Here is a 56,296-nt window from a genome sequence, read left to right as displayed (position 1 = left end):
CCCAGCAGCAAGCGCACCGGTCATGGCTTCGGCAGTAATACCAATTAAATATAAAACGTGTAACAGCATGTATTCCCCCTGATTTGCTGGGGGCTAAGGTTAACGATTTGTGCGCCTTGTCACGATTGAGATTTTCTAAGGTGAAGTAATTTTAATAACTACAGCTAATGCGACTGTGCTGAAAATACGTGGTGATATGCGCTTTGTGTTATGGGTAGTGATAATGAATGATGAGAAAATATAATTCGGACTGAATGGGGAGAGTACTAAAGCGGCGGGGAAAACACGTAGCCTCGCCATTTATTGGCGGGCTACGTTGAATGACTACTTATTCGATGTTGGATCTGAATATTGAGTAATGGTGTTTATTTGTTGATTTTATTGAGTTTTCTATACTCCATATTTTCAGTATGTACACTCTTATGTACACAGAAAACAGACGCTATACTGAAAATGCCGCTTAATTGAGCAACGCAGCGTGACCACTGCATCCAGACTGTATGTTTATCGAACAGCTCTATCTCGTACTCTGCAATGAGTCTATCGACTTTGCGAGGCAAGCGTGAGCATTGCATAGCATCCATCATGTAGCGCTTCATTTCAGCGATGCTGGGAGCGTTTGGGAGCGCGTAAAGATACCGTCTGTCCAATAGCTCATCCCCTAAATCTTTCGAATAGACCCGGAGCCGCTCGAAAGGATTTCTCATCTCTAAAATATGGGCCAGCATCAACACATTACCGTTTTTGCTTGTGGGTGTTGCATTTGGCCTGTACCTCGCTTCAATACGCAGGAATTGCTGATACTCATCAAAATTGATGTTAATGAATTTGGCTCTTTCCTGAAATACCAGTTTTCTACCGCTGTTAGCGTCTATTTTTCCGTAGCAAAGAAAATGTAAAAGAGAGCGATAACTACCTATCCTGATACCCGGCAAACCATCTTCTTTATTAAAATATGCTGTCTTTCCTGAACGTTCCAAACCCCATATGTAATCATCTAACTTGCAGTTGTAGACATCGAGAGCGACATCAATTTGCGTAATCCAGGCTCGCGCCAGCAGTTGATAACATATTTCTCCTAATTGGCGGTTTATCCACGATAATAAATGATCTATTTTTTGAGGCGTCATATGTTGTGGACGAAAATCTAAACGTATTCCGCCTGTGTTACGATTTATGGGGGAGTAATCAATACGCAACAATACTGGTGAGTTTTTCTTCTTTCCCCTGATCAGTAATGCCTTACGGTAAGGTTTTTCCTCATTGGTTCGGATATATTGAACACGATATTTTTTGGATTTAGCATGATTCATACTTTCCAGACTGACATATGTTTCGTTCATTTCTGCGTCATTATCAAATCGACTTACAACACAGAGTTTATCAGTTCTCATTTTTAACTGTTTATCTTTGGTAGTTTTGCCAACATCGAGTGAATAACAAAAATCTATATTGCGTTTGTTCAGTAACATTTGTATCCCTTACAGAAATAACTATTGATATGGGATAGTGAGTATTGAACCAGATAATCACTATCCATATAGATGTGCATATAACGTGCTATTAGAGCGATGAACTTTTCCGCTCAATTTTCCTTGTTTCTGATAACGGCACTTTCTGGCGGTTATCTATCCATTGCAGTATTTCTTCCTCTCTCCATGCGACTGAACGAGAAGCGGTGTTTGCATCCTCCAAACCGCCAGTCAGGCGAACAGGTTCAGGGAAATGGCCTGCTTTGATTTGGCGATAGAGCGTAGCCCGTGAGAAAGCGCAGTATTCAAGGACTGTTTTCAGTTTGATCAGACGTGAAGCATTCATCGTAAAAACCTGTTCGATTTACGCATCCAATTGATGCAAACCGCCTTTACAGATTTCCAAAATCGCTAAATTTTTGCGTTAAATGGAGTTGTCTGATCATCAGACTTCACTAAAAATCACTTAAAATGGCTCTTGATGCCTGAAAACATGGAAATCTGATGATCAGACTATGTTTGATTGTAAGTCTGATCATCAGACTGAAATCTTGACAGCTATCGTCTGAGGAGTAGTCTGATCATCAGATTTAGATATGAGGTATAAAGATTATGGCGAAAGTGGAAAAGCGTCTGAAAGGGGACGAACTGGCGGTCCGACGTCAGAAGAACATTGAGTATCAAAATATACGTAAAGAACGACTGGAAGAATTAGGGGAGCATAAAATCTCAATCAGGCTTAATAGCGCTGACTATGAGAAATTGGCTGATTTGTGTGAAAGTTTGGGGCATAGACGACCACAGCCTCAAATGCGCAACCTCATAGAAAACTATTCTTCGGCCTTAGTTTATTTGCTTCGTATAGAAAAGTTGAGGCAGTTATATGATCCCCAATCACAAGCGGCCAAAGAGCTATATCATTTGTATAAAGTTGTTGATCATCTTAAAAATGATAAAGGACTTTCTGATTCTCAAATAGCTGAAAATTTCAGAGAGAAAAAAATCCGTACTCCTCTTTCGATATTTGTAGATAATGAAGGGACTAACTGGAAAAAGAGACATATTAAGCAATTGTTAAATGAAAAAACTCTTCTTAACCGGCTATCTATCTTAGATGAAGATGAATGAGTATGGTCTGTTTTGAAAATTATAGGCTAAAAAAGCCGTTGTTTATCATTGTTGTTTGGTGTATTTATCAAGAAACATAATCAATATTCGTCTTTGCTCATGTGTCAGACGAGGCCATATATTATCCAGACGACTTTTCAAATCAGAATCTTTTACGGGTACGAAATCATGCTGCTTCTTGGCTTCAGTATCTAACGTCGAGAAGCAATCAATGAAAAACCAGCTAATAGGTGTATTAAGCTGGATGGCGATGTTCACAAGATGAGCTACGTTTATCTTGTTTGTTCCTCGTTCATAACGCGAAAGCTGTTGGTGGGATATATCAACAAGCTCCGCTAAGTGCTGGGCTGTCATTCCCAGCTCTTTACGACGCATTTGAATGCGTTGGCCTACCTGTTTGTCTGCACTATCTGAGGGTAACTGGGCCATATACTGCTCTTCACTTCCTTAAAATGTCTATAGATGGAAGTTTGTGGCCTTTTTTCTCTTGTATGAACATCATCAATGGAATATAAATGGGTTTTGCGCATCTATAGTCATTGTGGTGAAGGGAGGGGAGTAAGAGAGTGGATACCTCGTAATCTGACGCTTTTGCGGTAACCAAACTTCGTTTTGTTCCCTAAACTGAAAACGGGATCTTTTTGATATGTCTATAACAAACTCATAAATGAATATCTTGTTTGGCGTGGCTGATGAAAAAACAGGAAATATTGATTATTGAATCACGTAGCGATCAGGATATTTATGATGGCAGAGGTGAAGGAGAAACATTAAAGCGGATACTTCAATTACAGGGTGTTAATGCCAAGAGCATTGAGGTGATTAATGAGAAAACGCTTATTAAAGCCTTAAAGGTCGCCCATAGAGAAAACATAAAATATGTCCATATTAGTGCGCATGGATATGATAAAGGCTTTGCGCTAACAGATGACTCTATTATTACATGGCGTGATTTAGATCGACTGGCATGGCCGATATTAAGAGGGAAATGTATCTGTTTCTCAAGTTGCTCTGTTGGTAATGGCGCAGAAGAGTTATTCACTCTGCACAAATCATTCTGTAATGCGATTGTTGCCCCAACAAGAGATATTAGCTGGGGGGAAGGGTTGGTGGCATATTCCGCATTTTATCATCGAACACAATCACGCGAAAAGTCATCTGTCCAGAATGTAAAAGTCATGAATCATGTTGTCGGTGCGGGGACGTTTAGGCTTATCGAATCTCCCTATGTATCCCGTACTTATGCGATTGGCTGACTCATTATAAATTTACCAACGAGGCTGTCTCATGAAGAATATAATAAGTAAAAAAACGTTTTTGTTTTTATCCTTAATGGCATGTAGTACGGCAAGTTATGCCGCATCTTTTGATTGTTTAAAAGCTAATGCCAGTTATGAAAAAATAATCTGCTCTGATAATGTTCTGAATAGAATGGATGAAGCACTATCAAATAACTATCTTGCAGTTATGAACTCTAACCGCTCACAAAAAGTTAAAGATCTCCTTAAAAAAGATCAAATAGCATGGCTTAATAAAAGAAATGCTTGCAGTGAATATTCCTGCATCAGAAGTTTATACGAATGGCGTGTAGATGAAATTTGTGAACGGTATGGTTCTTCTTCGGAAAAATTAAGCTGCATATCTACTCAAGATATTAGTAGGCAGATTAATAAAGAGAGGGAGACATCCAGGCAGGAAGTTAATTCAAACAGACGTCCGAAAAATGAAGTTATACAAGAACTGGAAAATAAATATTCATCGGAAATTTCAAGATTAGGATTTTCTAAAACTCAGTTAGCATCACCTATATATGTTTACTTTGCGTCTAATTATTCGCGATATAGTACATTGCAGGAGTATTTATCCTTGATGCTTGATATGCCATCTATTAAGTCAATGAGTAAAATTGATAATGGCGGCTACTTTGGATTTAGAATAAAAGTAACAGGTAAGCCATCTACAGGTTTTTTATTTCATGAAGAGGATGGTGAATTGTATCTTAATGGATTAGTTGCAGGAGATGATTTCATAGAAGTTGTAACGACAGATCAGGCTAATCAACTTACTTCGACTTTCTATTATTATGCAGCTCTGGTATTAGATAAAAATAATGCCAAGTTATAGATTATGTGAAGTTTTTAATTAAACTAAGGATTTGAAATGAAAAAGACAATTTTGTTATTTATTCTGGCGTCAGGTTTATCTATGGCACATGCCGGTGAATACATTAAACGGAATGGCGCTTTATCTTTGTCACAGGGGAGTGGCGCTGTTGAATTTAATATTAACGCATCTCATGGGAATGCTTCCGGTGTTTGTAATATGGAGGGCATTGCTGAATCCGTAGGGGCGGGTGCAGGGCAGAGAAATCGCTGGGTCTACAGCGATTCATCGAGCGCATGTGTAGCGGTGATTAGTGAGTTGAAGGATGGTTCTGTTAATGTAATGACCCGTAGCTGCGAGAACTATTGCGGTGTTTCTGCTGTTGGTTCAATGGACGGAAAATACAAGAAAAAGTAATTTATATGGCAAGTGCTATGATTTGGTACTTGCCAATATTGGTAGATATATGTATTTATATTCTTATATGTAAAATCAAAACTATTTATTGTATGATTTTTTTCTTTGAGTTTGAAGCCGTTCATTCGTCATTGATATATATTCTGGGTTTATATCAGCCAATATAGCTCGACGATCCAATGTCATGCAGACTGCGCCAGTAGTTCCTGAACCACACATAGGGTCAAATACTATATCACCTGGTTTTGTGACCATCTCAATTAAGGGGGTATATACGGCCATTGGTTTTTGGGCTGGATGCCCAGTTTGCTCATTCTTACGAATAAATCCTATATTAAGTGGCGCTTCTATAACTGATGGCGGTCCCGGCATATATCTTAGCTTACCAGCAGATTTTTTTGCTAGTTGCGATTCATTTAAAAAATGCTCAGGATACATTTTAGCATCTGGAGTACTTATATGCAGACAGGTCATTTGGGCCGAACGCCACCCTCTAATAACAGAAGGATTGTTTTTATAGTACCATGTTAACCATGCATTATATTTATGAGTGTCAGGGATTGATTCTATGAATTTTGCAACTATTTCTGGGAATCCCCAGAAGTAAATGTGGTCAGATATTGTTGCTAGTTCATTTAATATGCTGGTTATGTATTCTACATAATCATCTCTAGTTCCTCCCACACCTTTATTATACCAAGGATCAAACATGGCACATGAGCAACGGCCATACTCACGTCGGAATCTATCTATGGAAATAAAAACATCGGATGGCTCATAAATGACAATATCATTTGATTTCATAGCCAAAGTACTCCAAAAGAAATCTTAATGACTCTAATTTTTGCTTTTCGCCCACAGATTGTAATATTGCTATAACGTTAATCTTACCGTTATTTGAATCCCAATAATTTTTTTTCATAACTTGATGGCGTCCACATAACGCCTGCCACTTGTTGGGATCATTACGATCAGTTTGTGGTTCAAGAGAATGGGGAGTCATATGGTCTGGTGTTAATTTTACTGTTCCACCACCAATTGGATCTATATCGCCAGCAGCAAGACCACAGTGTTGTCCATCTTCTGTCCATTCACACTTATTGCCGGCACGTTCTAACACGAGATTCCAGCATTGTTTAGTTGGTAGAACACGTTTTGCTGCGGTAATGCGTCTTTCAGCATGAGGCATCACATATTCTTCAGGAGCAAGTATCTTGAGGTCACGCCATGATAAGATAGTATAACCTTTATCTGTTCGTAACTCCGATAGGCGTTGATGCCAGTTCTCTGGTTGCTTACCTGTGATTGGGTTCGTGGCTGCACGAATGATTTGCTCGCGTGTTACAACTTTACCTATGTTGTTAAGAAACAGAGCTTCAATACGCTTACTAACGCTTTCTTGGGTATAGGATGAAGTATCTTGGCTGTAAATTTTGCTCGGAAATTCCATTGCATAGCCTCCTCAATATACTAGATAGAGGATGCCATAACAGATAAGGAGATGGAAGAGTATTTTTTCAGCCAAAGAGAAGTATATGATTTTTTTTAATGAATGTGTATGATGAATTATAGTTGTTCTAAGTTCATTCGCTTTAACTTTAGCGATGTATCTTTACTTAAAATTATTTGATCTTTGTATGCACCAAGTCAAAATCTATTTTTGATTATCTAATCAGCTATAATAATTATTTTTTTGTTTTTCATTATTGACTCATTCGTATCTATCCAATTTTTTAAAAATATAGTATGATTTATCACTGCGAAGATGAAGGGTGTTGCTGATGACTGGTTTAAATAATAAAATCAATAAAATAGGGAAAAAATTGGGTTTCGAGTTATCTGATGATTTATCATATACCCATTTGAACGTTTTGCCGCTAGAATTGAATGTTGGTAATCTACCTGATTCTACGCTTATAGTTGGAGATAATCTTCATAGTTTGACTGGGTTGGTATCCAGTAAAAAAGAAATCGTTGATTTTTGTTATATTGATCCACCCTATAATACCGGAAGTAAGTTCTTATATCACGATAATAGAAAATCTAGTGCATCCGATATTTTCGGGCGGCATAGTGCCTGGATGACATTTATGATTCCTAGATTGGTTGCTGCCAGAGAAATTATAAAGCAAACTGGCGTTATCGCCATTAGTATAGATGACTATGAATTTGCTTATTTAAAAATATTGATGGACTCTATTTTTGGTGAGGATAATTTCATCGGGAACATTGTTGTGTGTCGTTCAAAAAATGGCAAAGGTAGTAATAGGAATGTTGCTTCAACTCATGAGTATCTAATGATTTATGGTAAAAGTTCGTTGGCTAAATTAAATGGTCAATTAGATGACGCTGGTATTTATGATAAAGTAGACAAACATGGTGAATATAAGATAGATGGATTGTTTAGAAAAAAAGGTGAGGCTAGTTTGCGGTTAGAACGTCCAAATATGTTTTATCCTTTATTTTTCAATCCATCTACCGGCGAAGTTTTTGTTGAGCCTGGAATGGGATTGCAACAAGTTTTTCCTGTTGACTCTAAAGGTATCGAACGACGTTGGCTGTGGAGTAAGGAAACTGCGCGTGAACGTTCTTGGCAGTTATATGCAAGTAAAAACGGTGTTATTTACGTAAAGAATTATTGTTCCCCTGACAAAAGAAAGAAAGTTAGGACTTTTTGGGATAACACTGAATTTTACACCGAAAGGGCTACCAATGAGATAAAAAAATTATTTGGCGATAAGATTTTTGATACACCTAAGCCTCTGATGTATATCATGGCAATTCTTGATGTACTTGCAAGGCCTGATGCGATTATTATGGATTTCTTTGCTGGTTCTGCTACTACGGCACATGCATCCGCAGCTCTGAATATTAGTGATAAAGGAACAAGAAAAACCATTTTAATGGAAAATAATAGCCCAATACCTATAGGTCATGTGGCCCGAAAACATGGCTGTAATGTCATTTCTGATATAAGTCTTGCCCGGTTGGAGAAAATCAAATTAGAATTTCCTGAATTTACGTATAAAATATACGGATGTTAAATTCTGGCGTCAGTTTGTGACGCCAGTTGGTTCAAAAACCATACAGATTAAAATAGACCTACGTGACGCTGGGGATTATGATAACTTCAATGATTTAATATGCGTTAATGTTAGCTCAACCTATTTTTTGAATTATAATCGACATCCATACCAGTACACTTCACCCTATGCCCTTCTTCAACGGCGTCACGTTATAATCCTCACCTCTTTCTAAGGAAACCAGCAAGTTAGCCCATAAATCTAAGGCTTGTTTCCTCTCGTCGAAATACTGATAGCGGTTGTAAATCCCCTCAACGCCTTTAATTCTGTGATTCAGGCAGCGTTCTGCAACAACTGGATCAACTCCCAATGCGGCCAGATGAGATCGCGCTGTGCGTCGGAAATCATGAATGGTGAAGTTAGGAACGCCGGGCATGTTGGCTTTTATTTTTGCTAACGCTACTGGCAATGTGCTTTCCTGAATGTGGGGGATCATCCGGTGCTGCATCTTCCTGGCCGGAAGCACCCACTGACTATTGCAGGACATCCGGTGCAGTTCTTTCAGCCATTCAAGCGCCGGTGCTGGAATGGGGATATCGATCGCATCGCCATTCTTAACCCGCTCTGCGGGTAAGTGCCAGACGGCTTCATCAAGATCAAACTCTTCCCAACGAGCACCACAAAGCTCCATCTTGCGGCAGCAAAAGACTAACAGGAGTTTCATTGTCAGTTCATTTTGACGTGAGAATCCCTTTGTCATAGGCATGGCCTGAAAGAACTGGATGAGTTCTTCACGGCTTAGCCAGCGTTCCCGGCTTTGCTCCTGACCGCCCGCATCAGCAATTTCAAATGCGCCTGTAGGATTAGTTTCCAGCATATGCCGTTTTATGCCGTAATCGAATATACGGCGAGTCCACCTCAACACATCGTTAGCGACTGTCGGCGCACCACGCTGGACGATTTTTTGCAGCATGTCGTCGATATGCCAGGCTTTAACGTCTTCGATTCTGAGATGCCCAATATTGGGGTTGATGTCCTTGTCTATGCGACGGCGCAGAATGTCCGGGTGTTTCCACCGGTTGAGGATCTGGCGCTCAAAGTATTCAGCGGCCAGCTCTGAAACACGCAGCGCGTGCTTTTCTTCCTCCATTTTCTTTAACGCATCAGCCTTGCGTTCTTGCTTCTCTCCCGATACGTCGTAGCCCAGCGCAACACGGGCTGACATCTCTTTAGCCGTTTCGCGTGCTCTAGCGAGCGACAGTTCAGAATACGTGCCTATGACCATTGCCCGCTGTTTGCCCGCAAAGCGATAGCGAAAACGCCAGAAGGGTATCGAGTAATTCTCAGGGAAGCATAAATACAGCCCGCCTCCGTCAGAGCGACCAGCAAAATGCTCACCCGCTTTTATCCATGCTCTGATTTGTATGTCTGTCAGTTTCGCCATGCTTACCTTGTCTCATTGCTGTGTACATAAACGGCGTGTCATAAATGCCTGTATGTACACGTCTATGTACACACGAAACACGCGCTGTAGTGATACAATATGAGACTATATAAAACAAAAAGGCCATGATTTACAATGGCCTTTTTGTCCTGATGCGACTTAGTGAGACTCTATGAGATCGCGTGAAACACTACTCGATATTTTGAATCTGCTCGCGCATTTGCTCGATCAGTACCTTCAGTTCAATCGCGGAATTCGTCACTTCGGCATTGATAGACTTGGATGCCAGAGTGTTCGACTCACGGTTGAATTCCTGCATCATGAAGTCCAGACGACGGCCAACGGCCTCTTTTTTCTTCAGAATGTTGTAGGTTTCTTTGACGTGGGCTTCCAGACGATCTAATTCTTCTGCCACATCGATACGCTGCGCCATCAGCACCAGTTCTTGCTCAAGGCGGTTATTCTCCAACTGCACCTGGGCGTCTTCCAGTTTGGCAACCAGACGCTCGCGCTGCCATTGCAGGATTTCCGGCATATGAGCACGCACTTTTGTGACTTCAGCACTGACGCCTTCCAGACGCTGCTCGATCAGCGCTTTCAGCGCCTGACCTTCGGTTTTACGCGCAACGATGAAGTCATCCAGCGTACCATCAAGCGCGGCGAGGATTTCGGCGGCAATGGCGTCCAGATCCTGCTCCTGGGCAGCCATTACGCCTGGCCAGCGCAGGATATCAACCGGGTTGATTTCACCTTCATCGCTCTGCATTTTGACCCAGTTAGCAGCGCTAACGAGCTGTTTAGCGAGTTTTTCATTCAGAATCAGCTCGCCTTGCGCGCTGGCATCAGGCTCAAAACGCAGCGTACATTCGACTTTACCGCGCGTCAGACGCGTGCGAATACGTTCGCGAACAACGGGTTCGAGACTACGGAACTGCTCCGGCAGGCGAAAATTAGTTTCCAGATAACGCTGGTTTACCGAGCGCATTTCCCAGGTGGCGCTACCCCATTCACCCTTGATTTCACGCCGGGCGTAGGCGGTCATGCTGCGGATCATAGACGTTCCTGTTTTTAAAGATGAGATGGGAGGATTATAGCCATCAGCGTCTTGTCAGGATAGGAATAACAGTCGGAAGTCCGTATAATGCGCAGCCACATTCGTTTCAAGCCGGAGATTTTATCATGCGTCCAGCAGGTCGTAGTGCCAATCAGGTGCGTCCCGTCACCCTGACCCGTAATTATACAAAACATGCTGAAGGCTCCGTGCTGGTCGAATTTGGTGATACCAAAGTGCTGTGTACCGCCTCTATTGATGAAGGCGTACCGCGTTTTCTGAAAGGTCAGGGCCAGGGCTGGATCACCGCAGAATATGGCATGCTGCCACGCGCCACCCACACCCGTAATGCCCGTGAAGCGGCGAAAGGTAAGCAGGGCGGTCGTACCATGGAAATCCAGCGTCTGATCGCCCGCGCGCTGCGCGCAGCCGTTGACCTGAAAACGCTCGGTGAATTCACAATTACGCTGGACTGCGATGTTATTCAGGCCGATGGCGGTACGCGCACCGCATCAATTACCGGCGCATGCGTTGCGTTGGCTGATGCGCTGAACAAGCTGGTGGCGAGCGGTAAGCTGAAAACTAACCCGATGAAAGGGATGGTCGCCGCGGTTTCCGTGGGCATTGTGAATGGTGAAGCACTCTGTGACCTTGAGTACGTTGAAGACTCTGCTGCTGAAACCGACATGAACGTAGTGATGACTGAGGACGGTCGCATTATAGAGGTTCAGGGCACGGCGGAAGGCGAACCGTTCAGCCATGAAGAACTTCTCACCCTACTGGCATTGGCCCGAGGGGGAATCGAATCCATTGTAGCGACGCAGAAGGCGGCGTTAGAAAATTGATTTTAAAGGCGACTGATGAGTCGCCTTTTTTTTGTCTGTAATAAAGTGAGATGAGGAGCGAATCCATGAAACCGTATCAGCGCCAGTTTATTGAGTTTGCGCTTAGCAAGCAGGTACTAAAGTTTGGCGAATTTACGCTGAAATCCGGGCGCAAAAGCCCCTATTTCTTCAACGCCGGGCTGTTTAATACCGGGCGCGACCTGGCACTGTTAGGCCGTTTTTATGCCGAAGCGCTGGTGGATTCCGATATTGAGTTCGATTTGCTGTTTGGCCCTGCGTACAAAGGTATTCCGATTGCTACCACAACGGCCGTTGCGCTGGCGGAACACCACGATAAAGATTTGCCATACTGCTTTAACCGTAAAGAGGCGAAAACCCATGGTGAAGGCGGTAATCTGGTCGGTAGCGCACTAGAGGGGCGCGTGATGCTGGTGGATGATGTTATCACCGCAGGTACGGCGATTCGTGAGTCGATGGAAATTATCCAGGCGAATGGCGCCACTCTGGCGGGGGTACTGATTTCTCTCGATCGTCAGGAACGCGGTCGCGGCGAGATTTCCGCGATTCAGGAAGTGGAACGTGATTATGGCTGCAAGGTGATTTCTATCATTACCCTGAAAGATCTGATTGCGTATCTGGAAGAGAAACCAGAGATGGCGGAACATCTGGTGGCAGTACGGGCCTATCGTGAAGCGTACGGCGTTTAATAACTGCCGGATGGCGCTGCGCTTATCCGGCCTACGTAACCCCGTAGGCCGGACAAGACGAAATCGCTACTGCAATTGAGCGGCAACCAACGGCCAGCGGGTGTCAAAATCATCCGTTGGGCGGTATTTAAATTCACTACGTACAAACCGGGAAAGCATACCTTCGCAGAAAGCCAGTAACTGGCTGGCCAGTAACGTTTCATCCACGGTGTAGCCTTCACCTTCACGCATTCTTTTTTCTCGCAGAACCTGGCGTAACTGCGCTTCAATGCGCTCAAAAAGTTGGTTAATGCGACCTTGCAGACGGTCTTGCTCGAACATCAACGCGTGTCCGGTCAGAATTCGTGTCAGGCCAGGATTACGCTCACCAAACCCTAAAATCAGCAGAACGATCAGGCGCAGACGCGCGTTGGTGTCCTTTTCATCTTTCAAAATCAGATTGATACGCGTAATCAAACTATCTTCGATAAACTCAATCAGGCTATCGAACATACGGGTCTTGCTGGGGAAATGGCGATACAATGCCGCTTCGGATACGCCAACTGAGGCTGCCAGCTTTGCTGTGGTGATGCGTTGGCTACCATCGCTGGACTCAAGCATCAGTGCCAGAGACTGAAGTATTTCTTCGCGACGATTCCTTTTCGCAGTTTGCTTTTCTACCATGTTACAAAATACCCCTGAAAATAAGCTCTTGCCAGGCAGGCATCCACACAGCGACCGCAAACTGATGTTTGCGGTGTGTTATTGCGTTATTACGCTATGGGATACTTTTCTGCGGGTTACTTGCGCCCGGAATGGCCGAAGCCACCTTCGCCACGATCGGTGGCTTCAAACTCTTCCACCAGATTAAATTCAGCCTGCACGACCGGTACAAATACCATTTGCGCGATACGTTCGCCCGGCTCAATAGTGAAGCTGTCCTGACCACGGTTCCAGACGGACACCATCAGTTGGCCCTGGTAGTCGGAATCAATCAAACCAACCAGATTGCCCAGCACGATACCGTGCTTATGGCCCAGCCCGGAGCGCGGGAGCATTACCGCTGCCAGAGAAGGATCGGCAATGTGGATAGCTAACCCGGTTGGCACCAGCGTTGTTGCGCCCGGCGCCAGCTCTACGGCGTCATCAAGACAAGCACGCAGGTCAAGTCCGGCAGAACCAGAAGTGGCGTACGTCGGGAGCGGAAATTGTTGCCCTACGCGCGGGTCCAGAATCTTAACGTCGATTTTTTTCATCATAACGGGTCACGATCTCGTCGAGTAATAATTGGCCCAGGAGTTCTTTACGCTCAAGCGGTAAGACTTTGTCTCCATCCTGCCAAAAAAGGTGTAATGCGTTGCTATCGCTGTTAAATCCTTGAGTTGACAGCGAAACGTCGTTCGCACAGATCACATCAAGGTTTTTGCGGATGCGTTTTTGCCGGGCATATTCTTCCACATTATTTGTTTCGGCGGCAAACCCAACGACAAAAGGACGGTTAACATCCAGTGCGGCAACACCGGCGATAATGTCCGGGTTTTTGACCATTTTTACTGTTAATTCATCACCCTGCGTCGCTTGTTTTTTTATTTTTTCGTGGGCGACAGTTTCAGCGCGATAATCAGCGACTGCAGCGCAACCGATAAAAATATGCTGTTGTTGCACCGCAGATTGCACAGCGGCTTCCATTTCCAGCGCGGTCATCACATCAACCCGCTGAACAAATGGTGGTGTGGATAACGAAACCGGACCCGATACCAGTGTGACGTTTGCCCCGCGCTTTGCGGCAGCGGCCGCGATCGCAAACCCCATCTTCCCGGAACTGTGGTTGGAAATATAACGCACGGGATCAAGCGGTTCACGCGTCGGACCCGCCGTAATCATGATGTTGAGATGTTGCAGATCGTTGACAGGTGAAAAATGTTCTGCCGCCATATCCACAATCGTTAACGGATCCAGCATGCGCCCAGGGCCGATATCACCACATGCCTGACTACCGCTGTCAGGACCCCAAATGAGTAAACCGCGTGAGGCAAGAATACCCAGATTGTGCTGGGTCGCGGCAGCGCGGTACATCTGCTGGTTCATGGCTGGCAGTACAGCAACAGGAGCAGGCGTTGCCAGACAAATCGTTGACACCAGGTCGTTGGCCATACCTGCGGCGACACGAGCAATCAGGTCTGCTGTAGCGGGTGCCAGGATGACCAAATCGGCCCATTTCCCCAGCTCAATGTGGCCCATCGCGGCTTCGGCTGCGGGGTCAAGCAGGCTGTCGGAAACGGGATAACCTGAAACCGCCTGTAAACTCAGGGGAGTAATAAATGCTTTTGCCGCTTCGGTCATCGCCACGCGGACATCAGCGCCGCGTTCCCGTAAACGACGCACCAGCTCAGGGGTCTTGTACGCAGCAATACCGCCACTGACGCCAAGTACGATTTTTTTACCGGCCAGGCTCATCATGATCTTTCCTGTTGGGTTTCACCAGAAGGCGGATATTTTATCACAATCCGCAATTTGTCGTGCTTTTGACCGTACTCCACTTTGCGAGGCGCTACGAAGAAGTGAAAACAGCACGTCGATTCACCGTCGGTGTTATGCCACTATGCGGACGCGAGAGGAGGGAGAAGCATGGAAAATACAGGAAGTATGATGCCCCGGGAAAAGCTGTTGGCGCAGGGGGCCAGTTCTCTGACCGATGTTGAGCTTTTGGCTCTTTTTTTACGTACCGGCATGCAGGGTAAAGATGTGCTTACGCTGGCGAAAGAGATGCTTCAGCATTTTGAGTCGCTGTATGGCCTGTTGTCTGCTGATTACATGGATTTTAGCTATGTTCAGGGAATCGGTATCGCGAAGTACGCACAGTTGAAGGGGATTGCGGAGCTGGCAAGACGCTACTACAAAGTGCGAGTGATAGAGGAGCGTGCTCTACTTAGTCCGGAAATGGCGCGAGAATTTCTGCAAAGCCAGCTTTCGCAAGAGGAACGCGAGATCTTTCTGGTGATCTTTATGGATTCTCAACATCGCGTGATTAAACACAGCAAACTTTTTTCCGGTACGCTTAGCCATGTCGAGGTACATCCGAGAGAAATTGTCCGGGAAGCGATAAAAATGAATGCTTCTGCGGTGATCCTTGCGCATAATCACCCTTCGGGGTGTGCAGAGCCGAGTAAAGCAGATAAACTCATCACCGAGCGTGTTGTGAAATGCTGTCAGTTCATGGATATCCGGGTGCTTGATCATCTGGTCATTGGGCGCGGAGAGTACGTTTCTTTTGCGGAACGCGGTTGGATTTAACGCACTTTACGCGATCCATCGGGATCTTTGTCTGTTCGGGACTTGAGCACATCGCTGACTCAGCGTATACTACGCCACCTTTGAGAATCTCGGGTTTGGCATTTGGGCCTGGCAATCGAGAGTTCGCAAATACGCAAAATCATTCTTGTTGCGTCCAATGACGAGGCTACATTGAAAGATTAAGTGTATTGAACTGCGATAACCGGGCTGAGAAGCCTGACGAGGCGCCAATACCCCATACGAAGCTCGAGCTAATTTGATTTTTGGAGAATAGACATGTCCCGAGTCTGCCAAGTTACTGGCAAGCGTCCGGTGACCGGTAACAACCGTTCCCACGCACTGAACGCGACTAAACGCCGTTTCCTGCCTAACCTGCACTCTCACCGTTTTTGGGTTGAGAGCGAGAAGCGTTTTGTCACCCTGCGTGTATCTGCTAAAGGTATGCGTGTTATTGATAAGAAAGGCATCGAAACAGTTCTGTCTGAACTGCGTGCCCGTGGCGAAAAGTACTAAGTACTAAGAGGAAATAAATCATGGCTAAAGGTATTCGTGAGAAAATCAAGCTGGTTTCTTCTGCTGGTACTGGTCACTTCTATACCACTACGAAGAACAAACGTACTAAGCCGGAAAAACTGGAACTGAAAAAGTTCGATCCAGTTGTTCGTCAGCACGTTTTATACAAAGAAGCGAAAATCAAATAATTTTCGTTTTGATGTAAAGAAAAACCCTGCCTCGGCGGGGTTTTTTGTTTTCTGGCCGTCCCCATATTAATGAGACCTGACATACCGCCGGAGATACTATGCCTGAATTACCTGAAGTCGAAACCAGCCGCCGTGGTATTGAGCCGCATCTGGTGGGAGCAACGATTATGCACGCGACGGTGCGTAACGGTCGTTTGCGTTGGCCAGTATCTGAGGAAATCTATCGTCTGAGTGATCAACCTATCCTCAGCGTACAGCGGCGCGCGAAATACCTGCTGCTAGAACTGGCGGATGGCTGGATAATCATTCATCTGGGGATGTCGGGTAGCTTGCGTATCCTTCCTGAAGAGCTTCCGTCAGACAAGCACGACCACGTTGACTTAGTGATGAGCAACGGCAAAGTTCTGCGTTATACCGATCCCCGTCGCTTTGGCGCCTGGCTGTGGACTAAAGAACTGGATGGACATAATGTCCTCGCCCATCTTGGCCCTGAGCCGCTGAGCGACGATTTCAACGCCAATTATCTACAGCAGAAATGTGCAAAGAAGAAAACGGCGATCAAACCCTGGTTGATGGATAACAAGCTGGTGGTGGGTGTGGGTAATATCTACGCCAGCGAGTCGCTATTTGCGGCTGGGATTCATCCTGACCGTCTTGCGTCATCGCTGTCGAAAGATGAGTGTGAATTGCTGGTACGCGTTATCAAGGCGGTGTTGCTGCGTTCTATCGAGCAGGGCGGGACGACGCTGAAAGACTTTCTGCAAAGTGACGGTAAGCCTGGCTATTTTGCCCAGGAGCTGCAGGTCTATGGGAGAGAAGGTGAACCGTGTCGTGCATGCGGCGCACCGATTGTTGCGACAAAACACGCCCAGCGTACAACGTTCTATTGCCGTCGCTGTCAGAAATAGTGTCATTGCTGGCCGGATGCTGCATCCGGCCAGGTGCATTACTTCAGTTTACTCATTAACGCCTGATGGACGTTTTCCGGCAAAAAGTGTGTCACGTCACCCTGGTGGCGGGCAACTTCTTTCACCAGTGACGATGAGATAAAAGACCACTCTTTAGATGGCATCAGAAAAACGCTTTCCAGTTGCGGCATAAGGTGGCGGTTCATATGGGCCAGCTGCATTTCATATTCAAAATCGGCTACCGCGCGCAGGCCACGGATCAGAATGTTCGCCTGATTATCACGGGCAAAGTTTGCCATCAGATCGCTGAATCCCAGCACTTCCACATTGCCAAGATGCGCCGTTGCCTGTTGTGCCAGCTCAACGCGCTCTTCCAGAGTAAACATCGGCTTTTTACTGGGGCTTGCGGCAATCGCCAGAATTACGTGATCAAACATGCTTGTAGCACGCGTCACGATATCAAGGTGGCCGTTAGTAATAGGATCAAAGGTTCCTGGATAAATCGCCCGTTTTTGCATGACTTGCCTCAATGCGTTTTGGGTGGCAGGTAAGGTTCCAGCAGTTGCAGCAGACGCTGTAGCGCGCCCTGATTTTGATACAGAACTTCAACTGCGTGACGGCCATAAAAATTACGATAATCTGCATCGGTCAGTAAGGAAGAGACCTCTTTCACCAGCGTAGTTGCGTCGGTGACGGTGATCAATCCGCTTGCCTGTTCGAGACGGGCGCAAATATCTTTAAAATTAAACGTATGTGGTCCCATCAACACCGGAATAGCATGCGCTGCCGCTTCCAGCGGGTTGTGTCCACCACGTTCAACCAGTGAACCGCCGACAAAAGCAAGGTCGGCAATGCCATACAGCAACATCAGCTCACCCATGGTATCGCCGATCACAACCTGAGTGCCTGATGATGGAACTTCACCCGAAGAACGAGTGGTATAGCTTAGTCCAGCCTGGCGTACAAGGTTAATGGCATCCGGGAACCGTTCTGGATGTCTGGGAACCAGAATCAATAAAAGATTCGGGAACTGATTTAATAACGCCTGATGAGCGGCAATGATGATGCTTTCTTCACCGTCGTGGGTGCTGGTTGCAATCCATACCGGGCGGTGAGGCGCCCATTGACGACGTAATGTCACCGCTTTTGCGGCCAGTTGCGGTGTGACGGATATATCAAACTTCAGGCTGCCAGTAACGGTGACTTGATTGCTTCTGGCGCCAAGCGTAATAAAACGTGCGCCATCTTCTTCGTTTTGTGCGGCAATCAACGTAATTCGACGCAGTAGTCTGCCAACAAATTTACCTAATTTCGCATAACCAGCGGCTGAACGAGCAGAAAGCCGTGCGTTGGCAATGACCAGAGGAATGTGGCGCTTATGGAGTGCCGCGATCAGATTTGGCCACAGCTCGGTTTCCATAATTAACACCAGTTTGGGGTCAACTTTATTCAGAAAACGGTTCAGGGCATCCGGTAAATCGTAAGGCAGATAAATATGCTGAACGTCAGTGCCAAAAGCAGATTGTACCCGCTCGGAACCGGTTGGCGTCATGGTGGTGACCGTGATCGGCAAGTCGGGATAACGGTGGCGCAGAGCGCGGACTAATGGGATTGCAGCCAGCGTTTCGCCCACAGAAACCGAATGAAGCATGATGCCGCCGGGTTTTAGCGGGCGGCGATAAAAGCCGTAGCGTTCGCCCCAGCGTTTACGGTAGGCCGGAGCCTTACGTCCGCGCACCCAAAGCCGTATCCAGATCAAAGGCTGAATAAGGTAGAGCAATGTGGTGTAAAGCAACTCAAGCATGGGCGTTAGCTGGCTAATGGATGTGCTGTGGATTCTATGTATTTACCCGGTGCTTTGCTATTACTTTTGCCATTCAGGGACCAATTAGACGCTAAAGTGGTCAATCTGACGTGTGATAGACCATTAAGTTACATTCTGGCGTAACTCTTTGAAATTAAAGTCAGGGGCTAGAGAGGATAACAAAATTGGTTTTAAAGTTGACATTAATCTGCGCTAATGAATTGATTGGAAAGACGAAAAGAAAAATGTGCTTAACTTTTATTCGTATCGGATTGCCACTAAAGAAGTGGTACACTAGCGCGCAAAATTTTAGTGCGATATCAGTAATCAGGCAACTGTTGAGCTTGGGGCGGTAGCGTGCTTTTTTTTGCTTAACGGTATCGGACACACTCAACAAAAGAGCCGCTTGTGGAAAAGTTATTCAGAAATATCCTGGTCATTAAAATGCGTTTTCATGGCGATATGCTGCTGACAACCCCCGTCATCAGTACATTAAAACGTAACTATCCTGATGCCAAAATCGATGTGCTCCTTTACGAAGACACAAAGCCGATTTTATCTGAAAATCCGGAAATTAATGCGCTATATGGAATCAGTAAGAAAAACGCCACGACAAAAAAGAAAATCGCTAATTTCATTTCATTAATAAAAAAATTACGCCAAAACCAATATGATTTAGTAATCAACTTGACCGATCAGTGGCTGGTTGCACTATTGGTCCGCTTTTTGTCCGCTGATACAAAACTTTCTCCTGATTTCCCGCACCGTCAGAAGCCTTTCTGGCAGAAGAGCTTTACGCATCTTGTGCCGATTACTGGCGACCATATCGTCGAGCGTAACCTGTCGATTCTGAATCCACTTGGGCTTAAAACACTCAATCACGAACTGTCCATGCACTACGCTCCTTCCCATTGGAAAAATATTCATGAACAGCTAAAACAGCTCAGCGTGGGTGAGCGCTATGTGGTTATTCAGCCAACCGCACGTCAGATCTTTAAATGTTGGGATAACGAGAAATTTTGTGAGGTTATTGATGCCTTACAGGAACAAGGTTATCCGGTTGTGCTGACCTCTGGACCTGGGAAGGAAGACCAGGAATGTATCCATGATATTGCTGAAGGATGCAAATTATCTCCCGTCACCGCGCTTGCGGGTAAAACGACGTTTCCTGAATTGGCTGCTCTCATTGATCATGCGGCGTTGTTTATCGGTGTTGACTCCGCACCTATGCATATTTCCGCAGCGGTGAAGACCCCTATCATTTGTTTGTTTGGCGCGACGGATCATATCGCATGGCGGCCATGGGCGGAAAATGTCACGTTGCTATGGGCTGGAAACTATCAGCCAGTACCGCCAAGAGAGCAGCTGGACCGCAGTTATAAATATCCGTCAGTTATCCCTGCGGAGGATGTTATTAACGCCGCCTGGCAAGTGCTCAATGGCGACGCACCAGAAATTGAGGTGAATGCACAATGATTGTTGCCCTCTGTCTGTACAAATATTTTCCCTATGGTGGGCTACAGCGTGACTTTATGCGTATCGCTAAAACGATCGCGGCGCGCGGGCATCATGTCCGAGTCTATACACGAGCCTGGCAAGGGGAGCGCCCGGCGGAATTTGAGTGCGTTGATGTCCCGGTTACCGCACATTCCAACCATGGAAGAGATAAACAGTATCAGACGTGGGTTCAGCAGCATTTAACTCAGTACCCGGCAGACCGTGTCCTGGGTTTTAATAAAATGCCGGGGCTGGATTATTACTACGCAGCGGATGTGTGTTATGCGGCGAAGGTAGCGAAAGAAAAGGGGTTCTTGTATCGCTTAACGGCGCGATACCGTCACTACGCAGCCTTTGAGCAAGCTGTGTTTAAACCAGGGATGAAGACAAAGTTGCTGATGCTGACTACAAAACAAATCCTTGATTTTAAAATGTATTACCATACGGAAGACGAGCGCTTTCAGCTTCTTCCGCCCGGCATCTATCCCGATAGAAAATACAGTCGCCAGGCCCCCGGTAGCCGTGAACGCTACCGTGAAGCTATCGGCATCACTCCGGATCACTTCTTATTGTTGCAGGTTGGTTCTGATTTTTCACGAAAAGGAGTCGGCCGCTCAATTGCCGCTGTCGCCGCACTGCCTGAGGGTATCCGTCGTCAAACCCAGCTCTTTGTTGTTGGTCAGGATAAACCTCGCGCATTCGCTGCACAGGCAGAAAGAATGGGTGTGAAAGAGAACGTCCATTTCTTTGCTGGGCGTGATGATGTTGCACATCTGATGGCAGCTGCGGACGTGTTATTACATCCGGCGAAGCAGGAAGCTGCGGGAATTGTATTGGTTGAAGCTATCGCGGCGGGTTTGCCAGTGCTCGTGACGGAGGTCTGCGGGTACGCACCTCACGTAGCGGCGGCAGGATGCGGTGTTGTATTGAGTGAACCTTTTGAGCAACATGCGCTTGATGACGATTTGCATAAGGTCCTGGCGGATAGTTCTCTTCGTGAAAAGTGGGCGAAAAATGCGCGGCATTATGCGGATACGCAGGATCTTTATAGTTTGCCAGAACATGTAGCGGATATTATTACAGGTGAATTGCATGGTTGAGTTAAATGAACCCTTTGCCACATTGTGGAAGGGAAAAGACCCATTCATCGAGGTTAGAAAGCTTCAGGGTGAGGTCTTTCGGGAACTAGAAACCCGTCGCACACTTCGTTTTAGCGTTGCTGATAAGAGCTATTTTTTGAAGTGGCACCGAGGTACCACTTATAAAGAAGTCATTAAAAACCTACTGTCACTTCGTATGCCGGTACTGGGTGCCGACCGTGAGTGGAATGCCATACATCGTTTAGCCTCCTTAGGCGTTGATACGATGCATGGCGTTGCATTTGGCGAAACGGGTTGGAATCCGGTAAAGAAAACCTCTTTTATCATTACCGAAGATTTAACGCCAACTATTAGCCTGGAAGATTATTGTGCGAATTGGAGTGTTGAACCCCCGTACCCGCACGTAAAAAGAATGCTGATTCAACGTGTAGCCGATATGGTTCGCGCGATGCATCTTGGCGGTGTTAACCATCGTGATTGTTATATTTGCCATTTCTTACTTCATCTTCCATTTGATGATAAAAATGAAGATAGTCTAAAAATTTCGGTGATCGATCTGCATCGGGCACAAATTAGAAATAAAGTGCCATTACGTTGGCGTAATAAGGATCTTACTGGACTTTATTTTTCATCCGATAATATTGGATTGACGACTCGAGATTATTATAGATTTTTAAAGGTATATTTCAACCGTAACCTGAAAGATATTATTAAGAATGAGGGTGTGTTCATTGAACAGGTTGAAGGAAAAGCCAGAGCCATTCGCGAAAGAACAATTCGAAAATCATTGTGATTTTAACTGTAAAAATATGTTGTAAATGGGATTTGTATTTCATGGAATGAATTCATACTATGTCTCTTCTTGCATTTTTTATTTATAAATATGTGTCGAGTTTTGTTTCAATAGGGTTTATATGAATTCAAATACACAAATGCAAGCCTCGTGTAAAGGTATTGCAGTTTATTTGTTGTTAATTTCATTTTGTGTTCTATGTTTTGTTTGGCCTATACAGAATTCTATCTTGCCAGCCAATAGGAACTTCTCCATATATTTAAGTGCAGCTCTAACTTTATACTTTTGCGTTTGTAGAAAATATGTATCTATTGAGCTTAGTCAACTGGCGAAATATGCTATAGCTTTAATTCTTATTTTTCTCGTATTTACACTGGTCAATGGATTATTTGTTGCAGTTGATGTGGGGAAAATGCTGCGCAGCTGGCAGGGACAGTACCTGCGTGCGGGGCTATTATTCTTTGTTGGACTCTTTTTGTATCCAATCTGTAAGTATCATTTTAAAAACGTAACGGCCAATAAGGTATTGTCTTTAGTTGTTCTGTGTTCGCTAGGGGTAATATTTATTCACCTGCTGCAGAATATCTATTTTTATATCAAGACAGGAACGATACTTTGGGGTGAGACGTGGATTGTGCCAACTCGTACCGAGATGAGCTTCCAGATAAACATGGTTTCGGGAATTTTACTGGCAGAACTTGCCTGTCGACTGTTCCTGGGTCGTAAGTATCTAATTTTCAGCAACAAATTGATGGCTGCCTTTATTTTGCTGTGCTTCATCTGTTCAGCATTAGCGAAGACCCGCTGGGGCACTATTGGTCTGATTGGCAGTACGATTTCTATCTGCGTATTTATTGCCTTAAAAGCGATTAGCCGAAAGAACTTGCTGAAGCTCTGTCTGGCTGCACTGGTCGTTACGATAGTAGTAGGCATTATAGGCTACACTTCCTGGCATCAGGACTCCCGCTGGAAAAGCCTAAGCATGGATATGGTTGCTGGCTGGGATCTGGGTATGCACAGTCGTTGCTATAACGGTTTTGATGGCCCGTTGATGCAGGACAGCACTGGCCGCATAATGGATGACTCGAATAGTTGCCGGGCATCGTTTTTCCGTCAGGGGAACGAACTGATCGCTGAATATCCGTTTGGTGCGGGTCCGCGAAAAGATGCATTCTTAGTGCTTCTGCAGGAAAAATATCACGACCCTATTATTCAGCAATCTAACAGCCATTACGGGTTGATTGATGTCGCGCTTCAGAACGGTGTCCTTGGGCTTATCAACTGGGTGGCATTCGTCATGTTGATGATCCTTATTGGCTGGCGTGCATTCTCTCGTGATTTAATAATTCCGGGTCTGTACTTGTCTCTTTTCACGGTGAGCTTCTTGTTCCGTAGTGGTGTAGATAACATGATGCGTGATCACTACCTTGAGCAAAACCTTGCGTTATCAGGTTTAATGCTGGGTCTGATCTTTACGAGTAATAAAATATCACGGGCTAAAAAATGAAAGTTTTAATTATTCGTAGAGATAACATTGGCGACTTGATACTGACAACGCCGCTGATCTCGACTATTGCAAAAGACATGAATTGTAAAGTTGATTTGTTGGTTAACACCTACAATCAATCGATTATCGAAAATAATCCTCATGTAGGTAAAGTTTTCTTATACAGCAAGCTGCACCACCGTTCTAAAGGCACATCTAGCCTTAAGGTATTGTTTCAGCGCCTGAAGACGATTATCGATCTGCGTCGTGCTAAATATGATGTCGCGATTATTGCCAAAGAGCATTGGGATAAACGACCTTTACAGTGGGCAAAATTAGCGGGTGCTAAAAGAATTATCGCTATTGGTAATGACTGCCCGGACATTGTCACCGATGCTATTCCTGAAACTCAGGAGCAGCTTCATCTGGTCAATTTATTGAATAGATTAACGGGACCGCTAGGCTGTACTTCTAAACCAGGTCCGCTGGAGCTGTATGTCACACCACAAGAACTGGCTGATATAAAAGCAAAGATAGAATTTCCACAGGACAATTTACCTGTTTATGGGTTGCAGATAAGTTCCCGAAGAGAAGAACAACAATGGCAAAAAGAAAAGTTTGTTGAGCTTGCTCATAAACTTGCAGCCATACAGGCGTGCCATATTATGTTATTCTGGTCTCCAGGAAAATCAGATAATAAATTACATCCCGGTGATGATGATAAGGCTGATTTTATCAGCGCGCAATGTGCCGATCTGCCGATTATTCCAGTAAGAACGAATAGCGTTCGTGAGCTGATGGCCGGTATGTCACTATGCGATCAGATTGTGACCAGCGACGGCGGTGCCTTGCATATTGCTGCTGGGGTGCGTAAACCAGTGGTGGCGCTGTTCGGCAACAAGGCTGCATGGCTATGGACGCCATGGGGTGTGCCGTACGAAATGCTGCAAGGAAAAGATTATGATGCTCGCAATATTAGCGTCGATGATGTATTTACGCGGTTTGTAAGTCTGCAGGAGCAAGTGCGTAAAAATACGGCAATGGATGAAGCATAAGTTTACTTATTGCTATAGATAAGTTGATATATTGATCTCTATCTGGCGATAGATTAAATAGGTTTTATTTAATGATTAGAGCATTGAGAAAAAAAATTCAGCTATTACTGGTTAATCTTTTTTTAATGATATACACCCGTAAGAAAGATTTTTCTTTTAGTCAGCAAGAATTTGAAAATCAGGATAAAAATCAGCTGAAGAATATCCTGATTTATTCTTCAACGGCGCTGGGTGATTTCATGATGAACTCTCCAGCAATTCATGCGCTCCGCCAGACATATCCTTCTGCGACAATCACCCTGATTTGCCACAAAAAGATGTATGACTTCCTCAAAGGGGGGAGTGACTGGGACGATCTTATCTCATGGGATAATAAACTCACTACCCTCCCGGCATTGGTTAAAGAGATCAAGAAACGTGGAACGCCAGACCTGACGGTAATTCTTCACTCACATACACCTTATGATTTCCTTAGCGCCATTATTGCTGGCACAAAGTATGTTTTTGTGGATAACGATAAGCAGGACATCCCACTCGTAAGTAAATGGGCAACCAACAGAATCAGTAAATTCGTTGGGCATACTATTCAGCGAAAGCTGGAGCTTATCATGCCGTTGCTGAATGAAAAGCCAGACAACAGTATGCACCTGCCGTTTCCTGTCGAACGTACGGTGAGCGAGGAAGATTCAAAGCTGCGTTGGATTGGTTTTCAAATGGGAGCATCATCCTTTAAGAAATGCTGGCCTGTTGAGCGATTTGTCACTTTCGCAAACCAACTTTTTGCTCATGATGATGTGCGTGTCGTCCTGATTGGTGCGCCGAATGAAGTGCCTCTGCAGGACGAATTTTTGCAAAAGCTGGATAGCCGCTTTCATGACCGCGTGAAGCCACTTATCGGTAAAACGACGCTTAAAGGGCTGATTCAGGAAGTGAAGAATATGGACCTGCTGGTAACATCTGATACAGGACCTATGCACCTTGCCGTGGCAATGCGGGTACCGACGGTGAGTATGTATGTGATCACCTCACCTTATCTTTATGGCCCCTATCAGGACCCTCAATTGCACAAGGTGGTTTACAAAGCCTATACGACGCTGGATGAAATTAAGTATCGTTCAGCGCTAGAGAAGGTGAGTTGCGAAGAGATCATGGCGCATGTAAAACCATTCCTGTAGTAAGCTTACCGATGCTCTGCATGTTCTGATAAGCGTGCAGAGCCCCCGTCCCGAGTCGGGGGGTTATACGTCGGACGGTAGGTGTGTTAGTACTTGCTGAGCGGTGAGTAACGACAGTTTTCCTTCCGGAGCAATGCACGTTAACTGATTCTTACCGTAGCCACCAATGAGCCCTGGGTCGGTGGGACCATACAGCGTAACGTTTGGGCGATTGAGCGCGGCGGTCAGATGACTAAGGCCAGTATCAACCGAAACTACAAATTCAGCACCGGCGAGGATACGCGCAATTTCCTCAAGACTCATCCTTGGCAATACATCGACATTATCAAATCCTTTCGCAATTCTTCTTGCTCTTTCCTCTTCATGCGCTGCTCCCCAGGGAAGTTTAATGCGAATCCCTGTCTTCGGTATCAGCGTAATAAGGTCCCGCCAGTGTGCTTCTGTCCAATGTTTATCATCTCGCGTGGTCGCATGTAAAAATACAGCGTAGGGCTGCGAATTGGACGTTTGCTGTTTTACAAAATGCTGCGCAATCGCGTAATCACCCTGCGACTGCGGTTTAACATATCCCAAGCTTTTGGCGAACAATTCACGCGTACGTTCTACCGCGTGCTGCTGTTTGGCTATGTGATGTTTGCGATTATAAAACAGACTTGCCAGCGGTTCGCGGGCTGTGCTCCAGTCCATACCATGCTTGATGCCACGTGCCAGACGTGTCACCAACGCCGCGCTTTTAACCAAACCCTGAGCATCGATTATCGCGTCATACTGCTGTAAACGCACCGCATCACGAAACGCTTTACGCTCGGCTTTAATCGGCGCTGAAAACCAGGCTTTACGCCAGCGACGGATCGCTACTGGAATAACCCGGTCAACGGCTGAATGCCAGGAGGGGATTTGAGCGAACCCTTCTTCCACCACCCAATCAAATTGAATACCCGGAATAGCCTGCTGAGCATCGGTTAATGCGGGCAACGTATGCAGTACATCGCCCATAGACGACGTTTTAACGATCAGAACCCGCATCCGTCAGGCTTCCTCTTGTAACAACAGATCGTTGAGTTCTTCCAGTACGTGCTGGGGTGTAATGTCAATCAGGCTCTGATGATAGCCTTCTGCCGCATCGCCCTTACGCACTTTGTGATAACCCGTAATCAGGCGAATGACACGCGCCTTGTGGGAAAGCGGAGGCGTAAAATCCGGGCTGCTTGGACCATACAATGCGACCAGTGGACGGTTCAGCGCCGCGGCCACGTGCATTAATCCAGAGTCGTTGGTGACCACCGCTTTGCAGGCTGCGAGAAGGATGACGGCCTGCTCCAGCTGTGTTTCGCCCGCCAGATTACGGCACCATGCCTGCTGTTCAACGCTCAGCGTCGCCAGGATCTCATTGCCGGCTTCATGGTCTTTTGCTGAGCCAAACAGCACAATCTGATGGCCTTCATCGATCAGCTGCTTTGCCAGTTCTGCATAGTGGTAATGTGGCCAGCGTTTCGCTGGGCCAAATTCCGCACCTGGGCAAAAACCGATGATGGGGCGTTCAGCTGAAAGGGAGAACTGGCTACAGGTTAGCGATTTTTCACCCTCGCTGACCTGCAACTGTGGCCATAGCAGAGGCTGCGGCAAATCTTTGGCCGTCAGCATCACGCCTTTATCATAAGCCAGAGCCACATAGCGCTCGACCATCAGTGGCCATGCTTCTTTATCCAGTACGCGCGCATCGTTTAGCAGACCGTAGCGCATCTCGCCACGCCAACCTGTACGATGGGGAATACCCGCAAAGAACGGCACCAGAGCGGATTTAAACGAGTTAGGCAGCACATAAGCGCGGTCATAGCGCTTCTCACGCAGACTGTGGCCGAGTTTACGGCGCTCGCCGATCTCCAGCGCGCCGTGCCCCAACGGCATGGCGATAGCTTCGTTGACTTCTGGCATGCGCGACAATAACGGACGGCACCATGCAGGTGCCATCACGTCGATTATCGCCTGGGGATAGCGCGCCTTGAGCGTGCGATAGAGACTTTGCGACATCATCATGTCGCCCACCCAAGACGGGCCAACCACCAAAATTTTCATACTTACGCGTCGCGGTTCAGCCAGGCCATATATTCCGTGACGCCTTCGGCGACGGTTTTAAACGGCTTGTCATAGCCCGCTGCGCGCAGGTTCGTCAGATCTGCCTGGGTAAATGCCTGGTAGCGGCCTTTCAGTTTTTCCGGGAATGGAATGTACTCAATGCTGCCTTTTTTGTGGTACGCCAGTGTAGCATCGGCAACGGCCTGGAAAGATTCCGCACGACCTGTACCGAGGTTAAAGATGCCGGAAACCCCGTTTTCCAGGAACCACAGGTTTACCGCAGCTACGTCGCCTACGTAAACGAAATCACGTTTGAAGTTTTCACTGCCTTCGAACAGTTTTGGTGTTTCGCCATTGTTAAGCTGGGTGTTGAGGTGGAAAGCAACGCTTGCCATGCTGCCTTTGTGGCCTTCACGCGGTCCGTAGACGTTGAAATAGCGGAAGCCAACAATCTGAGAATTGGCTTCTGGCAGGATCTGACGCACGTACTCGTCGAACAGGAATTTTGAGTAGCCGTAGACGTTCAGCGGTTTCTCATATTCACGAGACTCGATGAAATCAGAAGTGCGACCGCCGTAGGTGGCGGCAGAGGATGCGTACAGGAACGGGATTTCACGTTCCAGGCAGTAGTGCAGTAGCTCTTTGGAGTATTGATAGTTGTTATCCATCATATACTTGCCGTCCCACTCGGTGGTTGAAGAGCATGCGCCTTCGTGGAAAATCGCTTCGATATCGCCGAAATCTTCCCCGGCCATAATCTGGATCAGGAAGTCTTCCTTGTCCATGTAGTCAGCAATATTCAGATCCACCAGGTTAACAAACTTGGTGCCGTCTTTCAGGTTGTCCACCACCAGAATGTCGGTGATACCTTTATCATTCAGAGACTTAACGATGTTGCTGCCGATAAAGCCCGCGCCGCCGGTAACGATGATCATAAATGTAACCTTTGAATTATGGAGTCAGAGACAATCTCAGACACGAATACTTCTATCATATCACTACATGGCTTAGGCTTCAGCCATTCACCGATAAGCCGTGCGGGTACACGTGATTTATGCTTCATTTTGAAGAAGTGATGATGCGTCATCTCGTATCAACGTATAGCTTTGGGTAATATGTGCTGAAATTTGCCCAGTCTGGAGAATTGAAATGCGTGGGGATTTTTACAAACAGTTAACGAACGATCTCGAAACCGCACGTGCGGAAGGATTGTTTAAAGAAGAACGCATTATTACATCTGCCCAGCAGGCGGATATTACCGTGGCGGATGGAAGCCACGTTATTAACTTTTGTGCGAACAACTATCTGGGGTTGGCTAACCATCCGGAACTGATTGCAGCGGCAAAAGCGGGTATGGATTCTCACGGATTTGGTATGGCTTCGGTTCGCTTTATTTGCGGTACCCAGGACAGCCATAAGCAACTGGAGCAAAAACTGGCGGCATTCCTCGGAATGGAAGATGCCATCCTTTACTCTTCCTGCTTCGACGCCAACGGCGGCCTGTTTGAAACGCTGCTGGGCGCAGAAGACGCAATTATTTCCGATGCCCTGAACCACGCTTCTATCATTGATGGCGTGCGTCTGTGTAAAGCAAAACGTTTCCGTTACGCCAACAACGATATGGTGGAACTGGAAGCTCGCCTGAAAGAAGCGCGTGAAGCAGGCGCTCGCCATATCCTGATCGCCACTGATGGCGTGTTCTCTATGGATGGTGTGATCGCTAATCTGAAAGGCGTTTGCGATCTGGCGGATAAATACGACGCGCTGGTCATGGTTGATGATTCCCATGCCGTCGGTTTTGTCGGCGAAAATGGTCGTGGCTCCCATGAATACTGTGACGTGATGGGTCGCGTGGGCATCATCACCGGTACGCTGGGTAAAGCACTCGGCGGCGCATCCGGTGGTTACACCGCAGCGCGCAAAGAAGTTGTTGAGTGGCTGCGTCAGCGTTCCCGTCCTTATTTGTTCTCCAACTCACTGGCACCGGCGATTGTTGCGGCTTCCATTAAAGTGCTGGAAATGGTTGAAGCTGGCAGCGACCTGCGCGATCGCCTGTGGGCGAATGCACGTCAGTTCCGTGAGCAAATGTCTGCCGCAGGCTTTACGTTAGCCGGTGCGGATCACGCGATCATCCCGGTCATGCTGGGTGATGCAGTAGTGGCGCAGGCGTTCGCCCGCGAGCTGCAAAAAGAGGGGATTTACGTTACCGGATTCTTCTATCCGGTGGTTCCAAAAGGCCAGGCGCGTATCCGTACCCAGATGTCTGCGGCGCATACCCCTGAGCAGATTACGCGTGCTGTTGAGGCGTTCACACGCATTGGTAAACAACTGGGCGTTATTGCCTGAGGATGTGAAATGAAAGCGTTATCCAAACTGAAAGCGGAAGAGGGCATTTGGATGACCGACGTTCCTGAACCGGAAGTCGGTCATAACGATTTGCTGATTAAAATCCGTAAAACAGCCATCTGCGGGACTGACGTTCACATTTATAACTGGGATGAATGGTCGCAAAAAACCATCCCGGTACCGATGGTCGTTGGGCATGAATATGTCGGCGAAGTTGTTGGCATCGGTCAGGAAGTTAAAGGCTTTAAAATCGGCGATCGCGTTTCAGGCGAAGGTCATATCACCTGCGGGCATTGCCGTAACTGCCGCGGTGGACGTACTCACCTGTGCCGCAATACGACCGGTGTCGGTGTAAACCGCCCTGGCTGCTTTGCGGAGTACCTGGTGATCCCGGCATTTAACGCATTTAAAATCCCGGACAATATCTCCGACGACTTGGCGTCTATCTTCGATCCGTTCGGTAATGCAGTGCACACGGCGCTGTCGTTCGATCTGGTTGGGGAAGATGTGCTGGTTTCCGGTGCGGGTCCAATCGGTATTATGGCGGCGGCGGTCGCGAAGCATGTTGGCGCACGCCACGTGGTGATCACCGACGTTAATGAGTATCGCCTTGAGCTGGCACGCAAAATGGGTATCACACGCGCGGTCAACGTGTCGAAAGAGAATCTGACCGACGTGATGGCTGAACTGGGTATGACCGAAGGGTTTGATGTGGGCCTGGAGATGTCCGGGGCGCCGCCAGCGTTTCGCGCCATGCTGGACACCATGAACCACGGTGGCCGTATTGCTATGCTGGGTATTCCGCCATCTGATATGTCCATCGACTGGACCAAAGTTATCTTTAAGGGGCTGTTTATTAAAGGTATCTACGGTCGTGAGATGTTTGAAACCTGGTACAAAATGGCTGCACTGATCCAGTCTGGACTGGATTTGTCGCCGATCATCACCCATCGATTCTCCATCGATGAATTCCAGCAGGGCTTTGACGCGATGCGTTCAGGCCAGTCAGGGAAAGTGATCCTGAGCTGGGATTAGTATTAAGCCGGTAAGAATGAATAGCCAGATATGATTAATATCTGGCTATTTTTTACTTGCCGCGAATTTTTCGTGAAAGTCGGCGAAGCTTTTCTTTCAATAAAATCAGGTTATAAACGAAGCCATGACCCTGAATATCGATATTGTATTTATTCCGGAGCGTGAGGATATCGTTCGCCTGGCATATTTTCATAATGCCTTTGCATGAAAGATCGATAACTTTAAGTTCACCAGATGGCGTTCTAATAAAATTTCCAGGGTGAATGTCATTCGATGCAAGACCTGCATTGTGAAGTTTAATAATACAGTTTTTCACCTCTTCGGCATTACTTTCGTTGATTTCGGCAAGGGGTTTTCCATCAATGTATTCATGCACGGTTGACACTTCAACACATTGACGAAATTGACATTTTTCGGCAACGTAGTACAGATCTGCAGTACAGGCGCGTTGCTCTGGAGTTAAGCGTGCCAGTCGTTTAATCATATGTGAATAAAAGGGCCCGGAAATAAAGTTTAGCGCTTTTTTTTCAAAGCGATTGTCTATTTCACGATCGTTCTTGACAATAAACTTTTTATTTTCATATTCGACAAGATGGACGCTGCGAAAACCATTTTCAGCATTCAGTTGTTTCCCTTTTATTTCATTATCTGATATTTTTTTCATCAACAAAGGGAAATTAATTTTTTCTTTCTTGAAATAAACATTAAAGTCATTTAATTCAACCTTACTAATGTTCATTAAATTCGCCTTCGTATATTAATCTGTTGTGGATAGTTATGCTCTGTATTATACAAAATTGTATCGACGGTGGTTAGTTAATACATGCTTTTATGTAAAAGACACATAAACAACAGTGTTATGCTCTATCTAATTGAAAGTAATTGATTAATTGCTTTCCGTTATGAAAATTTCATGACTTAAAGCATCAATGTAGCAAGAGTGCTTTGGTCATCATTACATTTGCACTGTTCATTTTGTGATAGAGATCAAGTTAGTATAACAAAATCCTTTGTCATACACAGGTAACAACTAAGTTGGCTATTCGTGCTGTTTTTTGTTTCTCGGACGTGTAAGTAAATAGGTTATCAATCTAGCTAATATAAATTTATAGGAATGCTGGCCTATTTCTCAGGAAATTGTACCTCTTGTTAAGCCTTAATAATATCTTAATAATTGGGTGATAGAGTAACGACAATCCCATAGATTAGATGATTACCCTACGATGCAAAGTAAATATAAATTAAGCGTTATTATCCCGTTATATAATGCCGGTAGTTACTTTCGTGACTGTATGGAGTCGTTAATTGCGCAGACCTGGAAAGATCTTGAAATCATTATTGTAAATGATGGTTCTACGGACTGCTCAGTCGATATTGCGCAATACTATGCAGAAAAATATCCCCATGTTCGGCTGCTGCATCAGGCCAACCAGGGTGTCTCTGTCGCGCGAAACCTTGGCCTGGATGTCGCTGTGGGGGATTACATCGCATTCGTTGATGCCGATGATGAAGTCTATCCGGAGATGTATGAGACATTGATGGGAATGGCCTTGCAGGACAACCTTGACGTTGTACAAAGCAACGCAGACTGGAGTTCGCGGGAAACATCCCGAGTCTGGGTATCCATTCCAACAGATCGTCTGCGTTCTACCGGTATTCTCTCCGGCCCAGACTGGTTGCGTATGGGGCTTGCTTCGCGCCGCTGGACGCATGTTCTCTGGATGGGGGTATATAGAAATGACCTCATTAAAGAACACAATATAAGATTTATCCCTGGGTTACATCATCAGGATGTCATGTGGAGTACGGTGTTTATGTTTAATGCCACTCGTGCGAAATATACGGAAAAACCATTATATAAATACTACCAACACGATGGCTCAATTAGTCACATGAAGCGGCAGGGTGAAGCGAATTTAAACTATCAACGGCACTATATAAAGATCACTCGCCTGCTGGACGAACTTAATCATAGCTACGCTAACCGCATCACTATCTATCCTGAGTTTAAGCAACAAGTGATTTATGAGGGACTGCGAGTATGCCACTGCATTCGTAAAGAACCCGATCCACAGATTCGTCAGCGCATGATTGCTGAAGTATTTGTATCGGGTATGTTCAAGCGTATGGTGAGTAATATCTGCAGCGTTAAGCTGGGTTATCAGGTTCTGTTGTGGGCTATCCGTTTTAGCCAGTGGCGCGATAAATCATTGACGCCGCGCCGCCTGGCCCATTTAACGCTGGATAGTAAAGACTGATTATTGCCAGCCCTGCCACTGCAGGCGCATATACTGCACCAGCGTGCTTTGGGTGATGCTTTCGCCGAGCACGCTGAAGAAGCGGCTGGCGTACACCGGCTCTAACGGCTGTTTCGGTTTGCATAATTTCACCCCGCGGAAAGGATTACGCGGTGCATCAGGCGTACCGTTCTTCGGTGGCGTGAGGTTTGGTCTGGACGTATCCACCTGTGGTTCATTGAGCAAGCTGCTTGGGCGAACCAGCGTGATGTCGGCTGGCAGGCTATACAGCATCTGCTGCAGGACGCGAACCGTAGACGGGTGAGGGTGGCCAATGGCGATTGCGGAACCGTTGCGGCGCGCAAGCTCGACGGCACGATTAAACTGACGGCGAATATCGGCTTCGTTTTGCGTGTCATCCAGGAAGACTTTGCGTTTGATGACCTTCACACCGGTACCTGACGCTGCGCGCATTGCCTGGCTGTTACCGATGGTCATGCTGTCCAGGAAGTAGAGGTCGTAGCGTTCCAGCGCCTGCATCACCTTCTGCATGCCGAAAAGACTGGAGGTCATCGCGCTGCCCATATGGTTGTTCAGACCGACCGCATTCGGTACTTTGCTTACCGCGTCGCGAATGATCCTCTCAATCTCTTCGCTGCTCATTTCCGGGCGTAACGTGTCTTTCTCTAACGGCTGCTTACTCAGCGGTGCCATTGGCAGATGGATTAAGACTTCATGCCCGCTGTTATGCGCTTTGATTGCCATTTCACGCGCATGTGGGGCGTTAGGCAGAACGGCAACGGAGATGGTAGAAGGCATCGCCAGTACCTGGTTTTCAGTGTGTGGGCGATAGCCGAAATCATCAATGACGATGGCGAGTTTGCCAGCAAATACAGGTGTTGCGAAGGCCAGCAGACTGGCGAGAGAGAGTAGTAGACGACGAAATTGTTGTGGCAAAACTTATCTTCCCAACCACGGCTGTGGATTGACCGCCTGACCCTGGCGACGAATTTCGAAATAGAGTGCCGGCCTGCCCTGACCGCCGCTGCTACCCACAAGTGCTATAGGCTGCCCGGCGCGAACCTGCGTACCGACGCTGACCAGTGCGCTCTGGTTATAACCGTACAGGCTCATATCGCCTTTACCGTGTTCAACGACGACCACCAGGCCATAGCCCTGCAGCCAGTCCGCCAGAATGACGCGACCATCGGCAATGGCTTTAACTTCGGTGCCTTCGGATGCGCCAATAACCATCCCCTTCCAACGTAGCTCACCCTGCAGCTGTTCGCCATAACGATGTAGAGTTGGACCACGAACGGGCCAAAATGCCTGACCGCGTGGCGAACCCAAACCGCCGGTACGCGACATCAGTGATTTTTCACTTTCGGTCGGTTTATAGGTTGAGCCTTTTCGTGACGCATCCTGTTGCTTATCGCGTACTGCCTGCGCCTCGCGTGCTTCACGTTCCGCACGCGCTTTGGCTGCGGCTTCGGCGCGGGCAATGCTGTTGCGCAGACGGGATTCGTTGGCGCGCATTTCGCCCAGTTGCTGTTGACCCTGTTGAATCGATGATTCCAGACTCGAAAGCGTTTTCTGGCGTTCGTTACGTGCCTGTTCCAGCTTAGCCTGCTGAGCGCGCTGTTCGTACAGTAGCGTCTGCTGTTCGCTCTGCTTATCTTCCAGCTCGGCTTTTTGCGAGTCGACCTCTTCGCGGGTTTGTTTCAATTGCGCGATAGTTTCCTGTCGCGCCTGGTTCAGATAGCCGAAATAGGCCTGCAGGCGTTGCCCGCGCTGGCTTTCTTCACCGCTAAGAATGAGCTGAATGCCGGTGTGTTCGCCCTGGCGAAAAGCTGCGTCGAGTTGGGCTGCCAGGCTGCGTTCTTGTGCGGCCCGCTGTTTTTCCAGCTTCGCGAGTGCTGCGTTCATCTCTGCGATTTGTGCATTCAGCTGCGCCAGTGAGTTTTGCGTTTCGCGCAACTGCCTTGCGGCAACGGCGATGGCTTGTTCCTGAGCTTTAAGCTGAGCGAGGAGGGTGGCGCGTTGTTGTTGCTGTTGACGTACCGCGCGTTCTTTTGCCGCGATATCGGCCTGAATAGATTTGAGCTGGTCGCGTTCGTCCGCGTGGGCGGAAAAGGCGCACAGCAATACGCCAGCGCTAAGCGCGCTGGCGTAGAACAAGGGCCTGACTGAAAACTTACGCGGTTTCACGGCCCGAGTGATGGTATTAATCGCCTTTCCCCTCATGGGGAGGGATTATTCCACGATGAACAGCGGCTTACCAGTCATCTCTTGCGGGATTTCCATACCCATCAGCGTCAGCATCGTCGGGGCGATATCAGAAAGTTTGCCGCCTTCGACTGCTTTAACGTTCTTGCCACCGACATAAATCAGCGGAACGGGCAGGTTGGTGTGCGCAGTATGCGCCTGACCGGTGGACGGATCGCGCATTTGCTCTGCGTTACCGTGGTCTGCGGTGATCAGCAACTGACCCCCAACGTATTCAACCGCTTTCGCGACCTGTTCAACGCAGTGATCCAGCGCTTCAACCGCTTTAACCGCTGCTTCCATCACCCCGGTATGACCAACCATGTCGCCGTTCGGGTAGTTACAAATGATGGTGTCGTATTTTCCGCTCTCAATCGCCGCAACCAGTTTTTCGGTCAGCTCAGCAGAGCTCATCTCCGGCTGCAGATCGTAGGTCGCAACTTTCGGCGAGTTGATCAGGATGCGATCTTCGCCTTTGAATGGCTCTTCTACGCCGCCGTTGAAGAAGAAGGTTACGTGCGCATACTTTTCGGTTTCGGAAATACGCAGCTGCGTTTTGTCGTGCTTCGCCATCCACTCGCCAAGGGTGTTAGCCAGAGATGCTGGTGGGTAAGCAACCGCAGTTTTGATGTCGGCCGCGTATTCGGTCAGCATCACAAAGTTGAGGTTAACGACTTTCTTACGGGCGAAGCCGTCGAAATCAGCGTTAACAAACGCACGAGTGATTTCACGCGCACGGTCAGCACGGAAGTTCATGAAAATCAGCGTATCGCCGTCTTCCATGGCGGCTTCAGCCTGGCCTTCAGCACGGATCACGGTCGCTTTCACGAATTCATCGTTTTCGTCGCGGGCATAAGCAGCCTGCAGGCCTTCAACCGCCGTAGCGAACTGGAACTCGCCTTTGGCCAACGTCATCAGGTCATAAGCCTGTTCAACGCGATCCCAACGGTTGTCGCGGTCCATCGCGTAGTAACGACCGATGATGGACGCTACGCGGCCTTTGCCCAGCGCGGCAAATTTCTCTTCGAATTTTTGCAGTGAATGTTCAGCGCTGCGTGGCGGAGTATCACGGCCATCAAGGAAAGCGTGCAGATAGATTTTCTCAGCCCCGCGTTCAGCAGCCATTTCTACCATCGCCATGATGTGATCTTCGTGGCTGTGAACACCGCCCGCAGAGAGCAGACCCATGATGTGTACCGCTTTGCCGCTATTTTTTGCCTGGTCGACCGCATTGGTCAGCACCGGGTTAGCGAAGAAAGTACGCTCTTTAATTTCTACATCCAGACGGGTCAGGTCCTGATACACGATGCGGCCCGCGCCCAGGTTGACGTGACCGACTTCGGAGTTGCCCATCTGGCGATCGGGCAGGCCAACTTCCAGGCCAGACGCATCAATCAGGGTATGCGGACGTTTTGCCCACAGGGCATCCATTACCGGGGTTTTGGCATTAAAGATGGCGTTATCCTGGCTGTCTTCGCGATAGCCATAGCCATCCAGAATCACCAGTACCATAGGTTTTTTAGAAACCGACATTGCGACAACCTCACACTTAATAGATAAAAAATAATTGCGTAATTTTACTACAGCTGAATCGATAAAGTAGCCCCGGAAGATCAAATAATCGACCAGAGCGCGCCGCAGAGGGCGTGGTTTTAGGTTTTTTTTTCCGTAGCGCCCCGCAAAAATGCAATCCAATGCACGCTCTGGCTGTATTTGCGCCAACGCGCAGGTATACTCCTTTCCTGGTTTTTTTAATCACTGAGTCGGGAGTTGTTACCCCCCATGCAAGAAATTATGCAATTTGTTAGTCGCCACCCTGTATTGAGTATCGCCTGGATTGCGTTACTGGCGGCTGTATTATTTACCACGTTTAAGAGCCTGACTTCCAAAGTGAAGGTGATTACGCGCGGAGAAGCCACACGTCTCATCAATAAAGAAGACGCCGTTGTCGTGGATTTACGTCAGCGCGACGACTTCCGCAAAGGTCATATCGCTGGCTCCACTAACCTGCTGCCGAGCGAAATCAAAGCCAACAACTTTGGCGAACTGGAAAAACACAAAAACAAACCTGTTATTGTGGTTGATGGTTCAGGCATGCAGTGCCAGGATTCAGCAACTGCGCTGATCAAAGCCGGTTTTGAGCAGGTGTCTGTACTGAAAGATGGCGTAGCGGGCTGGAGTGGTGAGAATCTGCCACTGGTTCGCGGCAAGTAATTTACCCGTCTTCTTTCATGCCGCAGGGTAAAAAGAACACTGGAGATAAGTCATGGCCAATATTGAGATCTATACCAAAGCAACCTGCCCGTTTTGCCATCGCGCAAAGGCGCTGTTAAACAGCAAGGGTGTGAGTTTCCAGGAGCTTCCGATTGACGGTGATGCCGTGAAGCGTGAAGAGATGATCAAGCGCAGTGGCCGTACTACGGTTCCGCAGATTTTTATTGATGCACAGCACATTGGTGGTTGTGACGACTTGTATGCGTTGGATGCGCGTGGTGGACTGGATCCGCTGCTGCGTTAAGGCGTACCGAAGTATTTAAAGGACAACACTAAAGGGTTTTCTCAACATGTCAGAACAAAATAACACTGAAATGGCTTTCCAGATCCAACGTATTTATACCAAGGATGTGTCTTTCGAAGCGCCAAATGCACCGCATGTTTTCCAGAAAGATTGGCAGCCAGAGGTTAAACTGGATCTTGATACCGCATCTACCCAACTGGCAGATGACGTGTATGAAGTAGTGCTGCGTGTCACCGTAACGGCTTCCCTGGGTGAAGAAACTGCGTTCCTGTGCGAAGTTCAGCAGGGCGGTATTTTCTCCATCAGTGGTATCGAAGGGACTCAAATGGCGCATTGCCTGGGCGCATACTGCCCGAACATTCTGTTCCCGTATGCCCGCGAATGCATCACCAGCCTGGTTTCACGCGGTACGTTCCCGCAACTGAACCTTGCGCCGGTCAACTTTGATGCGCTGTTCATGAACTATTTACAGCAGCAGGCTGGCGAAGGTACTGAAGAACATCAGGATGCCTGATGAACCAAAGTAATGCTTCAATGACTGTGATTGGTGCCGGCTCGTACGGCACCGCTCTTGCCATCACCCTGGCAAGAAATGGCCATCAGGTTGTCCTGTGGGGCCATGATCCTAAACATATCGCGACTCTCGAGCACGATCGCTGCAACGTCGCGTTCCTTCCTGATGTGCCTTTTCCCGACACGCTGCGCCTGGAAAGTGATTTAGCCACAGCGCTGGCCGCCAGTCGTAATATTCTGGTGGTGGTGCCGAGCCACGTCTTTGGCGAAGTGCTGCGTAACATCAAACCATTGATGCGTTCTGACGCACGACTGGTCTGGGCGACAAAAGGTCTGGAAGCGGAAACAGGGCGTCTGCTGCAGGATGTCGCGCGTGAAGCGTTGGGGGACTCAATTCCACTGGCGGTTATTTCCGGCCCGACGTTTGCCAAAGAGCTGGCTGCGGGCATGCCGACGGCGATTTCTCTGGCCTCGACGGACGACACCTTTGCTGACGATCTCCAGCAGTTGCTGCACTGCGGCAAAAGCTTCCGCGTATACAGCAACCCGGATTTCATTGGCGTACAGCTTGGCGGTGCGGTGAAAAACGTCATTGCCATTGGCGCAGGGATGTCTGACGGCATCGGTTTCGGCGCGAATGCACGAACCGCATTGATCACCCGTGGGCTGACCGAAATGTCTCGTCTTGGTGCGGCGCTGGGGGCCGATCCTGCCACCTTTATGGGGATGGCGGGTTTAGGCGATCTGGTGCTGACCTGTACCGACAACCAGTCGCGCAACCGTCGTTTTGGCATGATGCTCGGCCAGGGGATGGACGTGCAGGGTGCGCAGGACAAAATTGGCCAAGTGGTTGAAGGCTATCGCAATACGAAAGAAGTTCGTGAATTGGCGCACCGTTTTGGTGTTGAGATGCCAATAACCGAGGAAATTTATCAAGTATTGTATTGCGGAAAAAACGCGCGCGAGGCAGCATTGACGTTATTAGGCCGTGCACGCAAGGACGAGCTGAGTCGCCACTAGCTGTAAGGAACTGTTGAATATAACGACCCGATCCGCGAAGAACGGATCGGTCGTTTTGCTACCTTCTGGAGTACGCAATGCCGTGTGAAGAACTGGATATCGTCTGGAAAAACATTAAAGCGGAAGCCCGGGCACTGGCGGAATGTGAGCCAATGCTGGCCAGTTTTTACCACGCAACGCTGCTCAAGCATGAAAATCTCGGCAGTGCGCTAAGCTATATGCTGGCGAATAAACTCGCTTCTCCAATCATGCCCGCCATTGCGATTCGCGAAGTCGTAGAAGAGGCCTACGCGGCCGATCCTGAAATGATTGCCTCAGCGGCCTGCGATATTCAGGCAGTACGCACGCGTGACCCGGCTGTCGATAAATATTCCACTCCACTGCTGTATCTGAAGGGCTTTCATGCGCTTCAGGCCTACCGTATCGGTCACTGGCTGTGGCATCAGGGGCGTCAGGCGCTGGCGATATTCTTGCAAAATCAGGTGTCCGTTACCTTCCAGGTAGACATTCATCCGGCGGCAAAAATTGGTCGTGGGATTATGCTCGATCACGCCACCGGCATTGTGGTCGGTGAAACCGCGGTGATTGAAAATGACGTCTCTATTCTGCAATCCGTCACGCTGGGCGGGACCGGTAAAGCCGGCGGTGACCGCCACCCGAAAATTCGTGAAGGCGTGATGATCGGCGCGGGAGCAAAAATTCTCGGCAACATTGAAGTCGGGCGCGGCGCGAAGATTGGCGCAGGTTCGGTCGTGCTACAGCCCGTACCGCCGCATACCACCGCCGCAGGCGTACCGGCGCGCATCGTCGGCAAGCCTGACAGCGATAAACCGTCTATGGATATGGATCAGCATTTCAACGGGATACATCATACGTTCGAATACGGCGATGGAATCTGATTTCGAGCTATCTTACTTGTCATCTTGAACCCGGGCTGTGCTCGCCATCCTCACGTACTACGTGTACGCGAAGGTCGGCAAGCGCAGTCAGTGTCCAACCTGACTGCTCCGATAACGCTCGAAAAATAATGGTAAATTCTTTCGTAGGTCGGATAAGGCGTCAGCCGCCATCCGACAAAAATCAACTACGCAATACCGCGCCGGGATAACCTAACTGGCGCCAGGCCTCATACACCACCACCGACACCGCATTCGACAGGTTCATGCTGCGACTGTCCGGCATCATCGGAATACGAATTTTTTGTTCAGCTGGCAGTGCGTCGAGGATGCTGGCTGGCAGACCGCGAGTTTCCGGGCCAAACATCAGATAATCCCCATCCTGATAGCTTACCGCGCTATGCGCTGGCGTACCTTTGGTGGTCAGGGCAAACAGACGTTGCGGATTTTCTGCGGCGACGAAGGCGGCGTAATCAGGGTGGCGTTGCACGGCGGCAAATTCATGGTAATCCAGCCCCGCGCGGCGCAGGCGCTTGTCGTCCCAGGTAAAGCCCATTGGCTCAATAATATGCAGACGAAAGCCGGTGTTGGCGCAAAGACGGATAATATTGCCGGTATTTGGCGGGATTTCTGGTTCGAATAATACGATGTTTAGCATGCTGCCCCCTTAAGTACGGGGCAGCATAGCAAATTAACGTTTACGCCGCATTTCCACGTTTGGGCTGCATCTGGTAGTCAGCCACCTGTTTGCCCAGTTCTTGTACCAGTGAATCACGGCTGATTTCGCTAATCGATTTTGCACCGGTCAGGGTCATTGCCACCCTCATCTCTTTCTCGATCAGATTTAGCAGATTCGCCACCCCGGCCTGACCGTGGGTGGCCAGCGCGTACAGATAAGCACGTCCCAGCAGAACACTATCCGCGCCCAGCGCAATCATACGTACGACGTCCAGGCCGTTGCGGATCCCACTGTCTGCCAGAATGGTGATATCGCCTTTTACCGCATCGGCAATGGCGGGTAGCGCGCGAGCTGAAGACAGCACGCCGTCTAACTGGCGACCACCGTGGTTAGAGACAACAATACCATCCGCGCCAAAGCGTACGGCGTCTCGGGCATCTTCGGGATCGAGGATCCCTTTGATCACCATCGGACCATCCCAAAATTCGCGGATCCACTCGAGGTCTTTCCAGGAAATCGACGGGTCGAAGTTATTCGCCAGCCAGCCGATGTAATCCTCAAGACCGGTAGGTTTACCAAGATAAGTCGAGATATTACCTAAATCATGTGGGCGACCGTTCAGGCCAACGTCCCATGCCCACTGTGGATGGGTGACTGCCTGCCAGTAGCGGCGTAGTGCGGCATTTGGGCCGCTCATCCCGGAATGGGCGTCACGGTAGCGTGCGCCCGGTGTTGGCATATCGACGGTAAAGACCAGCGTGGAGCAACCCGCCGCTTTGGCGCGCTCCAGCGCGTTGCGCATAAAGCCGCGATCGCGCAGAACATATAGCTGAAACCACATCGGACGTTTGATGGTTGGAGCGACCTCTTCAATCGGACATACGGATACCGTGGAAAGCGTAAACGGAATGCCTTTGGCATCAGCGGCGGCGGCGGCCTGAACTTCGCCCCGGCGCGCGTACATGCCACACAGACCGACAGGTGCAAGGGCCACTGGCATGGAGAGCGTTTCGTTGAACAGCTTTGTCTCCAGGCTCAGGTCGGACATATTCTTCAGCACGCGCTGGCGCAGCGCCACCTCCGACAGGTCTGCCACGTTACGGCGCAGAGTGTGCTCTGCATACGCCCCACCGTCTATATAGTGGAACAAGAAGGGGGGTAGGATGCGCTGGGCTGCGGCGCGATAGTCGCTGGCTGCTGAAATAATCATGCGTTGTTCTCCCTGCTATTCTCACCAGGGTCACCGGGCAGGCGGGTGATACGCGCCTGGCGGGCCTGATCTTCATCAAATCGTTTAATCGTAGTGTGGACAAAACTGAGGTGCGCCATCATTGCTTTACGCGCTCCGTCGGCATCTCCGGCAACAATCGCATCCAGGACGGCCTGATGCTGCGCCGTCAGTTGCGAAAATACGGGCGGCACAAGGTACATACGCTGGCGGCTCTGTTTCACCGAAGACTGCAATACGTCGAAGAAACCGCGCATGGTCTGTAACAGCACCACGTTGTGCGAGGCTTCCGCAATGGCGAGATGAAAGCGAACGTCTGCCTGCGAGGCGAGATCTGGATCTTCGCTTTGTGTGGCCTCGAAACAGAGTCTGATCTTCTCTTTGTCGGCAGCAGTGGCACGCATAGCTGCATGCCAGGCGGTGCTGGCTTCGATGGCGTGGCGGGCTTCCAGAATATCGAAACTGTAGTCGGGATCGTCCGCCAGCAGGGTTTTCAGCGGCTGAACGATGTTTTGTTCAGACCATGCTTCATGCTGCCAGCGGATAAACGTCCCGCCGCCACGACGGCTAATCAACACACCTTCACTCACCAGCTTGGCTAACGCCTCGCGCAGCGAGTTGCGCGATACGCCGAGCTGTACGGCCAGTTGGCGCTCAGCGGGCAACTTCATGCCCGCCTCCAGCTGTTGTTCTTCAATCAGCGCCCGCACACGAGATGCGACTTCGTCTGACAGGCGTCTGGGCATCACTATCATGGAATCATCCAGGTTAAGACATAGGCCTGCAGCGTGGTAATCACACCCACCATGCAGGTGAAAATCAGGCTGTGCTTCACGGTAAAGCGGAACAGATCAGACTCTTTCCCCACTAATCCCACTGCCGCACAGGCGATAGCGATAGATTGCGGAGAGATCATCTTGCCGGTCACGCCGCCGGTGGTATTTGCGGCCACCATCAGCACATCCGAAACGCCGATTTGCTGAGCGGCCGTGGCCTGCAGGGCGGCGAACAATGCGTTTGATGAGGTGTCGGACCCGGTCAGGAATACCCCCAGCCAGCCGAGGAATGGCGAGAAGAAGGTAAACGCGCTGCCGGTGTGCGCCAGGGCCAGTGCCAGGGTGGATGAAAGCCCGGAGTAGTTAGAGATAAACGCGAACGCCAGCACCATCCCGATGGAGTAGATAGGCAGCGCCAGATCTTTCAACGTGCTGCCAAAGGTCTGCAGCGCAGCAGATGGCTTCATCTTCAGCCAGACGATAGACAGCAGGGCGGCAAACAGTATTGCGGTACCGGTCGCGGAGAACCAGTCAAATTTGTACACCGCCGCGTAGGCCGTGGCTTCGTGTACGACCGGCGGCATACGGGCAACCAGCTTGTCGAGGAACGGAACCGGAATATTGACCACCCAGTGGTACATCGCGCCGCCGGGCGCAAACAGTGCTTTAAACGGCGGTATGCTCCACAGCGTGACGGTAGCGGTCAGGAACAGGAACGGTGACCAGGCGCGTACCACCTGCCCAGCGGTGTAGCGGGTGCGCGACAGGTCCATATCGACCTGCGAAGCGCCCATATCGCCAAAACGGAAGATGCGTACCGGCTGCCAGCGTTTCAGGAACAGCGTCAGACACACCAGTGAGACCAGAGAAGAGATAATGTCCGGCAGTTCCGGCCCGATAAAGTTAGAGCTGAGGTACTGTGCGATAGCAAACGAGCCGCCAGCGACCATCACCGCAGGCCAGGTTTCTTTGACGCCGCGCCAGCCATCCATAATCGCCATAATCCAGAACAGCACGATAATGGTCAGGAACGGCAGCTGACGCCCTACCATCTGGCCAATCTCGAAGCTGTCCAGTCCGGTAACCTGACCGGCAACCAGAATCGGAATGCCCATTGCGCCAAAAGCGACCGGCGCGGTATTTACGATCAGGCACAAACCTGCCGCATACAGCGGGTTAAAGCCAAGACCAACCAGCAGTGCGGCGGTAATCGCTACCGGAGCGCCAAAGCCTGCCGCTCCTTCGAGGAATGCCCCAAAGGAGAAACCGACAATCAGCATTTGCAGACGCTGGTCTGGGGTAATCGAGAGTATCGAGGAGCGGATAATGTCGAACTGCCCGGTCTTCACCGAGATTTTATAGACGAATACCGCGGCGATAATGATCCAGGCAATCGGCCACAGGCCATAGAAGAAACCGTACACTACGGATGCCAGAGCGTGATCGACCGGCATTTTGTAAAACAGCAGGGCGACCGACAAAGCGATCACCACCGTCCATGACGCCGCAACATAGCCTTTGAGCTTGAGCTTAATCAGGGCGAAGAAAAAGAACAGGATAGGGAGCGATGCGATCAGACTGGAAAGCCAGATGTTACCGGCCGGGTCGTAGTTCTGTTGCCAGAGATTCATTGCAGGTCTCCTGGGGGCCGCCGACATAATGGAATGAGTCTGTGCTCATCTCCAGGTCACATTATGTGTAAAAGTGGCCCTGCCAATATTGTTGTGTAGGGGTAATGACAATGAATGGTTAATCAAATGTTATTTATTGGCAACGGTATTGTACGCACATTTTAATGAAATGTGAGGTGCTGGTAGGATTTGGTTAAAATTGGTAGGGCCAATTGCGAGGGGAAATGAAGGACCGGGCAAGCGGATGTTGCCCGGTGGGAGATTAGAACTCGCTCTTCGCGAAGCCCGTCATCTCTTTCAGGCCCATTTCACGGCCAAGCTCGGTCATCGGGTGGACGACGATCAGGCCGCGCACGCTCTTCTTCAGTTTGCCCATGTCAGCCTGCTCTTTTTTGGTGATGGCCCGACGGAACGGAAGTTTTGTCAGCTTTTGCGCTTCTTTGCTCAGCATCTGGCTGTGAACTTCACGCAGGCGTGCGATCTCGGCTTCCAGAGTTTCTTTCTCTTTTTCCAGCTCGGCGTATTTGTCGGCGGCTTCAACCAGGGACAGGTCTGCCTGCTGGTGGCGAATAGCGTCCAGACGATCGCTCAGGCGTTTAATTTCGTTTTTTTCGACTTCTTTCATAGGATAGCTTCTGATAAAAATAGGATGAATATCCTATAGTATGCGCGCAGAGCGGGATTATTCACAACTGCTCGAAGATAAATAATCAAATACCGTAAGTATTAATTAGCTAATGATAATGTTACTGCATTGATTAACAAGGAGTTTTAAGCGATAAGATCGGCCGTGGTGCTTTTTATTGGCGTGTTCGTGGTGAAGCACGTTTTCCTCAATATAAACACCCAACTGATCCTAAACTTAAATGATCAACCGCACAGGCTGAGCGCGGTTAATACATGGAGGAGGGAAGATTATGGCGAAAATAGGTGAGAACGTTTCGGTCCTGATTGATAAAACTGTCGATTTTATGGCTTCAAGCCAGGCTTTTCGCGAATATTTGAATAAAACACCGCCGCGCAACGTTGTCCCTTCAGAAATACCGCAGGAAAACGCGCAGCTGTATCTGCAACGTCTGGCGTACTATCGGCAGCTGTATCGACCGCAGCAGGAAGAGAAATAAGCAAACATCGTCTTATTTTTGAAAGGCTTTTTTTAAGCTGATTTTAGAAATCAGCTCGGTCAGGGAAAGGACCATGGTGGATCGTACCATCTGCTGGTAACGCTGGATCTGCATGGCATGCAAACCAGAGTCTGAGGTATCAAACTGGGGTGGCGGCGGGAGTGCCGTCACGCAGTGAAGTTCACCAAACGGTCCAAGAATTTCGTCGTCGGTGAATGCGTATTCGTTGCCGTCGTGATTCAGCTCCTCCCGCAGCGCCATCAGGAGCTCCGCATCTTCGTACTCCGGGCGACTGAGTACGCCCAGGCCGTAGATTAACTTCAGACGAACAGAAAGATCGCCCAACGGACCATCGCCGTCGAGCAGCGGTTCTACGGCGTATTTCACCGCATAGTCGTCTTTGCGAAATACCTGAAGCACAAGGATATTCACCGCCTCGGTGAGCAGTTCTACGGCGGTGATGAGGAAGCTGCGTACGGTTTTGCCAGCATTCAGACGCTCAAGCACACGATTTTCAAAGGCCTGCGTTTGTTCCATTATTGCCTGCATATCTGACAATCTATTATTCAGGCGCAGGATATCCTGCGCCAGGTCCTGCATCATTTCTTTGCGTTATACGCGTTAACAGCCTCAAGCACGACATCACTGTTGGCATCCAGCCCGGAAACTTGCGCCAGCGCGGCCTGTGGACCTTTTTCGTCAATCAGTGCGGCCAGTTCCTGTGCCTGCGGATCTTCTTCGCTGCGATAGTGCATCGCTGCCGCAATACCGGTAACCAGATTCGCATGCGGCAAACCATATTCCAGCGTACCCAGCAGTGGTTTAATCAGGCGGTCGCCTGCGCTAAGTTTACGCAGCGGCTGACGACCCACACGCTCAACGTCATCTTTCAGATACGGGTTTTCAAAACGGCCGAGGATTTTCTGAATGTATGCCGCATGTTTTGCTGCATCAAAGCCATAGCGTTTGATCAGTACCGCGCCGCTCTCTTCCATCGCACCTTTTACCACTGCGCGGATTTTCTCGTCGAGAATCGCGTCACGGATGGTCTGATGACCGGTCAATTTTCCGAGGTACGCGGTTATAGCATGCCCGGTGTTCAGCGTGAAGAGTTTACGTTCGACAAATGCCATCAGGTTATCAGTTAATTCCATTCCTGGGATATTTGGCAGTTCACCTTTGAACTGTGTTTTGTCGACAATCCACTCACTGAAGGTTTCTACGGTAACTTCCAGCGGATCGTTGGTTGCTGAAGCCGAAGGCGGAACAATGCGGTCCACGGCAGAATCGACAAAGCCAACATGTTCTTCAACCCAGGCTTTATCTTCATCTGCTAACGCGTTCATTACATGGCCTTTCAACTGAGTCGTTCCGCGCACCATGTTTTCACAAGCGATGATATTTAGTGGAGTAGTGATTCTCTGCGCCTTGCGTTTAACCAGCCCTTTGGCGATGGCCGGAGCGATACGCTCAAGCACGACCGGACCGACGGCGGTAGTGACTAAATCTACGTGGGCAATCAGTTCAACAACATCATCGCCGATGCTGCTCACGGCGTTGACACCGGAGACGGTATCAACCTGCTCGTTTTCACCCACGACATGAACCTGATAGCTATGACGGGCATTCAGGGCATCGAGCACGACCTGATTTACATCCGCGAACGTCAGCTGTATCCCCGCGTCCGCCAGCAGTTTGCCGATAAAGCCACGACCGATATTACCTGCGCCAAAATGTAATGCTTTCATAGTATTAACCTTCATTAATGTTTTTACCCAAGAGGGCTGGGGTGAGGCTTTTCCCTCAACCTAACCCTCTCCACAAGGGAGAGGATATCGCCTTCATATTTCGAACTGCAGATGCGTTGGCTCTCCTCGCTCACCCCAGTCACGTACTTATGTACGCTCCTGGGGATTCACTGCGTTGCCGCCTTCCTGCAGCTCGAACTATTTTGGAGATACTTAAGCGTTAAGCTTTTTTACCCGCCAGCAGTTCCAGAACTTCATCCACGCTGGTGGTATGGGCCAGACGTTCGATCACGGATTCATCATCCAGAGCGTTGGTCAGGCTGGTAATCACCTGGATGTGCTCGTTGTTACGCGCTGCGATGCCAATCACCAGGCGGGCAATATCGTCTTCTTCTTCACCGAAGCGAACGCCTTCCGGGTACTGGCAGAACACCACACCGGTTTTCAGCACGCGGTCTTTGGCTTCAACCGTACCGTGCGGTACTGCGATGGACTCACCCAGGTAAGTCGGGGTCAGTTTTTCACGGTCCAGCATCGCCTCAACGTATTCTGGCTCAACGTAACCGCCTTTCACCAGTTGCTCACCAGCAAAGCGAATCGCTTCTTCTTTGTTAGCCGCTTTACGACCAAGGAAGATGTTATCCGCACCCAGTTTGAACAGGTGGGTATCACCCTCTTCAAAGCTGTCTTTCAGGTGGTCGCGAACTTTCTCCTCGTTTACGTTGTGGCGCTGCGCAGCGACCAGACGTTCGGTCAGGTTGGAGTACAGGCCACTGTCGAGGAAGTTGGTCAGCGAAATGTGCTGTGCCTGAGGCACCTGGCGCATCGCGCGTTCAGTCAGGTCACGGTGGGTAATGACCAGATCCACATCCGGCGGCAGATTGTTAATCGCGCTGTTAGTGACGGAAATCTGAGACAGCCCCGCATCCTGCACTTTCTTACGCAGTACGCCCGCACCCATGGCGCTGGAACCCATACCAGCATCGCAGGCAACGATGATTTTACGCACATGGCTCAGGTCGTTGGTTACATCGCCAGCCGCCAGCGGAGATGCGCCTTTGGATTCCGCTTTCATGTCGTGCATACGACGGGTTGCGGCATCAATGTCATCATCTTCTTTCACTTTGCTGGTTTTCAGCAGAATGGCTGAGACCACAAAAGAGACTGCCATAGCCGCGCAGATAGCAGCGATGTTAGCGAAGTAAGCACCCTTCGGCGTCATTGCCAGCACGGCCAGGATAGAACCCGGAGACGCCGGAGAAACCAGACCGCCGTTCAGGATAGTCAGGGTAAATACGCCAGTCATACCGCCGAGAATAACGGCCAGGATCAGGCGCGGGTTCATCAGCACGTACGGGAAGTAAATTTCGTGGATACCACCCAGGAAGTGGATGATAGCCGCGCCGCCTGCAGACTGCTTAGCGCTGCCGCGACCGAAGAACATGTACGCCAGCAGGACGCCCATACCCGGACCCGGGTTAGCTTCAATCAGGAAGAAGATGGATTTGCCCATCTCATGGGACTGCTGAATACCCAGCGGTGAGAAAATACCGTGGTTAATGGCGTTGTTGAGGAACAGGATTTTCGCCGGTTCAACGAAGATAGATGCCAGCGGTAGCATGTCATGGACAACCATGAAGTTAACGCCTGCCGCCAGAATTTTTGACAGCGCTTCAACCAATGGGCCAATGCCAAGGAATGCCAGAATGGCGAGGATCATACCGATGATGCCAGCGGAGAAGTTATTCACCAGCATCTCAAAACCGGATTTGATCTTACCGTCTACCCAGTTGTCGAAATGTTTGATAGCCCAGCCGCCCAGCGGACCTGCGATCATCGCGCCGAGGAACATTGGCATATCTGCACCGACGATAACGCCCATGGTGGTGATAGCGCCAACCACGCCGCCACGCTCGCCGCCAACCAGCTTACCACCGGTATAACCGATCAGCAGCGGCAGCAGATAGGTGATCATCGGGCCGACTAGCTTCGCCAGCGTTTCGTTCGGCAACCACCCTGTCGGAATGAATAATGCGGTGATAATACCCCACGCGATAAACGCGCCGATATTTGGCATCACCATGTTGCTGAGGAATCGACCAAAGCTTTGCACCTTGATCTTAATATCGGATGACATAAAAACACCCCTTCTTATGTTTGCTATCGCGCAGGCTGAAAGCCCGAGGTTTGTTAATGTAGCGGCAGGAGGTAGCCGGACCCTGTAGATACTGCGAAATCTGGCACTGAATCGTTCAACTGTCCAGTCGACGGACTTTTATGTGACATTCGTCACGTAAATATAGGGTGTATGGCGTTAGTTAATGTGATTTGAATCACAAATTAACGGTACAAAAAAACATCACAGGGTTAGATTTAATGAAAAATGGGGATTAAATGTGAACTAATTCACATTTTTGGTTTTGCTGTTTGTTGAATCTTTGTGATGTGGATCGCAAAGTATTTTCATCTGGATTTGAGCAGATGTGATCTGCGGCAGATTCTACTCCTGACATTTTTATTGCAAAACAAAGCAACTTCTCGCCAGAAAAAATATTTTTTTTGTGATATGGCGAAAACCCCTAACTGCAGTTATGTTCAAAACATCAGCCAGGGTGCATACGGCTGCCGGCATAAAAAAACTCTAATTAGCGTGAATTCGAGGCAGGTATGTTTCTAAATTATTTCGCACTGGGCGTGCTGATCTTCGTTTTTCTGGTTCTGTTTTACGGAATCATCGCCATTCATGATATTCCCTATAACATGGCTAAAAAACGTAACCATCCCCATGCCGATGCCATCCATACTGCAGGATGGGTGAGCTTGTTCACTCTTCATGTTATTTGGCCGTTCCTGTGGATCTGGGCCACGCTCTACCAGCCTGAAAAGGGATGGGGAATGCAGTCACACATCACACCGACCGGAAAGGAGTCAGACCCTGAGATTGCCGCGCTGGCAGCGCGAATCACCCAGTTGGAAAAAAGACTGGATGGGGAGAAAAAAACCGATAACTCCACCTTTCCGGAGATTTAATCATGGATTTGTTGATAGTCCTGACCTATGTGGCCTTTGCCTGGGCCATCTTTAAAATATTCCGTATTCCGGTAAACCAATGGACGCTTGCTACCGCTGCATTAGGTGGGGTGTTCATTGTTGCGGGATTGATTTTATTAATGAACTATAACCACCCGTATACCTTTACGGCGCAAAAAGCGGTTATTTCAATTCCAGTCACTCCGCAAGTCACAGGAATTGTTAGTGAGGTAACGGATAAGAATAATCAGCTCATTAAAAAAGGCGATGTGCTGTTTAAGCTCGATCCGGTACGTTATCAGGCGCGTGTAGACAGACTGCAGGCCGACCTGGTAACCGCGACGCATAATATCGACAACCTAAAAGCGCAACTGTCGGAAGCGGTCGCTAATACTACCCGCGTGTCTGCGGAACGTGATCGCCTGTATAAGGATTATCAACGTTATTTGAAAGGCAGCCAGGCGAAGGTTAACCCGTTCTCTGAAAGCGATATCGATAACGCCCGGCAAAACTATCTGGCACAGGATGCGCTGGTCAAAGGCTCGGTGGCAGAACAGACGCAGATTCAGAGTCAATTAGACAGTATGGTCAACGGGGAGCAATCTCAGGTTGCATCCCTGCGTGCCCAGCTCGCCGAGGCTAAATATAATCTTGAACAGACGGTAGTTCGTGCCCCCAGCAACGGTTATGCCACGCAGATTTTAATTCGTCCGGGGACTTACGCAGCAGCATTACCTTTGCGTCCGGTAATGGTGTTTATTCCTGAACAAAAACGGCAAATCGTGGCGCAATTCCGCCAGAACTCGCTGCTGCGCCTTAAACCAGGCGATGAAGCGGAAGTGGTGTTTAACGCGCTGCCTGGCCAGGTTTTCACCGGCAAGCTAACCAGTATTCTTCCGGTCGTTCCGGGTGGTTCTTATCAGGCGCAGGGGGCGTTACAGTCCTTAACGGTGGTGCCGGGTACCGATGGCGTGCTGGCAACAATTGAGCTGGATCCGAATGCCGATGTGGATGCGATGCCGGACGGTATCTATGCCCAGGTCGCGGTCTATTCTGACCATTTCGCCCACGTGTCGGTAATGCGTAAAGTGCTGCTGCGCATGACCAGTTGGATGCATTACCTTTATTTGGATCATTGAGACTGCCATCACCTGCCATTTTCAGTGACCTGAGCCATACTAAGCGGTGTCCCACTATCGTAGGGCACCGCTTTTTTGTTGGCAAAAAGGACCCGGCATGAAACTCATTGGCAGCTATACCAGCCCTTTTGTGCGTAAAATTTCGATTCTGTTACTGGAAAAGGGCATCACTTTCGAATTTGTGAATGAACTCCCCTACAACGCGGATAGCGGCGTGGCGCGCTATAACCCGTTAGGCAAAGTACCTGCGTTGGTCACCGATGAGGGCGAGTACTGGTTTGACTCTCCTATCATCGCGGAATATATAGAGCTACTGGATATTGCACCAGCCATGCTGCCGCGTGATCCGCTGGCTGCGCTGAAGGTACGCCAGTTGGAAGCGTTGGCAGACGGTATTATGGATGCCGGTTTAGTTTCGGTGCGCGAACAGGCTCGCCCTGCAGCGCAGCAGTCAGAAACTGAATTGTTACGTCAGCGTGAGAAGATCACCCGTAGTCTGGATGTGCTGGAAGGTTATCTGGCGGACGGTACACTGAAAACGGATACGGTTAACCTGGCAACCATTGCGATTGCCTGCGCCGTCGGTTATCTCAATTTCCGTCGGGTCGCACCTGGCTGGTGTGTGGACCGTCCGCGTCTCGTCAAACTGGTGGAAACACTCTTTCAACGCGAAAGTTTTGCCCGTACAGAACCGCCAAAGGCTTGATGCGTATTATGTCCGCCTGAGCAAAGTCACGGTACAATCCTTCCTATATCGATATCCCTCTCTACGGTGGAGAGGGTCACCAACAGCCAGGCCCTTTCATGACAAGCGACTTGCGTTCACTCTACAGCCAGCTTCCTGCTATCGATCGTTTATTGCGCGATAGCGCCTTCTCAGCCTTACGTGAATCTCACGGTCATACCCGGGTGGTTGACCTGCTGCGTCACATGCTCGACGAAGCCAGAGAAGCTATTCGCGACACGCATGCGCTCCCGGCATGGTGTGAAGACTGGGCGCAAGAAGCCAGTGCCCGGCTGGAACGAGAATCACAAAGCGCACTGCGTCCAGTGATTAACCTGACCGGAACGGTGCTGCACACCAACCTTGGTCGCGCGTCGCAGGCCGAAGAAGCAATTGAGGCGGTGGTACAGGCGATGCGCACGCCGGTGACGCTGGAATACAGTCTGGATGATGCCGGTCGGGGACATCGGGATCGGGCCCTGGCGGATTTACTCTGCCGTCTGACGGGGGCGGAAGACGCCTGTATCGTCAATAACAATGCGGCAGCTGTTCTGCTTATGCTGGCTGCCACGGCGAACGGCAAAGAGGTGGTTGTGTCTCGCGGCGAGCTGGTGGAAATAGGCGGCGCGTTTCGTATTCCGGACGTCATGTGTCAGGCCGGATGCATTCTACGCGAGGTGGGGACCACCAACCGGACGCATGCGAAAGATTACCGCCAGGCGGTGAATGAAAATACCGCTCTGCTGATGAAAGTGCATACCAGTAATTACAGCATTGAAGGCTTCACAAAGTCGGTGGATGAGGCGGAGCTGGCCGTCATTGGCCAGGAGCTGGATGTTCCGGTGGTGGCGGATTTGGGCAGCGGTTCGCTGGTCGATCTCAGCCAGTATGGCTTGCCGCAGGAGCCGATGCCGCAGCAACTGATTGCTGCTGGCGTCAGTCTGGTGAGTTTCTCCGGCGATAAACTGCTGGGCGGGCCGCAGGCCGGGATAATTGTCGGTAAAAAAGAGATGATCGCTCGTTTGCAGAGCCATCCGCTGAAACGCGCATTACGGGCAGATAAAATGACGCTGGCTGCTCTGGAAGCGACGCTACGGCTCTACCTGCACCCTGAAGCACTGGCGGCGAAGTTGCCGACGTTGCGCCAGCTCACCCGCTCACAAGAGGCAATCCACGCGCAGGCACAGCAATTACAGGCACAGCTTGCGGAACATTACGGTGATGAGTTCGCCCTGAATGTGATGCCTTGCCTGTCGCAGATTGGCAGCGGCTCACTACCTGTTGATAGGCTGCCCAGCGCGGCGCTAACCTTTACCCCACATGACGGGCGCGGGAGCCGCCTCGAAGCGTTGGCAGCCCGTTGGCGTACGCTGCCCGTGCCGATTATTGGGCGAATTTATGATGGCCGCTTATGGCTGGATCTGCGCTGCCTTGAAGACGAGACCGGGTTTATGGAGATGATGCTGAAATGATTATTGCAACCGCCGGACACGTTGACCACGGAAAAACAACGTTATTACAGGCGATTACTGGCGTAAATGCCGACCGTCTGCCGGAAGAAAAAAAGCGCGGCATGACCATCGATCTCGGTTATGCCTACTGGCCGCAGCCGGACGGGCGGGTGCTGGGGTTTATCGACGTTCCTGGACACGAAAAGTTTCTGTCCAACATGTTGGCGGGGGTCGGCGGCATCGATCACGCGTTGCTGGTGGTGGCGTGTGATGATGGCGTAATGGCGCAAACCCGTGAGCATTTGCAAATTCTGCAGCTGACGGGCAATCCGCAGATCACCGTGGCGCTCACGAAAGCCGACCGCGTAGACGAAGCAAGAATTGAAGAGGTGCGTGCGGAGATTCAGGCCACGCTGGGGAATTATGGTTTCGCGGAGTCGGTGCTTTTCGTCACTGCGGCCAGTGAAGGCCGTGGCATCGAGGAACTGCGTGACCATTTGTTGCAATTAACGTCGCGCGAGCATGCCCGCGATCACAGCTTCCGCCTGGCGATTGACCGCGCCTTTACGGTCAAAGGCGCAGGGCTGGTGGTGACCGGGACGGCGCTCAGCGGTGAAGTGAATGTCGGTGACACGCTGTGGCTCACGGGCGTCAACAAACCGATGCGCGTACGTAGCCTGCATGCACAAAATCAGGCCACCGACCGCGCGCAAGCGGGACAACGTATTGCGCTGAATATTGCCGGCGATGCGCAAAAAGAAGAACTAAACCGTGGCGACTGGCTGCTTTCCGATGCGCCGCCAGAGGCTTTTACCCGCGTGATTGTTTCTTTAGAACATGCCGCGCCGCTGATGCAGTGGCAACCGCTGCATATTCACCACGCGGCTAGCCATGTTACCGGGCGTATCTCGCTGCTTGAAGGGACACTGGCGGAACTGGTGTTTGATACACCACTCTGGCTCGCCGATAACGACCGTCTGGTGCTGCGCGATATTTCTGCCCGTACGACGCTGGCTGGCGCGCGCGTGGTCACGCTCAATCCGCCGCGTCGCGGAAAACGTAAGCCGGAGTATTTGCAGTGGCTGTCGGCGCTGGAAAACGCGCAGACTGACGGTGACGCTCTGGCGCTGCACCTGACGCGTGGGGCGGTGAATATTCCTGACTTTGCCTGGGCGCGTCAGCTCAATGGCAACGGTATGCGTCCGTTGATTGAGCAACATGGATTTATTCAGGCGGGATACAGCCTGTTGAATGCCCCCGTTGCCGCGCGCTGGCAGCGGAAAGTTCTCGATACGCTGGCGACCTACCATGAGCAGCACCGTGATGAACCAGGGCCCGGGCGCGAGCGCCTGCGCCGTATGGCTTTGCCGATGGAAGACGAAGCGCTGGTCTTGCTGCTGATTGAAAAGATGCGCGAGAGTGGCGCCATCCATAGCCATCATGGCTGGTTGCATTTGCCGGAACATAAGGCGGGTTTCAGCGATGAGCAGTTGGCAATCTGGCAAAAAGTAGAACCGCTTTTTGGCGATGAGCCATGGTGGGTGCGCGATTTGGCAAAACAGACGGGCACGGATGAGCAGATGATGCGTGTGGCATTACGTCAGGCGGCGCAGCAAGGCATCATTACCGCGATCGTGAAAGATCGTTATTACCGTAACGATCGGATTGTGGCCTTTGCCAATATGATCCGCGAACTGGATCAGGAACGGGGATCGACCTGTGCAGCCGATTTTCGCGACAGACTTAACGTCGGGCGCAAATTGGCTATTCAGATTCTGGAATATTTTGACCGCATTGGTTTGGTGATGCTGCCAACTTACTGATTTAGTGTATGATGGTGTTTTTGAGGTGCTCCAGTGGCTTCTGTTTCTATCAGCT

General features: G+C 49.2%; 59 protein-coding genes (1 of these 59 cut by a window edge). 31 read left to right on the top strand and 28 right to left on the bottom strand.

Annotation, left to right across the window (positions count from 1 at the left end):
• The 3 genes from OGX92_RS00295 to OGX92_RS00285 all read right to left on the bottom strand — a co-directional run.
• Positions 1-69, bottom strand: partial view of a trimeric intracellular cation channel family protein gene (locus OGX92_RS00295; RefSeq protein WP_003024049.1) — the 5' portion only. 549 nt of this gene lie to the left of the window's left edge; the window shows 69 of its 618 coding nt (coding positions 1-69); the start codon lies at positions 67-69; the stop codon falls past the left edge of the window.
• A gap of 296 nt (positions 70-365) precedes the next feature.
• The gene (locus OGX92_RS00290; RefSeq protein ID WP_048275730.1) at positions 366-1,472 is read right to left on the bottom strand and encodes a hypothetical protein; all 1,107 of its coding nucleotides are present in this window, start codon (positions 1,470-1,472) and stop codon (positions 366-368) included.
• Positions 1,473-1,563: 91 nt separating this feature from the next.
• Complete coding sequence (locus OGX92_RS00285; protein ID WP_023252385.1) at positions 1,564-1,818, bottom strand: helix-turn-helix transcriptional regulator; 255 nt, start codon at positions 1,816-1,818, stop codon at positions 1,564-1,566.
• A gap of 266 nt (positions 1,819-2,084) precedes the next feature.
• Between OGX92_RS00285 and OGX92_RS00280 the strand changes: the two genes are divergently transcribed.
• Positions 2,085-2,600: a hypothetical protein gene (locus OGX92_RS00280; protein ID WP_048275728.1), complete on the top strand. Its 516-nt coding sequence runs from the start codon at positions 2,085-2,087 to the stop codon at positions 2,598-2,600.
• Between the two features lie 45 nt (positions 2,601-2,645).
• Here OGX92_RS00280 and OGX92_RS00275 read toward each other — a convergent pair whose 3' ends face one another.
• On the bottom strand, positions 2,646-3,029 hold the full coding sequence (locus OGX92_RS00275) for a helix-turn-helix domain-containing protein (protein WP_286586100.1): 384 nt from the start codon (positions 3,027-3,029) through the stop codon (positions 2,646-2,648).
• A gap of 263 nt (positions 3,030-3,292) precedes the next feature.
• On the opposite strand from OGX92_RS00275, the gene OGX92_RS00270 reads away from it, so the two are divergent.
• From OGX92_RS00270 to OGX92_RS00260, 3 genes are read left to right on the top strand one after another with little or no spacing between them, the layout of a single operon-like run.
• Entirely contained in the window at positions 3,293-3,856 is a 564-nt protein-coding gene (locus tag OGX92_RS00270; RefSeq protein WP_023252382.1) for a hypothetical protein, read from the top strand.
• A gap of 31 nt (positions 3,857-3,887) precedes the next feature.
• Positions 3,888-4,724, top strand: a complete 837-nt coding sequence (locus OGX92_RS00265) for a lysozyme inhibitor LprI family protein (protein WP_072067916.1) — start codon at positions 3,888-3,890, stop codon at positions 4,722-4,724.
• A gap of 36 nt (positions 4,725-4,760) precedes the next feature.
• The gene (locus OGX92_RS00260; RefSeq protein ID WP_023252380.1) at positions 4,761-5,120 is read left to right on the top strand and encodes a hypothetical protein; all 360 of its coding nucleotides are present in this window, start codon (positions 4,761-4,763) and stop codon (positions 5,118-5,120) included.
• 81 nt (positions 5,121-5,201) lie between these two features.
• Here the strand turns inward: OGX92_RS00260 and OGX92_RS00255 are convergent, their stop codons facing one another.
• Both OGX92_RS00255 and OGX92_RS00250 read right to left on the bottom strand, forming a co-directional pair.
• On the bottom strand, positions 5,202-5,924 hold the full coding sequence (locus tag OGX92_RS00255) for a DNA-methyltransferase (protein ID WP_155410924.1): 723 nt from the start codon (positions 5,922-5,924) through the stop codon (positions 5,202-5,204).
• Positions 5,911-6,570 (bottom strand): KpnI family restriction enzyme N-terminal domain-containing protein, encoded by a 660-nt coding sequence (locus OGX92_RS00250; protein ID WP_023252379.1) that lies wholly within the window; start codon positions 6,568-6,570, stop codon positions 5,911-5,913. Before OGX92_RS00250 ends, OGX92_RS00255 begins: the two co-directional genes overlap by 14 nt.
• 331 nt (positions 6,571-6,901) lie before the next feature.
• Between OGX92_RS00250 and OGX92_RS00245 the strand changes: the two genes are divergently transcribed.
• Positions 6,902-8,164 (top strand): site-specific DNA-methyltransferase, encoded by a 1,263-nt coding sequence (locus tag OGX92_RS00245; RefSeq protein WP_048275724.1) that lies wholly within the window; start codon positions 6,902-6,904, stop codon positions 8,162-8,164.
• Positions 8,165-8,324: 160 nt separating this feature from the next.
• On the opposite strand, the gene OGX92_RS00240 is transcribed toward OGX92_RS00245, so the two are convergent.
• Together OGX92_RS00240 and OGX92_RS00235 are read right to left on the bottom strand one after the other, a co-directional pair.
• Positions 8,325-9,587 (bottom strand): tyrosine-type recombinase/integrase, encoded by a 1,263-nt coding sequence (locus tag OGX92_RS00240; protein WP_048275722.1) that lies wholly within the window; start codon positions 9,585-9,587, stop codon positions 8,325-8,327.
• Positions 9,588-9,777: 190 nt separating this feature from the next.
• The gene (locus tag OGX92_RS00235; RefSeq protein ID WP_286586099.1) at positions 9,778-10,641 is read right to left on the bottom strand and encodes a YicC/YloC family endoribonuclease; all 864 of its coding nucleotides are present in this window, start codon (positions 10,639-10,641) and stop codon (positions 9,778-9,780) included.
• A gap of 125 nt (positions 10,642-10,766) precedes the next feature.
• On the opposite strand from OGX92_RS00235, the gene rph reads away from it, so the two are divergent.
• Positions 10,767-11,483 carry a ribonuclease PH gene (gene rph, locus OGX92_RS00230; protein WP_003024054.1) on the top strand — a complete coding sequence of 239 codons (717 nt, stop codon included), beginning with the start codon at positions 10,767-10,769 and terminating at the stop codon, positions 11,481-11,483.
• A gap of 65 nt (positions 11,484-11,548) precedes the next feature.
• Positions 11,549-12,190 (top strand): orotate phosphoribosyltransferase, encoded by a 642-nt coding sequence (gene pyrE / locus OGX92_RS00225; RefSeq protein ID WP_164562363.1) that lies wholly within the window; start codon positions 11,549-11,551, stop codon positions 12,188-12,190.
• A 66-nt stretch (positions 12,191-12,256) separates the two neighbouring features.
• Here pyrE and slmA read toward each other — a convergent pair whose 3' ends face one another.
• From slmA to coaBC, 3 genes are all read right to left on the bottom strand, one after another.
• On the bottom strand, positions 12,257-12,853 hold the full coding sequence (gene slmA, locus OGX92_RS00220) for a nucleoid occlusion factor SlmA (RefSeq protein ID WP_003827257.1): 597 nt from the start codon (positions 12,851-12,853) through the stop codon (positions 12,257-12,259).
• 116 nt (positions 12,854-12,969) lie between these two features.
• Positions 12,970-13,428, bottom strand: coding sequence for a dUTP diphosphatase (dut, locus tag OGX92_RS00215; RefSeq protein WP_003827259.1), 459 nt, complete (start codon positions 13,426-13,428; stop codon positions 12,970-12,972).
• The gene (gene coaBC, locus OGX92_RS00210; RefSeq protein ID WP_122973903.1) at positions 13,406-14,626 is read right to left on the bottom strand and encodes a bifunctional phosphopantothenoylcysteine decarboxylase/phosphopantothenate--cysteine ligase CoaBC; all 1,221 of its coding nucleotides are present in this window, start codon (positions 14,624-14,626) and stop codon (positions 13,406-13,408) included. The genes dut and coaBC overlap by 23 nt, the downstream gene beginning before the upstream one ends.
• Before the next feature lie 171 nt (positions 14,627-14,797).
• Here coaBC and radC point away from each other — a divergent pair, with 171 nt between their 5' ends.
• The 4 genes from radC (at position 14,798) to mutM (ending at position 17,072) form a co-directional block, all read left to right on the top strand.
• Positions 14,798-15,463, top strand: a complete 666-nt coding sequence (radC, locus tag OGX92_RS00205) for a RadC family protein (protein WP_063941160.1) — start codon at positions 14,798-14,800, stop codon at positions 15,461-15,463.
• Positions 15,464-15,739: 276 nt separating this feature from the next.
• Positions 15,740-15,976: a 50S ribosomal protein L28 gene (rpmB, locus tag OGX92_RS00200; protein WP_003024071.1), complete on the top strand. Its 237-nt coding sequence runs from the start codon at positions 15,740-15,742 to the stop codon at positions 15,974-15,976.
• Positions 15,977-15,996: 20 nt separating this feature from the next.
• Entirely contained in the window at positions 15,997-16,164 is a 168-nt protein-coding gene (gene rpmG, locus OGX92_RS00195) for a 50S ribosomal protein L33 (RefSeq protein WP_003024094.1), read from the top strand.
• A 98-nt stretch (positions 16,165-16,262) separates the two neighbouring features.
• On the top strand, positions 16,263-17,072 hold the full coding sequence (gene mutM, locus OGX92_RS00190) for a bifunctional DNA-formamidopyrimidine glycosylase/DNA-(apurinic or apyrimidinic site) lyase (RefSeq protein ID WP_197385428.1): 810 nt from the start codon (positions 16,263-16,265) through the stop codon (positions 17,070-17,072).
• A gap of 38 nt (positions 17,073-17,110) precedes the next feature.
• On the opposite strand, the gene coaD is transcribed toward mutM, so the two are convergent.
• Positions 17,111-17,590: a pantetheine-phosphate adenylyltransferase gene (gene coaD / locus OGX92_RS00185; RefSeq protein ID WP_003024099.1), complete on the bottom strand. Its 480-nt coding sequence runs from the start codon at positions 17,588-17,590 to the stop codon at positions 17,111-17,113.
• A gap of 8 nt (positions 17,591-17,598) precedes the next feature.
• On the bottom strand, positions 17,599-18,876 hold the full coding sequence (waaA, locus tag OGX92_RS00180) for a lipid IV(A) 3-deoxy-D-manno-octulosonic acid transferase (protein ID WP_003827291.1): 1,278 nt from the start codon (positions 18,874-18,876) through the stop codon (positions 17,599-17,601).
• A 408-nt stretch (positions 18,877-19,284) separates the two neighbouring features.
• Between waaA and rfaQ the strand changes: the two genes are divergently transcribed.
• The 6 genes from rfaQ (at position 19,285) to OGX92_RS00150 (ending at position 25,982) form a co-directional block, all read left to right on the top strand.
• Positions 19,285-20,352, top strand: a complete 1,068-nt coding sequence (gene rfaQ, locus OGX92_RS00175) for a lipopolysaccharide core heptosyltransferase RfaQ (protein ID WP_003827293.1) — start codon at positions 19,285-19,287, stop codon at positions 20,350-20,352.
• Positions 20,349-21,473 carry a glycosyltransferase family 4 protein gene (locus OGX92_RS00170; RefSeq protein WP_286586098.1) on the top strand — a complete coding sequence of 375 codons (1,125 nt, stop codon included), beginning with the start codon at positions 20,349-20,351 and terminating at the stop codon, positions 21,471-21,473. Before rfaQ ends, OGX92_RS00170 begins: the two co-directional genes overlap by 4 nt.
• The gene (gene rfaP / locus OGX92_RS00165) at positions 21,466-22,266 is read left to right on the top strand and encodes a lipopolysaccharide core heptose(I) kinase RfaP (protein WP_286586097.1); all 801 of its coding nucleotides are present in this window, start codon (positions 21,466-21,468) and stop codon (positions 22,264-22,266) included. The genes OGX92_RS00170 and rfaP overlap by 8 nt, the downstream gene beginning before the upstream one ends.
• A gap of 121 nt (positions 22,267-22,387) precedes the next feature.
• Positions 22,388-23,773 carry an O-antigen ligase family protein gene (locus tag OGX92_RS00160; protein ID WP_267441245.1) on the top strand — a complete coding sequence of 462 codons (1,386 nt, stop codon included), beginning with the start codon at positions 22,388-22,390 and terminating at the stop codon, positions 23,771-23,773.
• Complete coding sequence (locus tag OGX92_RS00155) at positions 23,770-24,807, top strand: glycosyltransferase family 9 protein (RefSeq protein WP_003827303.1); 1,038 nt, start codon at positions 23,770-23,772, stop codon at positions 24,805-24,807. Before OGX92_RS00160 ends, OGX92_RS00155 begins: the two co-directional genes overlap by 4 nt.
• Positions 24,808-24,878: 71 nt before the next feature.
• The gene (locus OGX92_RS00150; protein ID WP_003827305.1) at positions 24,879-25,982 is read left to right on the top strand and encodes a glycosyltransferase family 9 protein; all 1,104 of its coding nucleotides are present in this window, start codon (positions 24,879-24,881) and stop codon (positions 25,980-25,982) included.
• Between the two features lie 63 nt (positions 25,983-26,045).
• On the opposite strand, the gene rfaC is transcribed toward OGX92_RS00150, so the two are convergent.
• The 3 genes from rfaC to rfaD are packed head-to-tail and all read right to left on the bottom strand — an operon-like array spanning position 26,046 to position 28,993.
• Positions 26,046-27,008: a lipopolysaccharide heptosyltransferase RfaC gene (rfaC, locus tag OGX92_RS00145; RefSeq protein WP_063941156.1), complete on the bottom strand. Its 963-nt coding sequence runs from the start codon at positions 27,006-27,008 to the stop codon at positions 26,046-26,048.
• A gap of 3 nt (positions 27,009-27,011) precedes the next feature.
• Entirely contained in the window at positions 27,012-28,058 is a 1,047-nt protein-coding gene (gene rfaF, locus OGX92_RS00140) for an ADP-heptose--LPS heptosyltransferase RfaF (RefSeq protein ID WP_003827310.1), read from the bottom strand.
• A gap of 2 nt (positions 28,059-28,060) precedes the next feature.
• Positions 28,061-28,993 carry an ADP-glyceromanno-heptose 6-epimerase gene (rfaD, locus tag OGX92_RS00135; protein ID WP_003827312.1) on the bottom strand — a complete coding sequence of 311 codons (933 nt, stop codon included), beginning with the start codon at positions 28,991-28,993 and terminating at the stop codon, positions 28,061-28,063.
• A gap of 214 nt (positions 28,994-29,207) precedes the next feature.
• Here rfaD and kbl point away from each other — a divergent pair, with 214 nt between their 5' ends.
• Complete coding sequence (gene kbl / locus OGX92_RS00130; protein WP_286586096.1) at positions 29,208-30,404, top strand: glycine C-acetyltransferase; 1,197 nt, start codon at positions 29,208-29,210, stop codon at positions 30,402-30,404.
• Between the two features lie 9 nt (positions 30,405-30,413).
• The gene (gene tdh, locus OGX92_RS00125) at positions 30,414-31,439 is read left to right on the top strand and encodes an L-threonine 3-dehydrogenase (protein ID WP_003024132.1); all 1,026 of its coding nucleotides are present in this window, start codon (positions 30,414-30,416) and stop codon (positions 31,437-31,439) included.
• Positions 31,440-31,491: 52 nt separating this feature from the next.
• Here tdh and OGX92_RS00120 read toward each other — a convergent pair whose 3' ends face one another.
• Positions 31,492-32,178 (bottom strand): lipopolysaccharide core heptose(II) kinase RfaY, encoded by a 687-nt coding sequence (locus OGX92_RS00120; RefSeq protein WP_286586095.1) that lies wholly within the window; start codon positions 32,176-32,178, stop codon positions 31,492-31,494.
• Between the two features lie 484 nt (positions 32,179-32,662).
• On the opposite strand from OGX92_RS00120, the gene OGX92_RS00115 reads away from it, so the two are divergent.
• Positions 32,663-33,697, top strand: coding sequence for a glycosyltransferase (locus tag OGX92_RS00115; protein WP_003827319.1), 1,035 nt, complete (start codon positions 32,663-32,665; stop codon positions 33,695-33,697).
• Here OGX92_RS00115 and OGX92_RS00110 read toward each other — a convergent pair whose 3' ends face one another.
• The 3 genes from OGX92_RS00110 to gpmM are packed head-to-tail and all read right to left on the bottom strand — an operon-like array spanning position 33,698 to position 37,474.
• Positions 33,698-34,633, bottom strand: coding sequence for a divergent polysaccharide deacetylase family protein (locus tag OGX92_RS00110; protein WP_003024138.1), 936 nt, complete (start codon positions 34,631-34,633; stop codon positions 33,698-33,700).
• Positions 34,634-34,636: 3 nt separating this feature from the next.
• Complete coding sequence (gene envC / locus OGX92_RS00105) at positions 34,637-35,896, bottom strand: murein hydrolase activator EnvC (protein WP_231504629.1); 1,260 nt, start codon at positions 35,894-35,896, stop codon at positions 34,637-34,639.
• A gap of 33 nt (positions 35,897-35,929) precedes the next feature.
• The gene (gpmM, locus tag OGX92_RS00100) at positions 35,930-37,474 is read right to left on the bottom strand and encodes a 2,3-bisphosphoglycerate-independent phosphoglycerate mutase (protein WP_286586094.1); all 1,545 of its coding nucleotides are present in this window, start codon (positions 37,472-37,474) and stop codon (positions 35,930-35,932) included.
• Positions 37,475-37,723: 249 nt separating this feature from the next.
• Here gpmM and OGX92_RS00095 point away from each other — a divergent pair, with 249 nt between their 5' ends.
• The 5 genes from OGX92_RS00095 (at position 37,724) to cysE (ending at position 40,891) form a co-directional block, all read left to right on the top strand.
• Positions 37,724-38,155 (top strand): rhodanese-like domain-containing protein, encoded by a 432-nt coding sequence (locus tag OGX92_RS00095; RefSeq protein WP_003024148.1) that lies wholly within the window; start codon positions 37,724-37,726, stop codon positions 38,153-38,155.
• A gap of 52 nt (positions 38,156-38,207) precedes the next feature.
• Positions 38,208-38,459: a glutaredoxin 3 gene (grxC, locus tag OGX92_RS00090; RefSeq protein WP_003024152.1), complete on the top strand. Its 252-nt coding sequence runs from the start codon at positions 38,208-38,210 to the stop codon at positions 38,457-38,459.
• A gap of 46 nt (positions 38,460-38,505) precedes the next feature.
• Positions 38,506-38,973, top strand: a complete 468-nt coding sequence (gene secB / locus OGX92_RS00085; RefSeq protein ID WP_003024155.1) for a protein-export chaperone SecB — start codon at positions 38,506-38,508, stop codon at positions 38,971-38,973.
• A complete protein-coding gene (gpsA, locus tag OGX92_RS00080) occupies positions 38,973-39,992 on the top strand; it encodes an NAD(P)H-dependent glycerol-3-phosphate dehydrogenase (protein WP_003827328.1) in 1,020 nt (339 codons plus the stop codon). Before secB ends, gpsA begins: the two co-directional genes overlap by 1 nt.
• Positions 39,993-40,069: 77 nt before the next feature.
• Positions 40,070-40,891 carry a serine O-acetyltransferase gene (gene cysE, locus OGX92_RS00075; RefSeq protein ID WP_003024160.1) on the top strand — a complete coding sequence of 274 codons (822 nt, stop codon included), beginning with the start codon at positions 40,070-40,072 and terminating at the stop codon, positions 40,889-40,891.
• Between the two features lie 181 nt (positions 40,892-41,072).
• On the opposite strand, the gene trmL is transcribed toward cysE, so the two are convergent.
• The 5 genes from trmL to OGX92_RS00050 all read right to left on the bottom strand — a co-directional run bounded on the left by trmL (position 41,073) and on the right by OGX92_RS00050 (position 45,827).
• Positions 41,073-41,546 carry a tRNA (uridine(34)/cytosine(34)/5-carboxymethylaminomethyluridine(34)-2'-O)-methyltransferase TrmL gene (trmL, locus tag OGX92_RS00070; RefSeq protein WP_032945354.1) on the bottom strand — a complete coding sequence of 158 codons (474 nt, stop codon included), beginning with the start codon at positions 41,544-41,546 and terminating at the stop codon, positions 41,073-41,075.
• A gap of 40 nt (positions 41,547-41,586) precedes the next feature.
• Positions 41,587-42,777 carry an FMN-dependent L-lactate dehydrogenase LldD gene (gene lldD, locus OGX92_RS00065; protein ID WP_126956486.1) on the bottom strand — a complete coding sequence of 397 codons (1,191 nt, stop codon included), beginning with the start codon at positions 42,775-42,777 and terminating at the stop codon, positions 41,587-41,589.
• Entirely contained in the window at positions 42,774-43,550 is a 777-nt protein-coding gene (gene lldR, locus OGX92_RS00060) for a transcriptional regulator LldR (RefSeq protein WP_003827331.1), read from the bottom strand. Before lldR ends, lldD begins: the two co-directional genes overlap by 4 nt.
• A complete protein-coding gene (gene lldP / locus OGX92_RS00055) occupies positions 43,547-45,202 on the bottom strand; it encodes an L-lactate permease (protein WP_003827332.1) in 1,656 nt (551 codons plus the stop codon). Before lldP ends, lldR begins: the two co-directional genes overlap by 4 nt.
• Positions 45,203-45,464: 262 nt before the next feature.
• On the bottom strand, positions 45,465-45,827 hold the full coding sequence (locus OGX92_RS00050; RefSeq protein WP_286586092.1) for a YibL family ribosome-associated protein: 363 nt from the start codon (positions 45,825-45,827) through the stop codon (positions 45,465-45,467).
• Positions 45,828-46,119: 292 nt separating this feature from the next.
• Here OGX92_RS00050 and OGX92_RS00045 point away from each other — a divergent pair, with 292 nt between their 5' ends.
• Complete coding sequence (locus tag OGX92_RS00045) at positions 46,120-46,326, top strand: hypothetical protein (RefSeq protein ID WP_003827334.1); 207 nt, start codon at positions 46,120-46,122, stop codon at positions 46,324-46,326.
• Between the two features lie 12 nt (positions 46,327-46,338).
• Here OGX92_RS00045 and mtlR read toward each other — a convergent pair whose 3' ends face one another.
• The 3 genes from mtlR to mtlA form a co-directional block, all read right to left on the bottom strand.
• On the bottom strand, positions 46,339-46,926 hold the full coding sequence (mtlR, locus tag OGX92_RS00040; protein ID WP_003024179.1) for a mannitol operon repressor MtlR: 588 nt from the start codon (positions 46,924-46,926) through the stop codon (positions 46,339-46,341).
• On the bottom strand, positions 46,926-48,074 hold the full coding sequence (gene mtlD / locus OGX92_RS00035; RefSeq protein ID WP_003827336.1) for a mannitol-1-phosphate 5-dehydrogenase: 1,149 nt from the start codon (positions 48,072-48,074) through the stop codon (positions 46,926-46,928). The genes mtlR and mtlD overlap by 1 nt, the downstream gene beginning before the upstream one ends.
• Positions 48,075-48,294: 220 nt before the next feature.
• A complete protein-coding gene (gene mtlA / locus OGX92_RS00030; RefSeq protein ID WP_286586091.1) occupies positions 48,295-50,211 on the bottom strand; it encodes a PTS mannitol transporter subunit IICBA in 1,917 nt (638 codons plus the stop codon).
• 530 nt (positions 50,212-50,741) lie between these two features.
• Between mtlA and OGX92_RS00025 the strand changes: the two genes are divergently transcribed.
• The 5 genes from OGX92_RS00025 to selB all read left to right on the top strand — a co-directional run bounded on the left by OGX92_RS00025 (position 50,742) and on the right by selB (position 56,241).
• On the top strand, positions 50,742-51,104 hold the full coding sequence (locus OGX92_RS00025; RefSeq protein WP_003827338.1) for a DUF3302 domain-containing protein: 363 nt from the start codon (positions 50,742-50,744) through the stop codon (positions 51,102-51,104).
• A 2-nt stretch (positions 51,105-51,106) separates the two neighbouring features.
• A complete protein-coding gene (locus tag OGX92_RS00020) occupies positions 51,107-52,243 on the top strand; it encodes an HlyD family secretion protein (protein WP_286586090.1) in 1,137 nt (378 codons plus the stop codon).
• 97 nt (positions 52,244-52,340) lie between these two features.
• Positions 52,341-52,949: a glutathione S-transferase gene (locus tag OGX92_RS00015; protein ID WP_123268896.1), complete on the top strand. Its 609-nt coding sequence runs from the start codon at positions 52,341-52,343 to the stop codon at positions 52,947-52,949.
• Between the two features lie 98 nt (positions 52,950-53,047).
• On the top strand, positions 53,048-54,439 hold the full coding sequence (gene selA, locus OGX92_RS00010) for an L-seryl-tRNA(Sec) selenium transferase (RefSeq protein WP_286586089.1): 1,392 nt from the start codon (positions 53,048-53,050) through the stop codon (positions 54,437-54,439).
• Positions 54,436-56,241 (top strand): selenocysteine-specific translation elongation factor, encoded by a 1,806-nt coding sequence (gene selB / locus OGX92_RS00005; protein ID WP_286586088.1) that lies wholly within the window; start codon positions 54,436-54,438, stop codon positions 56,239-56,241. The genes selA and selB overlap by 4 nt, the downstream gene beginning before the upstream one ends.
• Positions 56,242-56,296 lie beyond the last annotated feature (55 nt).

It is taken from the genome of Citrobacter sp. Cpo089, from assembly GCF_030332695.1.
GTDB classification, from domain to species: Bacteria; Pseudomonadota; Gammaproteobacteria; order Enterobacterales; family Enterobacteriaceae; genus Citrobacter; species Citrobacter portucalensis.
Note: the sequence above shows the minus strand (reverse complement) of the source record. Positions and strands in the feature narration are given on the sequence as shown.

Excerpts from the sequence above, each read along its gene's own strand:
- OGX92_RS00290 (WP_048275730.1), bottom strand. The coding sequence starts at position 1,472 with ATGTTACTGAACAAACGCAATATAGATTTTTGTTATTCACTCGATGTT.
- OGX92_RS00285 (WP_023252385.1), bottom strand. The coding sequence starts at position 1,818 with ATGAATGCTTCACGTCTGATCAAACTGAAAACAGTCCTTGAATACTGC.
- OGX92_RS00280 (WP_048275728.1), top strand. The coding sequence starts at position 2,085 with ATGGCGAAAGTGGAAAAGCGTCTGAAAGGGGACGAACTGGCGGTCCGA.
- OGX92_RS00275 (WP_286586100.1), bottom strand. The coding sequence starts at position 3,029 with ATGGCCCAGTTACCCTCAGATAGTGCAGACAAACAGGTAGGCCAACGC.
- OGX92_RS00270 (WP_023252382.1), top strand. The coding sequence starts at position 3,293 with ATGAAAAAACAGGAAATATTGATTATTGAATCACGTAGCGATCAGGAT.
- OGX92_RS00265 (WP_072067916.1), top strand. The coding sequence starts at position 3,888 with ATGAAGAATATAATAAGTAAAAAAACGTTTTTGTTTTTATCCTTAATG.
- OGX92_RS00260 (WP_023252380.1), top strand. The coding sequence starts at position 4,761 with ATGAAAAAGACAATTTTGTTATTTATTCTGGCGTCAGGTTTATCTATG.
- OGX92_RS00255 (WP_155410924.1), bottom strand. The coding sequence starts at position 5,924 with ATGAAATCAAATGATATTGTCATTTATGAGCCATCCGATGTTTTTATT.
- OGX92_RS00250 (WP_023252379.1), bottom strand. The coding sequence starts at position 6,570 with ATGGAATTTCCGAGCAAAATTTACAGCCAAGATACTTCATCCTATACC.
- OGX92_RS00245 (WP_048275724.1), top strand. The coding sequence starts at position 6,902 with ATGACTGGTTTAAATAATAAAATCAATAAAATAGGGAAAAAATTGGGT.
- OGX92_RS00240 (WP_048275722.1), bottom strand. The coding sequence starts at position 9,587 with ATGGCGAAACTGACAGACATACAAATCAGAGCATGGATAAAAGCGGGT.
- OGX92_RS00235 (WP_286586099.1), bottom strand. The coding sequence starts at position 10,641 with ATGATCCGCAGCATGACCGCCTACGCCCGGCGTGAAATCAAGGGTGAA.
- rph (WP_003024054.1), top strand. The coding sequence starts at position 10,767 with ATGCGTCCAGCAGGTCGTAGTGCCAATCAGGTGCGTCCCGTCACCCTG.
- pyrE (WP_164562363.1), top strand. The coding sequence starts at position 11,549 with ATGAAACCGTATCAGCGCCAGTTTATTGAGTTTGCGCTTAGCAAGCAG.
- slmA (WP_003827257.1), bottom strand. The coding sequence starts at position 12,853 with ATGGTAGAAAAGCAAACTGCGAAAAGGAATCGTCGCGAAGAAATACTT.
- dut (WP_003827259.1), bottom strand. The coding sequence starts at position 13,428 with ATGATGAAAAAAATCGACGTTAAGATTCTGGACCCGCGCGTAGGGCAA.
- coaBC (WP_122973903.1), bottom strand. The coding sequence starts at position 14,626 with ATGAGCCTGGCCGGTAAAAAAATCGTACTTGGCGTCAGTGGCGGTATT.
- radC (WP_063941160.1), top strand. The coding sequence starts at position 14,798 with ATGGAAAATACAGGAAGTATGATGCCCCGGGAAAAGCTGTTGGCGCAG.
- rpmB (WP_003024071.1), top strand. The coding sequence starts at position 15,740 with ATGTCCCGAGTCTGCCAAGTTACTGGCAAGCGTCCGGTGACCGGTAAC.
- rpmG (WP_003024094.1), top strand. The coding sequence starts at position 15,997 with ATGGCTAAAGGTATTCGTGAGAAAATCAAGCTGGTTTCTTCTGCTGGT.
- mutM (WP_197385428.1), top strand. The coding sequence starts at position 16,263 with ATGCCTGAATTACCTGAAGTCGAAACCAGCCGCCGTGGTATTGAGCCG.
- coaD (WP_003024099.1), bottom strand. The coding sequence starts at position 17,590 with ATGCAAAAACGGGCGATTTATCCAGGAACCTTTGATCCTATTACTAAC.
- waaA (WP_003827291.1), bottom strand. The coding sequence starts at position 18,876 with ATGCTTGAGTTGCTTTACACCACATTGCTCTACCTTATTCAGCCTTTG.
- OGX92_RS00170 (WP_286586098.1), top strand. The coding sequence starts at position 20,349 with ATGATTGTTGCCCTCTGTCTGTACAAATATTTTCCCTATGGTGGGCTA.
- rfaP (WP_286586097.1), top strand. The coding sequence starts at position 21,466 with ATGGTTGAGTTAAATGAACCCTTTGCCACATTGTGGAAGGGAAAAGAC.
- OGX92_RS00160 (WP_267441245.1), top strand. The coding sequence starts at position 22,388 with ATGAATTCAAATACACAAATGCAAGCCTCGTGTAAAGGTATTGCAGTT.
- OGX92_RS00155 (WP_003827303.1), top strand. The coding sequence starts at position 23,770 with ATGAAAGTTTTAATTATTCGTAGAGATAACATTGGCGACTTGATACTG.
- OGX92_RS00150 (WP_003827305.1), top strand. The coding sequence starts at position 24,879 with ATGATTAGAGCATTGAGAAAAAAAATTCAGCTATTACTGGTTAATCTT.
- rfaC (WP_063941156.1), bottom strand. The coding sequence starts at position 27,008 with ATGCGGGTTCTGATCGTTAAAACGTCGTCTATGGGCGATGTACTGCAT.
- rfaF (WP_003827310.1), bottom strand. The coding sequence starts at position 28,058 with ATGAAAATTTTGGTGGTTGGCCCGTCTTGGGTGGGCGACATGATGATG.
- rfaD (WP_003827312.1), bottom strand. The coding sequence starts at position 28,993 with ATGATCATCGTTACCGGCGGCGCGGGCTTTATCGGCAGCAACATCGTT.
- kbl (WP_286586096.1), top strand. The coding sequence starts at position 29,208 with ATGCGTGGGGATTTTTACAAACAGTTAACGAACGATCTCGAAACCGCA.
- tdh (WP_003024132.1), top strand. The coding sequence starts at position 30,414 with ATGAAAGCGTTATCCAAACTGAAAGCGGAAGAGGGCATTTGGATGACC.
- OGX92_RS00120 (WP_286586095.1), bottom strand. The coding sequence starts at position 32,178 with ATGAACATTAGTAAGGTTGAATTAAATGACTTTAATGTTTATTTCAAG.
- OGX92_RS00115 (WP_003827319.1), top strand. The coding sequence starts at position 32,663 with ATGCAAAGTAAATATAAATTAAGCGTTATTATCCCGTTATATAATGCC.
- gpmM (WP_286586094.1), bottom strand. The coding sequence starts at position 37,474 with ATGTCGGTTTCTAAAAAACCTATGGTACTGGTGATTCTGGATGGCTAT.
- OGX92_RS00095 (WP_003024148.1), top strand. The coding sequence starts at position 37,724 with ATGCAAGAAATTATGCAATTTGTTAGTCGCCACCCTGTATTGAGTATC.
- grxC (WP_003024152.1), top strand. The coding sequence starts at position 38,208 with ATGGCCAATATTGAGATCTATACCAAAGCAACCTGCCCGTTTTGCCAT.
- secB (WP_003024155.1), top strand. The coding sequence starts at position 38,506 with ATGTCAGAACAAAATAACACTGAAATGGCTTTCCAGATCCAACGTATT.
- gpsA (WP_003827328.1), top strand. The coding sequence starts at position 38,973 with ATGAACCAAAGTAATGCTTCAATGACTGTGATTGGTGCCGGCTCGTAC.
- cysE (WP_003024160.1), top strand. The coding sequence starts at position 40,070 with ATGCCGTGTGAAGAACTGGATATCGTCTGGAAAAACATTAAAGCGGAA.
- trmL (WP_032945354.1), bottom strand. The coding sequence starts at position 41,546 with ATGCTAAACATCGTATTATTCGAACCAGAAATCCCGCCAAATACCGGC.
- lldD (WP_126956486.1), bottom strand. The coding sequence starts at position 42,777 with ATGATTATTTCAGCAGCCAGCGACTATCGCGCCGCAGCCCAGCGCATC.
- lldR (WP_003827331.1), bottom strand. The coding sequence starts at position 43,550 with ATGATAGTGATGCCCAGACGCCTGTCAGACGAAGTCGCATCTCGTGTG.
- lldP (WP_003827332.1), bottom strand. The coding sequence starts at position 45,202 with ATGAATCTCTGGCAACAGAACTACGACCCGGCCGGTAACATCTGGCTT.
- OGX92_RS00050 (WP_286586092.1), bottom strand. The coding sequence starts at position 45,827 with ATGAAAGAAGTCGAAAAAAACGAAATTAAACGCCTGAGCGATCGTCTG.
- OGX92_RS00045 (WP_003827334.1), top strand. The coding sequence starts at position 46,120 with ATGGCGAAAATAGGTGAGAACGTTTCGGTCCTGATTGATAAAACTGTC.
- mtlR (WP_003024179.1), bottom strand. The coding sequence starts at position 46,926 with ATGCAGGACCTGGCGCAGGATATCCTGCGCCTGAATAATAGATTGTCA.
- mtlD (WP_003827336.1), bottom strand. The coding sequence starts at position 48,074 with ATGAAAGCATTACATTTTGGCGCAGGTAATATCGGTCGTGGCTTTATC.
- mtlA (WP_286586091.1), bottom strand. The coding sequence starts at position 50,211 with ATGTCATCCGATATTAAGATCAAGGTGCAAAGCTTTGGTCGATTCCTC.
- OGX92_RS00025 (WP_003827338.1), top strand. The coding sequence starts at position 50,742 with ATGTTTCTAAATTATTTCGCACTGGGCGTGCTGATCTTCGTTTTTCTG.
- OGX92_RS00020 (WP_286586090.1), top strand. The coding sequence starts at position 51,107 with ATGGATTTGTTGATAGTCCTGACCTATGTGGCCTTTGCCTGGGCCATC.
- OGX92_RS00015 (WP_123268896.1), top strand. The coding sequence starts at position 52,341 with ATGAAACTCATTGGCAGCTATACCAGCCCTTTTGTGCGTAAAATTTCG.
- selA (WP_286586089.1), top strand. The coding sequence starts at position 53,048 with ATGACAAGCGACTTGCGTTCACTCTACAGCCAGCTTCCTGCTATCGAT.
- selB (WP_286586088.1), top strand. The coding sequence starts at position 54,436 with ATGATTATTGCAACCGCCGGACACGTTGACCACGGAAAAACAACGTTA.